Origin of the sequence: Cryobacterium arcticum (assembly GCF_001679725.1) — a bacterium.
Lineage (GTDB): Bacteria > Actinomycetota > Actinomycetes > Actinomycetales > Microbacteriaceae > Cryobacterium > Cryobacterium arcticum_A.
Genome location: NZ_CP016282.1, coordinates 2,752,430 through 2,808,542, shown reverse-complemented (window position 1 = coordinate 2,808,542; position 56,113 = coordinate 2,752,430). Strand labels below are relative to the sequence as shown.

The 56,113-nt window shown below is 69.4% G+C and carries 51 protein-coding genes and 1 riboswitch (2 of these 52 cut by a window edge); of the genes, 21 read left to right on the top strand and 30 right to left on the bottom strand.

Going from position 1 to position 56,113, the window contains the following annotated elements; all coding sequences use genetic code 11:
• Positions 1–649, top strand: the 3' end of a protein-coding gene (locus PA27867_RS12610) for a DUF2207 family protein (protein ID WP_167550842.1). The gene continues 1,511 nt to the left of window position 1, outside the view; only the last 649 of its 2,160 coding nucleotides appear in the window; its start codon lies beyond the left edge, outside the window; it ends in the stop codon at positions 647–649.
• Here PA27867_RS12610 and PA27867_RS12605 read toward each other — a convergent pair.
• Entirely contained in the window at positions 646–1,155 is a 510-nt protein-coding gene (locus PA27867_RS12605; protein ID WP_066596831.1) for a GNAT family N-acetyltransferase, read from the bottom strand. The two genes, PA27867_RS12610 and PA27867_RS12605, sit on opposite strands and share 4 nt — an antisense overlap.
• Before the next feature lie 57 nt (positions 1,156–1,212).
• Positions 1,213–1,947 (bottom strand): HAD family hydrolase, encoded by a 735-nt coding sequence (locus PA27867_RS12600; protein WP_066596829.1) that lies wholly within the window; start codon positions 1,945–1,947, stop codon positions 1,213–1,215.
• A 369-nt stretch (positions 1,948–2,316) separates the two neighbouring features.
• On the opposite strand from PA27867_RS12600, the gene PA27867_RS12595 reads away from it, so the two are divergent.
• From PA27867_RS12595 to PA27867_RS12585, 3 genes are all read left to right on the top strand, one after another.
• Positions 2,317–2,592, top strand: a complete 276-nt coding sequence (locus PA27867_RS12595; RefSeq protein ID WP_066596828.1) for a DUF7715 family protein — start codon at positions 2,317–2,319, stop codon at positions 2,590–2,592.
• A gap of 573 nt (positions 2,593–3,165) precedes the next feature.
• Complete coding sequence (locus tag PA27867_RS12590; RefSeq protein WP_066596827.1) at positions 3,166–4,185, top strand: LLM class flavin-dependent oxidoreductase; 1,020 nt, start codon at positions 3,166–3,168, stop codon at positions 4,183–4,185.
• 435 nt (positions 4,186–4,620) lie between these two features.
• Entirely contained in the window at positions 4,621–6,495 is a 1,875-nt protein-coding gene (locus tag PA27867_RS12585) for a diguanylate cyclase (RefSeq protein ID WP_084021109.1), read from the top strand.
• 9 nt (positions 6,496–6,504) lie between these two features.
• Here the strand turns inward: PA27867_RS12585 and PA27867_RS12580 are convergent, their stop codons facing one another.
• Both PA27867_RS12580 and PA27867_RS12575 read right to left on the bottom strand, forming a co-directional pair.
• Positions 6,505–7,482, bottom strand: coding sequence for an NAD(P)H-quinone oxidoreductase (locus tag PA27867_RS12580; protein WP_066596823.1), 978 nt, complete (start codon positions 7,480–7,482; stop codon positions 6,505–6,507).
• Positions 7,483–7,615: 133 nt separating this feature from the next.
• Positions 7,616–7,870 carry a hypothetical protein gene (locus tag PA27867_RS12575; protein ID WP_066596821.1) on the bottom strand — a complete coding sequence of 85 codons (255 nt, stop codon included), beginning with the start codon at positions 7,868–7,870 and terminating at the stop codon, positions 7,616–7,618.
• Positions 7,871–8,166: 296 nt separating this feature from the next.
• Here PA27867_RS12575 and PA27867_RS12570 point away from each other — a divergent pair, with 296 nt between their 5' ends.
• The gene (locus PA27867_RS12570; protein ID WP_236900704.1) at positions 8,167–9,024 is read left to right on the top strand and encodes a phospholipase; all 858 of its coding nucleotides are present in this window, start codon (positions 8,167–8,169) and stop codon (positions 9,022–9,024) included.
• Between the two features lie 28 nt (positions 9,025–9,052).
• On the opposite strand, the gene PA27867_RS12565 is transcribed toward PA27867_RS12570, so the two are convergent.
• Together PA27867_RS12565 and PA27867_RS20275 are read right to left on the bottom strand one after the other, a co-directional pair.
• Entirely contained in the window at positions 9,053–9,385 is a 333-nt protein-coding gene (locus PA27867_RS12565; RefSeq protein ID WP_066596819.1) for a DUF4190 domain-containing protein, read from the bottom strand.
• Between the two features lie 39 nt (positions 9,386–9,424).
• Positions 9,425–10,168, bottom strand: a complete 744-nt coding sequence (locus PA27867_RS20275; RefSeq protein ID WP_084021107.1) for an META domain-containing protein — start codon at positions 10,166–10,168, stop codon at positions 9,425–9,427.
• A gap of 191 nt (positions 10,169–10,359) precedes the next feature.
• On the opposite strand from PA27867_RS20275, the gene cls reads away from it, so the two are divergent.
• On the top strand, positions 10,360–11,814 hold the full coding sequence (gene cls / locus PA27867_RS12555) for a cardiolipin synthase (RefSeq protein ID WP_066596817.1): 1,455 nt from the start codon (positions 10,360–10,362) through the stop codon (positions 11,812–11,814).
• A gap of 19 nt (positions 11,815–11,833) precedes the next feature.
• Complete coding sequence (locus tag PA27867_RS12550) at positions 11,834–12,520, top strand: GAP family protein (RefSeq protein ID WP_066596816.1); 687 nt, start codon at positions 11,834–11,836, stop codon at positions 12,518–12,520.
• Between the two features lie 24 nt (positions 12,521–12,544).
• Here the strand turns inward: PA27867_RS12550 and PA27867_RS12545 are convergent, their stop codons facing one another.
• The 3 genes from PA27867_RS12545 to PA27867_RS12535 all read right to left on the bottom strand — a co-directional run bounded on the left by PA27867_RS12545 (position 12,545) and on the right by PA27867_RS12535 (position 15,847).
• Positions 12,545–14,143, bottom strand: a complete 1,599-nt coding sequence (locus tag PA27867_RS12545) for a putative bifunctional diguanylate cyclase/phosphodiesterase (protein ID WP_066596814.1) — start codon at positions 14,141–14,143, stop codon at positions 12,545–12,547.
• Between the two features lie 27 nt (positions 14,144–14,170).
• The gene (locus tag PA27867_RS12540) at positions 14,171–15,205 is read right to left on the bottom strand and encodes a hypothetical protein (protein ID WP_066596813.1); all 1,035 of its coding nucleotides are present in this window, start codon (positions 15,203–15,205) and stop codon (positions 14,171–14,173) included.
• 102 nt (positions 15,206–15,307) lie between these two features.
• Positions 15,308–15,847, bottom strand: coding sequence for a hypothetical protein (locus PA27867_RS12535; protein WP_066596811.1), 540 nt, complete (start codon positions 15,845–15,847; stop codon positions 15,308–15,310).
• Positions 15,848–15,862: 15 nt separating this feature from the next.
• Positions 15,863–15,938, bottom strand: a riboswitch (cyclic di-GMP riboswitch).
• Positions 15,939–16,143: 205 nt separating this feature from the next.
• On the opposite strand from PA27867_RS12535, the gene PA27867_RS12530 reads away from it, so the two are divergent.
• On the top strand, positions 16,144–16,647 hold the full coding sequence (locus tag PA27867_RS12530) for a cupin domain-containing protein (RefSeq protein WP_084021103.1): 504 nt from the start codon (positions 16,144–16,146) through the stop codon (positions 16,645–16,647).
• 21 nt (positions 16,648–16,668) lie between these two features.
• On the opposite strand, the gene PA27867_RS12525 is transcribed toward PA27867_RS12530, so the two are convergent.
• Entirely contained in the window at positions 16,669–17,124 is a 456-nt protein-coding gene (locus PA27867_RS12525) for a cytochrome c oxidase subunit 4 (RefSeq protein ID WP_066596809.1), read from the bottom strand.
• Between the two features lie 248 nt (positions 17,125–17,372).
• Between PA27867_RS12525 and PA27867_RS12520 the strand changes: the two genes are divergently transcribed.
• Positions 17,373–18,239 carry a DUF4433 domain-containing protein gene (locus PA27867_RS12520; RefSeq protein WP_084021101.1) on the top strand — a complete coding sequence of 289 codons (867 nt, stop codon included), beginning with the start codon at positions 17,373–17,375 and terminating at the stop codon, positions 18,237–18,239.
• 106 nt (positions 18,240–18,345) lie between these two features.
• On the opposite strand, the gene PA27867_RS12515 is transcribed toward PA27867_RS12520, so the two are convergent.
• The 3 genes from PA27867_RS12515 to PA27867_RS12505 form a co-directional block, all read right to left on the bottom strand.
• Complete coding sequence (locus PA27867_RS12515) at positions 18,346–18,900, bottom strand: MOSC domain-containing protein (RefSeq protein ID WP_066596805.1); 555 nt, start codon at positions 18,898–18,900, stop codon at positions 18,346–18,348.
• Between the two features lie 43 nt (positions 18,901–18,943).
• Positions 18,944–19,888: a DUF4097 family beta strand repeat-containing protein gene (locus PA27867_RS12510; RefSeq protein WP_084021099.1), complete on the bottom strand. Its 945-nt coding sequence runs from the start codon at positions 19,886–19,888 to the stop codon at positions 18,944–18,946.
• A 145-nt stretch (positions 19,889–20,033) separates the two neighbouring features.
• Positions 20,034–20,258, bottom strand: coding sequence for a hypothetical protein (locus PA27867_RS12505; protein ID WP_066596799.1), 225 nt, complete (start codon positions 20,256–20,258; stop codon positions 20,034–20,036).
• A gap of 194 nt (positions 20,259–20,452) precedes the next feature.
• On the opposite strand from PA27867_RS12505, the gene PA27867_RS12500 reads away from it, so the two are divergent.
• A complete protein-coding gene (locus PA27867_RS12500) occupies positions 20,453–21,193 on the top strand; it encodes an endonuclease/exonuclease/phosphatase family protein (RefSeq protein WP_066596797.1) in 741 nt (246 codons plus the stop codon).
• An 8-nt stretch (positions 21,194–21,201) separates the two neighbouring features.
• Here the strand turns inward: PA27867_RS12500 and PA27867_RS12495 are convergent, their stop codons facing one another.
• A complete protein-coding gene (locus PA27867_RS12495) occupies positions 21,202–21,492 on the bottom strand; it encodes a GNAT family N-acetyltransferase (protein WP_066596795.1) in 291 nt (96 codons plus the stop codon).
• Between the two features lie 106 nt (positions 21,493–21,598).
• Here PA27867_RS12495 and PA27867_RS12490 point away from each other — a divergent pair, with 106 nt between their 5' ends.
• The gene (locus PA27867_RS12490) at positions 21,599–25,099 is read left to right on the top strand and encodes a TM0106 family RecB-like putative nuclease (protein WP_066596793.1); all 3,501 of its coding nucleotides are present in this window, start codon (positions 21,599–21,601) and stop codon (positions 25,097–25,099) included.
• Between the two features lie 18 nt (positions 25,100–25,117).
• Here the strand turns inward: PA27867_RS12490 and PA27867_RS12485 are convergent, their stop codons facing one another.
• Both PA27867_RS12485 and PA27867_RS12480 read right to left on the bottom strand, forming a co-directional pair.
• Positions 25,118–25,477: a hypothetical protein gene (locus tag PA27867_RS12485; RefSeq protein ID WP_066596791.1), complete on the bottom strand. Its 360-nt coding sequence runs from the start codon at positions 25,475–25,477 to the stop codon at positions 25,118–25,120.
• Between the two features lie 2 nt (positions 25,478–25,479).
• On the bottom strand, positions 25,480–25,986 hold the full coding sequence (locus PA27867_RS12480; protein WP_066596789.1) for a MarR family winged helix-turn-helix transcriptional regulator: 507 nt from the start codon (positions 25,984–25,986) through the stop codon (positions 25,480–25,482).
• 111 nt (positions 25,987–26,097) lie between these two features.
• Here PA27867_RS12480 and PA27867_RS12475 point away from each other — a divergent pair, with 111 nt between their 5' ends.
• Positions 26,098–26,730 (top strand): NADPH-dependent F420 reductase, encoded by a 633-nt coding sequence (locus tag PA27867_RS12475; protein ID WP_066596787.1) that lies wholly within the window; start codon positions 26,098–26,100, stop codon positions 26,728–26,730.
• Positions 26,731–26,751: 21 nt separating this feature from the next.
• Here the strand turns inward: PA27867_RS12475 and PA27867_RS12470 are convergent, their stop codons facing one another.
• From PA27867_RS12470 to PA27867_RS12455, 4 genes are all read right to left on the bottom strand, one after another.
• A complete protein-coding gene (locus tag PA27867_RS12470) occupies positions 26,752–29,814 on the bottom strand; it encodes a DEAD/DEAH box helicase (RefSeq protein ID WP_066596786.1) in 3,063 nt (1,020 codons plus the stop codon).
• Between the two features lie 58 nt (positions 29,815–29,872).
• Entirely contained in the window at positions 29,873–30,328 is a 456-nt protein-coding gene (locus PA27867_RS12465) for a GyrI-like domain-containing protein (RefSeq protein WP_066596785.1), read from the bottom strand.
• 58 nt (positions 30,329–30,386) lie between these two features.
• Positions 30,387–32,687: a putative bifunctional diguanylate cyclase/phosphodiesterase gene (locus PA27867_RS12460; RefSeq protein ID WP_157109214.1), complete on the bottom strand. Its 2,301-nt coding sequence runs from the start codon at positions 32,685–32,687 to the stop codon at positions 30,387–30,389.
• A 158-nt stretch (positions 32,688–32,845) separates the two neighbouring features.
• Complete coding sequence (locus tag PA27867_RS12455) at positions 32,846–35,029, bottom strand: S9 family peptidase (RefSeq protein WP_066596779.1); 2,184 nt, start codon at positions 35,027–35,029, stop codon at positions 32,846–32,848.
• A gap of 286 nt (positions 35,030–35,315) precedes the next feature.
• On the opposite strand from PA27867_RS12455, the gene PA27867_RS12450 reads away from it, so the two are divergent.
• From PA27867_RS12450 to PA27867_RS12440, 3 genes are all read left to right on the top strand, one after another.
• Positions 35,316–36,392 carry a hypothetical protein gene (locus PA27867_RS12450; protein WP_157109213.1) on the top strand — a complete coding sequence of 359 codons (1,077 nt, stop codon included), beginning with the start codon at positions 35,316–35,318 and terminating at the stop codon, positions 36,390–36,392.
• Positions 36,393–37,418: 1,026 nt separating this feature from the next.
• Entirely contained in the window at positions 37,419–38,948 is a 1,530-nt protein-coding gene (locus PA27867_RS12445; protein ID WP_157109212.1) for an HNH endonuclease signature motif containing protein, read from the top strand.
• A 344-nt stretch (positions 38,949–39,292) separates the two neighbouring features.
• Positions 39,293–40,132, top strand: a complete 840-nt coding sequence (locus PA27867_RS12440; protein WP_208857256.1) for an HAD-IA family hydrolase — start codon at positions 39,293–39,295, stop codon at positions 40,130–40,132.
• Between the two features lies 1 nt (position 40,133).
• Here PA27867_RS12440 and PA27867_RS12435 read toward each other — a convergent pair whose 3' ends face one another.
• Complete coding sequence (locus PA27867_RS12435; RefSeq protein WP_167550841.1) at positions 40,134–40,715, bottom strand: DUF2510 domain-containing protein; 582 nt, start codon at positions 40,713–40,715, stop codon at positions 40,134–40,136.
• Between the two features lie 72 nt (positions 40,716–40,787).
• Here PA27867_RS12435 and PA27867_RS12430 point away from each other — a divergent pair, with 72 nt between their 5' ends.
• Positions 40,788–42,482 carry a CYTH and CHAD domain-containing protein gene (locus PA27867_RS12430; protein ID WP_066596769.1) on the top strand — a complete coding sequence of 565 codons (1,695 nt, stop codon included), beginning with the start codon at positions 40,788–40,790 and terminating at the stop codon, positions 42,480–42,482.
• 24 nt (positions 42,483–42,506) lie between these two features.
• Here PA27867_RS12430 and PA27867_RS12425 read toward each other — a convergent pair whose 3' ends face one another.
• Positions 42,507–42,965, bottom strand: a complete 459-nt coding sequence (locus PA27867_RS12425) for a MarR family winged helix-turn-helix transcriptional regulator (RefSeq protein ID WP_236900703.1) — start codon at positions 42,963–42,965, stop codon at positions 42,507–42,509.
• A 91-nt stretch (positions 42,966–43,056) separates the two neighbouring features.
• Between PA27867_RS12425 and PA27867_RS12420 the strand changes: the two genes are divergently transcribed.
• Together PA27867_RS12420 and PA27867_RS12415 are read left to right on the top strand one after the other, a co-directional pair.
• On the top strand, positions 43,057–43,866 hold the full coding sequence (locus PA27867_RS12420; protein WP_066596768.1) for a tryptophan-rich sensory protein: 810 nt from the start codon (positions 43,057–43,059) through the stop codon (positions 43,864–43,866).
• Positions 43,863–45,467, top strand: coding sequence for a DHA2 family efflux MFS transporter permease subunit (locus tag PA27867_RS12415; protein WP_066596767.1), 1,605 nt, complete (start codon positions 43,863–43,865; stop codon positions 45,465–45,467). The genes PA27867_RS12420 and PA27867_RS12415 overlap by 4 nt, the downstream gene beginning before the upstream one ends.
• Position 45,468: 1 nt before the next feature.
• On the opposite strand, the gene PA27867_RS12410 is transcribed toward PA27867_RS12415, so the two are convergent.
• The 7 genes from PA27867_RS12410 to PA27867_RS12380 all read right to left on the bottom strand — a co-directional run bounded on the left by PA27867_RS12410 (position 45,469) and on the right by PA27867_RS12380 (position 52,706).
• Entirely contained in the window at positions 45,469–46,338 is an 870-nt protein-coding gene (locus tag PA27867_RS12410) for a hypothetical protein (RefSeq protein ID WP_066596765.1), read from the bottom strand.
• Between the two features lie 4 nt (positions 46,339–46,342).
• Entirely contained in the window at positions 46,343–46,633 is a 291-nt protein-coding gene (locus PA27867_RS12405) for a hypothetical protein (RefSeq protein WP_236900702.1), read from the bottom strand.
• Positions 46,634–46,797: 164 nt separating this feature from the next.
• Positions 46,798–47,076, bottom strand: a complete 279-nt coding sequence (locus PA27867_RS12400) for an HPr family phosphocarrier protein (RefSeq protein ID WP_066596763.1) — start codon at positions 47,074–47,076, stop codon at positions 46,798–46,800.
• 86 nt (positions 47,077–47,162) lie between these two features.
• A complete protein-coding gene (gene ptsP, locus PA27867_RS12395) occupies positions 47,163–48,851 on the bottom strand; it encodes a phosphoenolpyruvate--protein phosphotransferase (protein ID WP_066596761.1) in 1,689 nt (562 codons plus the stop codon).
• 50 nt (positions 48,852–48,901) lie between these two features.
• Positions 48,902–50,953 carry a PTS fructose transporter subunit IIABC gene (locus PA27867_RS12390; RefSeq protein ID WP_066596759.1) on the bottom strand — a complete coding sequence of 684 codons (2,052 nt, stop codon included), beginning with the start codon at positions 50,951–50,953 and terminating at the stop codon, positions 48,902–48,904.
• Positions 50,950–51,921: a 1-phosphofructokinase family hexose kinase gene (locus tag PA27867_RS12385; RefSeq protein ID WP_066596754.1), complete on the bottom strand. Its 972-nt coding sequence runs from the start codon at positions 51,919–51,921 to the stop codon at positions 50,950–50,952. The genes PA27867_RS12390 and PA27867_RS12385 overlap by 4 nt, the downstream gene beginning before the upstream one ends.
• A complete protein-coding gene (locus tag PA27867_RS12380) occupies positions 51,918–52,706 on the bottom strand; it encodes a DeoR/GlpR family DNA-binding transcription regulator (RefSeq protein WP_066596752.1) in 789 nt (262 codons plus the stop codon). Before PA27867_RS12380 ends, PA27867_RS12385 begins: the two co-directional genes overlap by 4 nt.
• Before the next feature lie 313 nt (positions 52,707–53,019).
• On the opposite strand from PA27867_RS12380, the gene PA27867_RS20665 reads away from it, so the two are divergent.
• Positions 53,020–53,964: a hypothetical protein gene (locus PA27867_RS20665; RefSeq protein WP_157109211.1), complete on the top strand. Its 945-nt coding sequence runs from the start codon at positions 53,020–53,022 to the stop codon at positions 53,962–53,964.
• Positions 53,965–53,984: 20 nt separating this feature from the next.
• On the opposite strand, the gene PA27867_RS12370 is transcribed toward PA27867_RS20665, so the two are convergent.
• Complete coding sequence (locus tag PA27867_RS12370) at positions 53,985–54,722, bottom strand: SDR family oxidoreductase (RefSeq protein ID WP_066596748.1); 738 nt, start codon at positions 54,720–54,722, stop codon at positions 53,985–53,987.
• A gap of 145 nt (positions 54,723–54,867) precedes the next feature.
• On the opposite strand from PA27867_RS12370, the gene PA27867_RS12365 reads away from it, so the two are divergent.
• Positions 54,868–56,007: an exonuclease SbcCD subunit D gene (locus PA27867_RS12365; protein ID WP_066599848.1), complete on the top strand. Its 1,140-nt coding sequence runs from the start codon at positions 54,868–54,870 to the stop codon at positions 56,005–56,007.
• A protein-coding gene (locus PA27867_RS12360) for an AAA family ATPase (protein WP_066596746.1) crosses the window boundary here: on the top strand, positions 56,004–56,113 show its 5' portion. Its footprint extends 2,926 nt past the window's final position; 110 of the gene's 3,036 nt are visible here — the first part of the coding sequence; its start codon is at positions 56,004–56,006; the stop codon falls past the right edge of the window. Before PA27867_RS12365 ends, PA27867_RS12360 begins: the two co-directional genes overlap by 4 nt.

Genomic DNA, 56,113 nt, shown 5'->3' with positions numbered 1-56,113 from the left:
CTTCGCGCTGCTCAGCCTGGGAGCGCTAGGAATCCTCCAGCCGCCAGCCGGCTGGTGGTTCTCGGTGCTGGTTCTGGCCGTTGCGGCGGCGATCGTGGCTATCGTCGCGGCCCAGCGGCCCGTGCAGCTGAGCACCGCCGGGGTGGAGCAGCGCGACTACCTCACCGGCATGAAGGTCTACCTCGACCTGGCCGAGGCCGACCGGTTCCGCATGCTGCAGAGCCCGGATGGCGCGTTGCGGGTCACCGTGCCCAGTGCGGTTCCCGCCACCACCGCTACCGCCTCGAACGGCTCGGCGGCTGCCGGCAGCGCCGACGGTGTCGACACCGTGGAGCTCGTGAAGCTCTACGAGAAGCTGCTGCCCTACGCGGTGCTCTGGGGCGTTGAACGCGAGTGGGCTGCCGAACTGGCGGTCTACTACGAGCAGGACGCCACCCCGCCGGGCTGGTTCGTGTCGCAGAACGCGTTCAACGGCATCTACCTGGCGTCGGCGCTGAACGGCATCGTCAATTCGGTGCACACCACCGAAACGCCCACACCGCCGCCGACCTCCTGGTCGGGCAGCGGCGGCGGAAGCTTCTCCGGCGGCTCCTTCGGCGGCGGCTTCTCCGGTGGTGGCGGTGGTGGCGGTGGCGGAGGCGGCCGCTAGAGCCGCTTGACCATCTCGATCTCCTCCGAGGCGGCATCCAGCACGTACTGCACCCGGTGCCCGGTCTCGATGAACCCGCGACGCAGGTAGGCGGCGCGGGCGCGGGCGTTGTCCTCGTGCACGTGCAGGGTCAGCACCTCGCCCTCGCCGCGCGCCCACTCCTCGAGCGCGCCCAGCAGGCTGTCGAAGACGCCGGCGTCGCGGCCGCGGTGCGCCGGCGACACGTACACGCCCACGAGCAGGGCACCTGAGCCGGGATCCGGCACGTAGCCGCCCATGGTGCCCACCCAGTTGCCGGCCGGGTCGATCGCGACCAGCACGGTTCCGTGCTCGGCGGTGCCGCGCGCTGCGCGCATCCGCCATTCGCTCTCGGCGTGGCTCAGGGCGTCCTGCAGGGTCTCCCCGAACGCGATCGGAGTGTCGGCCAGCATCTCCAGGCGGAGTGCCCGCACCTCGCGCCAATCGCTCGCGACGGTGCGGCGGATGCGGTACCCCTCTGTAACCATTCGCCGAGCATACCGATTCCACGCGCTCCGGTGCCGTAGGACGAGCCCCAGCAGGAGTTATGCGACGCCGCGGGTGCTGACGGGGCGGGTGCTCGGGTACCGGAACGAGAGCAGGTCGGGCAGGTCGAGCACGGAGGCGACCCGGCGGGTCTCCGGCACGCCATCCCGCGGCGCGGAAGCGACCAACACGGCCTCCATGCCGTGCGCGCGGGGGCCGTCGAAGTCGGCGTCCCAGGTGTCGCCGACGAAGATCACCCGGGCCGGGTCGGCCTCCGCCCGGTCGAGGGCTGCCTGGTAGATCGCGGTGTGCGGTTTGCGGTAGCCCACCTCGAGCGACGTCACGATGTGGGCGATGTGGTCGGTGGCGCCCATGGCCGCGAGTTGCCGGGGCACGACGGATGCGCTGTGCGTGTTGGACACGATGGTGAGGGTGAACGTCTGGCCCAGTTCCTTCAGCGTCTCGGCCATGCCGGGAATGAGCACCACCCCGCGCTCCCAGTCCGCCATGTTGCTCTCGGCGCCGTCGGCGATCTCCGCGGTATCGGGTTCGCGGCCGAGCAACTGCACGATCGCTCGCCGGGACAGCTCTTCCATGGTGAACTCGCGGTGGTCCACATCGGACTCCGTGTTCAGCCGATGGAAGGCATCCAGCCAGGCGCTGGCGGTCTCCTGCTCGGTGCCGCGCGCGCCCATGGCCTGCATGCTGGCGTGCGTGTCGGCGTAGCCCTGCCCGGCGCGGGAGTCCGCGTAGTTGACGAGGGTGCCGAAGAAGTCGAGGAACAGATGACGCATGCCCCAAGCTTGGCAGCACCCGGACCAAGTGTCCCGCAACGACCCGACTAGCCGCATCCGCCGCATCCGCCGCGTATGCGGCCGGCCAGCCGCGTGTGCGGTCCCGACCGCCGCAGCGCGTGCCACGCGCCATCGAAATTCGGATGCGCGGGTGGCGTGCCGCACCGCAGGTGGCGCGCCACCCGCGCAGCGGCGCCCACCCCGCGCTCCGCACACCCCGCGCTCCGCACACCCCGCGCTCCGCACACCCCGCGCTCCGCACACTCACCGTGCCGGTTGGTCGCGCGTCGGATGCGCTCGCCTGGGGGCGGTGTCGGGGGTGGCAGTTACCGTGGCGGCATCTCCTCGTGCCGAGAGATGGAGTTACTCATGCGGGTATTCGTGGCAACAAAGGCGACCCAGGGCGCCCACGTGCACGATCGAATGGACGGCATCGACGGTGAGCTGGTGTGGTTGCTGGAACCGTGCCGGGCATGCTGGTGTTATCCCGACGGTCGATGCACGTGTGGCCGCATGTTCTCGGGTCTGAGCTCGTTGCGGGAAACATCCACCGCGGTCGTCTCGGAGGTTCCCGGCCTGACTCGGGAGGATCTCGAACGCGCGATGCGGGGCTTCGTCCGGGCCAGGCGCGACCTGTTCTGCTGAGATGAGCACTCGTACACCACCGCGATCGACAACCTCATCGCGCAGGCCGGGCTCTGGCCCGTCGGCACCGTGCTTGGACGCCGGGGGCACGTGCTGTTGCCGAGGGGCATCGTCTCGGCGCATCCGACGAAGGTGTGACAGGCGATCCGGGCGGCGCGCGGGTCACGCGCCCGTCCGCGGGTGGCGCGCCACCTGCGAAACGGCGCCTACCCCGCGCAACGCGCCGCGCGGGGTAGGCGCCGCTTCGCGGCACTGCCGCGCGGGTGGCGGCCCACCCGCGCAGCGGCGCGGTGCCCGCGCTCACCCTCGTCGCCGTTGAGCGCGGGTCACGCGCCGCTTCGCCCGGGGCGTGCCACCCGCGTTGCGGCGCCGCTCCCGCGCAGCGCGGTCCCGACGAGGAGCGCGGGTCACGCGCCGCTTCGCGGGGGTTGTGCCGCAGGGGCGTGCCCTCCGCGCAGGGGCGTGCCCTCCGCGCAGCGGCGCGCTTCCCGCGCGACGCTTTCTCGACGCCCGCGCACCAGAACCGGGGATGGGGGCGGGAATAGCTGGGCGTCGGGAAACGCTGGCCCAGGTATGAAACACATCGGGTTCCTCTCCTTCGGCCACTATCAGGCGGTGCCGGGGTCGCTCGTGCGCACCGCACAAGACGCCCTCCTGCAGACCGTGGAGCTCGCGGTGGCCGCCGAGGAACTCGGCGTCGACAGCGCGTCTGTGCGCGTGCACCACTTCGCCCGGCAGCTGGCGTCCCCGTTCCCGCTGCTCGCCGCCATGGCCGCTCGCACCAGCCGCATCGAACTGGGCACCGGCGTGATCGACATGCGTTACGAGAACCCGCTCTACATGGCCGAAGAAGCGGCCATCACCGACCTGATCAGCAACGGGCGCCTGCAGCTCGGCCTGAGCCGAGGCTCACCCGAGACCGCATTGCGCGGCGCCGAGGCGTTCGGCAACGTGCCGGCTCCGGGGCAGTCCGACGCGGATGACGCCCGCGAGCGCACAGCACGCTTCCGCCTGGCCATCGCCGGGGCCGGCCTGGCGAACGCCAACCCGCAGTTCACCGGACACAACGGGCCGCTATCCATCGAGCCGCAGTCGCCCGGACTCTCCGAGCGCATCTGGTGGGGCTCCGGTACCCGCGCCACCGCGAAATGGACCGGTGAGCAGGGCATGCACCTGATGAGTTCGACGCTGCTCACCGAAGACACCGGGGTGGACTTCGGCGACCTGCAGGCCGAGCAGATCGCGATCTTCCGCGCGGCGTGGGCGGAGGCCGGGCACCCCGGGACACCGCGGGTGGCGGTGAGCCGCAGTATCCTGCCCCTGGTCACCGACGAGGACCGCCGCTACTTCGGGCTGCGTGCCCAGGCCGACAACCGCGACCAGGTGGGTCATCTCGACGGCGGCCTGGCCCGCTTCGGCAAGAGCTACATCGGTGAACCGGATGCGCTCGTCGAGCAGCTGGCCCAGGATGCCGCGGTGCAGGCCGCCGACACCGTGCACATCACGGTGCCGAACCAGCTGGGCGTCGACTACAACGCCCGGTTGCTCGATTCGGTGCTGCGATTCGTGGCGCCCGGCCTCGGCTGGCGCTGACCAACGCCAAACGCCTGCCAGGGGGCAAGCCTGTCGCGGCTCACGGTGTCCAGGGATCGGCGGGAGGGATCGGTCCAAATGCGAGCGGAGCTTCGACTGGCTCCAGAGCCGAGGCATCCCACCGCTTCGCGCTAGGAGCGCGCTGTGGGTAGGCTATGGGAACCCCGTGAGAGCGCGATCATTAAACGCGAAAATTACCCGTGAACGGGGTGTGTGCCGAATCCCGGATGCCCGTAGAAGCTGTCCAGACGCTGCTAGGTTCGAGAGCAACGAGCAGTTTGGGGACTGAGCCGTGAGCGCATTTCGCGTACCATCACTTCGCTTCCCGCAGAGACGTGCGGGCAGTGCGCTCAGCCTGTCCTCGTCTGCCCCCTTCCGCTCCGTGACCCACCGGCCTCGGCCGGTGTCGGACCCCGAGACACCACCGGTCGTCCGATGACGACTCCGAGCAACTCCGTCGCCCCTCTTCCCTCCGGAACGACCGTGGCCGCCGAGACCTCCACTCCCGATGCGGCGCTGGCCGCGGCCGACGCGCTGGCCGACGGCATCGCCGACCTGCTGCCCGCGGACGGCGGCCGTGACGTCGACCTGCCCGGCGGGTTCGTCGAGCTGGCCGACCTGCCGCTCCCGGTCGACTCCGTCGAGCTTCCGGTCCCGGTGCCGATGGCTCCCGGGCTGGTCACGGCGCCGGCCCGCCGCATGGCGATCGATCGGCTGCTCGAACAGAGCGCGACGGCCAACCGGGACGGTCAGCACATCGTGGGCGCGGCCCAGGCTGAAGAGGTTCTCACCGACCCGTTCATCACCCCGGCCCAGGAGGCCAGGGCCCGGCAGCTGCTCTCCGGACACCGGTTGCGGCTGGGCGAGTTCGAGGCATCCGTTCGTCACGGTCTGCTGGCGCTGGATTACCTCACCGCCAGCGGTGATCTTCTGGGCCAGTCCAATGTGCACTGCACCCTGGCGTTGGCGTTTCACGAGACCGCGCTCGAAGAGCCGGCGCTCAGCCATGTGCTTGGTGCCCTCGAAGCGGCACGCGCCTGCGGCAGCCGCACGGCGGAGTTCTGGGCGCTGTCGCGGTCGTCGATGGTGCACCAGGCGCTCGGCGATGCCGAACGCAGCATCGAGCTGGGTCAGCAGGCGATCGCGCTGGCGGACACCCTCGATGACCCGGAGGCCGGGTTCGCGTCTCGCAACAACCTCGGCGACGCCTGCCTGGAGATCGCCCGGGGGCAGCGGGCGAGGGGCGAGAGCACCACCGAGGCCCTGCAGGACGGCCTCACCCTCACGCTCGCCGCCGTGGCGCTGGCCGTGAAGCAGCGGCACGCTTTCTACGAGACCATCGCACGCACCAACCTCGTCGATATCCTCATCGAACTCGGCGAGTACGCCGACGCGCGCCGGCAGGCCGTGCGGTCCAAGACCATCGCCACCACCAACGGCTACCGCAACCTTGTGGTCAACAACGACGTGCAGCTGGCCGAGGTGGCCCGCGCCGAGGGCCGGCTCGACCTCGCCTGCGACATGATGAACGCCCAGCTCGCCGACCCGTCCATTGCCGAGGATGCCGCGCTCAACGTGCGGCTGAACCGGGAACTCTACGAGATGCACCGCAACGCCGGCCGGTTCGAGGAGGCGCTGCGGCACCACGAGGAACTGCACGTGCTGATGCTCGGTCTCACCAGGCAGACCGCCGGGCTGCAGTCGCGCATGCTGATCAACTCCCTCGAGATCGAACAGGCCCGTCACGAGGCGCAACGCTCGCAGCTCGAAGCCGACATGCAACGCATCCGCGCCGAAGAACTCGACGAGCAGGCCAACACCGACCCACTCACTCGGCTGCCCAACCGGCGGGCGCTCGACCGGCAGCTGCCCGCCATGATGCGCAGCGCGCTCGACCGGGCCGAGCCGCTCTGCGCCGTCATGATCGACATGGACCACTTCAAGGAAGTCAACGACGAACACGGGCACGCCGCCGGCGACCGGGTGCTCACCACCATGGCCGGCATCCTCGGCGCGGCCACCCGGGAGACCGACCTGGCCGTGCGGGTCGGCGGCGAGGAGTTCCTGCTCGTGCTCGGCAACACCTCCATCGAACAGGCCACGCAGATCTGCGAACGACTGCTCGGCGAGGTGCGCAGCCACCCGTGGGGCGTCGTGACCAGCGGGCTGCGCTGCACAGCGAGTGTGGGCGTGGCGCTGCTCAAGCGCGGCGAGAGCGTCTCACGCTGGCTCGGGCGCGCCGACGCCGCCCTCTACGAGGCCAAGGCCGCCGGTCGCAACCGGGTGGAGCTGGCCGTCACCGTCGCCTGACCGGTCGTTCTACGGCACCAGCACGATCTTGCCCACGTGAGCGGATGCCTCGAGCCGCCGGTGCGCATCCGCCGCGTCGGCGAAGGAGTAGCGGCTGTCGACCACAGGACGCAGCCCGCCGGACTCGAGCCACGGCCACACCAGGGCCTGCAGCTCGGCCATGATGGCCGCCTTCTCCACCGCGGGGCGGGCCCGCAGGGTGGTGCCCCAGTACCGGCCGCGCTTCTGCATGAGGTGGAACGGGTTGAACACGGCGTCTTCGCCGCTTTGGTTCGCGATCACCATGATGGTGCCGCCCAGGGCCAGCGCCGCCACGTTGCGGGCCGCGTAGGAGCCGCCCATGATGTCCAGGATCACGTCGGCGCCGTGTCCGCCGGTTGCCGCGAGTACCTCGGCCACGAAGTCTTGCTCCCGGTAGTTGATCAGCACCTCAGCGCCCAGTTCCCCGCACACCGCGAGTTTCTCGGCCGAACCGGCCGTCACGAGCACCCGCGCGCCGGCCAGTCGGGCCAGCTGAATCGCCGTGGTTCCGATGCCGCTGGCGCCGCCGTGCACCAGGAGGGTCTGCCCAGCCGTGAGGCCGGCGCTCATGAAGACGTTCGACCACACCGTGGCCAGCGCCTCCGGCAGGGCGGCCGCGTCGACCAGGTCGAGGGCGGCTGGAACCGGCAGGGCCAGGTCCTGGTGCACCACGGCTTCGGTGGCGTATCCGCCGCCTGCCAGCAGGGCGCAGACCCGGTCGCCCACGGCGAAACGGGTCACGGCCGTGCCGATCTCGGTGACGATTCCGGACACCTCGAGGCCGGGCCAGGCGGGAGCGCCCGCCGGGGAGGGATAGAGCCCGAGACGCTGTTGTACGTCGGCCCGGTTCACCCCGGCGGCGGCAACCTCGATCCGGATGTCGCCGGCGCCGACGGTGAGGTCGGGAACGGTCTGCAGGGTGAGGGCCTCCGGGCCCCCGGGAACGGTGACGACGAGTGCGCGCATCCCGCCATCCTATGCACACCCCCTGCACGCCCCCTGCGCACGCTTCCGCCCCCTGCGCCCTCCCGCGAATTGCGGCTCAAGCACCAGAATCGCCGGGAATTGGGGGCTCTACTCACATTTCGCGAAGGGGGAGTCAGGCGCGCATGCGCTCCAGGAGCAGGGCGAACAGCATGTTGGAGCGCTGGTCGTCGGTGGTGACATCGAGCAGCTGCAGCAACGCCGACTGGTCGTCGACGGGGGAGTTGATGACCTCGATCGTGTTGATGCTCTCGATGGCGGCCATCAGGCGGGCCACGCTGGTGGATGCCTCGGCCGGCGGGGCCTGGTCGGCGGCGGCCTGGCCGGCGGGCTGGTGGTCTGTCGGGGTGGTCTCGTCTGAAGTGGGCATCTTTTAACGCTACTCCAGGAGCGCAACCCGGGCACACACCACTGGCCCCCTCAGATCGCCCGCTGACCGGGCATTCGGTGCCCGAGGCCGACGGTCGGGCGGCAACGGCGAGAAGATGCGTTCACATGGGTTTGCCAGAACTATATGAGGATTCATGCAGAAACTTTGTGCAAGCTAGGCGACTTGCCTGCGCCGACCCGCGCGCGTGGGCCCCACCGATCAGTGATTCTGCCGCCCGTCCGGCGCGCACTGACCCGACCCGGAAGCTTATGCGCCCCACAAACTCTATGAACTCCATGCCCGAAAACAGCACGCCCGAGAACACCAGCAGCACTCCGAACCTCGCCGCACTGTCCACCCGCGCCGCCCGGAATACCCGCAGGCCGCGCACGAAGCGCCTCACCCTCCTCGCCGGCGGGCTCGTGCTCGCCGGAGTTGTCGCCGGTACCGGCTTCACCGTGCAGTCCGCGGTGGCCGAACAGGAACAGCAGGCCCAGCAGGTGCGCGACGAGCGCGCCGCCGCCCATGCCGCCGAGGTCAGCAAGACCCACCTGGCCGCATCCGTTGCCCTCTATGACGCCGACACCGCGCTCGAGGCTGCGGCGAACAAGGTGGATGCGTCCGCGCTGTCCAGCACATCGGCCTCCCTGGCCGAGTACATCTCGTTGCCGCTCGAGGATGTGTCCCAGCTCACGTCCCAGGTCAAGGAGCAGGCCGCCGCAGTGCAGGCCGCCGCCGCCGAGGCCGACCGGGTAGCCGTGGAAGTCGCGGCCGCGCAGGCCGCCGCCGAGGCGCAGGCCGCCGCGGAAGCCCAGGCTGCCGCAGAGGCCCTCGCCGCCGGCAACACCCCCTCCGGCGCCAAGGCGACCGCCGCCAGCCTCGCAGCCTCCCGCTACGGCTGGGGTGACGCCCAGTTCTCCTGCCTGAGCCAGCTCTGGCAGAAGGAGTCCGGCTGGTCGTACACGGCCTACAACAACAGCGGCGGTGCCACCGGTATCCCGCAGGCGCTGCCCGGCAGCAAGATGGCCTCTGCCGGTTCCGACTGGGCCACCAACGCCACCACCCAGATCTCCTGGGGCCTGGACTACATCAATTCCGCCTACGGCACGCCCTGCGCCGCCTGGTCGCACTCGCAGGCCGTGAACTGGTACTGATCCGGTTCCGCCCCGGCCGGCGCATCCGCTACTGCCAGTAGTTGCTCTGGTATGCCCAGATGATGACCGCCAGTTCGAGGGCGATCAGCACGTAACCCACCCACAGGGCCGCGTAGGCGAACGCCCGGCCGCTGGCCCGGCCCTCGGCGATGCGCGCGAGCGTGACATGCGCCAGGATCACCCCGATCACCGGCAGGATCAGCGCCATGACGAAGCTCAGCACCGCCAGGCCGCCGGTAGCGTCGGGGTCTGGATCGACCGCCGCCGCCTGGGCATTCTGCCGGATGCCCAGACGCAGTAGGAAGACCATGCCGATGGCACCGGCGAGGATGACGATGATGGTGATCGGGTACACGCCCATCGCTCGTTCCTTTCCTCAGTGACCCGGGCCGCCCGCGCCTCACCGGGCGGTCAGCTGCCCGATCGTGGTGCCGTCGGCGGATTGCAACGTCATCACCCCGGCCTGCACCCGGCCCTGGGCGGCTTGGCTCAGCCACTGGTCCACACCCTCGCAGGCCCGCAACGTCTGCGCGCCTCCCGTGAAACGGATGGCGTCGTCGTCGGCCTGCTCCCAGCTGCCGGTGAGTGCGTTGCAGCCGTCGTTGCCCGAGTAGGTGCCGTCGGCCTGGATCGACAGGAAGGGCGCCGTGGGGGTGTTCGACTCGACCCAGTAGCCGATCGGCAGCCCCTGCGGGCCCACGGTCGGGTCGGTGGAGCGCACCAGTGTGGTCTCGGTCGAGTCGAACGAGCTGTGGATGATGAGGGTGTCGCCGTCCACCTCCACCGAGGTGCCCCGGCTGACCGCCAGCGGCAGCTGGGCTCCATCGCAGGCCATCATCGTCTGTGGGCCCGACGTCGTGCTGAGGCTCCCGTCGGCTGCGAGCGTCCAGGTGCCCTGCACCCGATTGCAGCCGTCAGAGGCGCTCCAGGTGTTGTCCTGCACGAACGAGACGTAGGGCTGCTCAGGGCTGTCGAAGGTGCGGTCGAGCACCCAGGTGCCCACGAGGGCGCCGGGCTGCACCGAGCCGGACTGTCCGGGGCTGGGTGACGACGACGTGTTGGGAGTGAGCACGGTGCATCCGGCCAGAACCAGGAGCACGGCCGCCGCGGTCAGCAGCTGTCGCACGGGGGAGTGCATGGCCATTGGATCACCTCTTCGACGTGTGTGGACCGGCACAGCGCTCGGCCGCGGTGTGCTGCCGAGGGCGGCGCGCGCCGCACAACGCAATCTAGTGCGACCCGCACACCGGGGCAACGGCGTCGCCCGCGAGCGGGCCGAGGAGGTGTACGTTCACGTCGAGTCACCCTGATACGTCACGGCCACGGAGGGAGCGGATGGTGGATGTCGAGGCCGGAGCACTGATTCTCGTGGCGCTGCATGCCGTGATCGTGTTCATCGCCACGGTCTATCTCTCCGCCAACCGGCGGCCCTCCGCGGCCATCGCCTGGGTGCTGGCGATCATCTTCATCCCGTATCTGGGCGCTCTGGTCTTCCTGCTGATCGGGGTGGGCCGGTTGCCGCGCTCCCGGCGGGAGAAGCAGCGTGAGGTGAACGAGTTGATCATGGCGCGCACGGACGGACTCGACCAGGTCGGCCACCGCGACGAATGGCCGGAGTGGCTCGGCTCCGCGGCCCGGCTGAACCGCAACCTCGGCGCCCTGCCGATGGTCGGCGGCAACCGCATCGAGTTGCTGCCCGACTACGAGGGGTCGATCGCCAGCATGGTGGCGGCCGTCGATGAGGCGACCGAGTTCGTGCACGTGCAGTTCTACATCCTGGTACTCGACACCGTCACCCAGCCGTTCTTCGACGCCCTGGCCCGGGCCATCCAGCGCGGCGTCTCGGTGCACGTGCTCTCCGACTACCTGGCCTGCCTGATGCTGCCGCGCCGCAAGGAGACCATCGCCGCCTTCGCGGAGATGGGCGCGGAGTGGCGGGCGCTGCTGCCGCTGCGATTCTGGCGCGGCCAATGGCGCCGCCCCGACATGCGCAACCACCGCAAGCTGCTCGTCGTCGACGGGCGGGTGGGGTTCACCGGTTCCCAGAACATGATCGACTCCACCTATCTCAAGCCCGGCAACCTCAAGCGCGGGCTGCACTGGCACGAGCTTATGATGCGCCTGGAGGGGCCGGCGGTGCGGGAACTCAACGCGGTCTTCCTCGCCGACTGGTACAGCGAGACCGACGAGATGCTGCCCATCGACACCAGCCCGGTGGTGCTGCCGGCCGCCACCGACCTGCTCGACGCCCAGGTGCTGCCGAGCGGACCGAGCTTCGACAACGACAACAACCTCAAGCTCTACGCCATGCTCATCCACAAGGCCGAGCGGCGGGTGAGCATCACCAGCCCCTACTTCGTGCCCGAGGAATCCACGATGCTCGCCATCGTCACGGCCGCGTCCCGTGGAGTGCAGGTGGAGCTGTTCGCGTCGGCCATCGGCGATCAGGCGCTGGTGTATCACGCGCAGCGCTCGTACTACGAGGAGCTGCTTCGCGCGGGCGTGGCGATCTACCTCTACCGGGAGCCGACCGTGCTGCACGCGAAACACTTCACCATCGACGACGACGTGTCGGTGGTCGGGTCGAGCAATATGGACATCCGCTCGTTCAGCCTGAACATGGAGGTGTCGGTGCTCGTGCACGGCGCCGAATTCGTGCAGCGGATGCGGGCGGTGCAGGACGAATACCGGTCCAACAGCCGGCGGGTCGAGCTGGCCGACTGGCTCGACCGGCCCACGGGTGCGAAGGTGTTCGACAACCTGGCCAGGCTGACCTCGTCCCTGCAGTAGAGGCCGGTGAGGAGCGCGCATGACCGAGTGGGGGCAGCTCCTGCCGCTGGCGCTCACGATCGCGCTCAGCCCGCTGCCGTTGGCGGGTCTGCTGCTGATGCTGCTTGCGCCCGACGGGTTCAAGGCCGCGGCCGGGTTCAGCATCGGCTGGTTCCTCGGGGTGCTCTTCTCGGCCACCCTGCTGGCCCTGCTGTCGTCGCTGCTGCCCCACGACAGGTCGGCCGGCACCCGCTTGCTGCAGGTGGTGGTGCCGCTGTTGCTCGGTGTCGCCCTGATCGTGCTGGGCATCGTGCAGTGGCACGACCGGCCCGAGCGCGGCGCGGAGGTGCCGCTGCCGCGCTGGCTGATGGCGCTCGACCGGCTGACCCCGGCCCGGGCCACCCTGATCGGGGTGGGCTACGCGGCGTTCCGCCCGAAGAACCTGGTGATGGCGGCGGCGGCCGGTGTGGTGATCCTGGGGGCGCACACCGATCCCACCGGGATCCTGGTCTCGGTGGGAGTGTTCACCGCGTTGGCGTCCATCACGATGCTCGGGCCCGTGCTCGCCTATGCGTTCGGCGGCGCCGCGGTGCGCGGGCGGCTGGTGCGGCTGCGGGAGTGGCTGGTGCGCAACATGCCGCTGATCACGGTGTTGACGGTGCTGGTGCTCGGTATCTTCCTGGTGCTCGCCGGACTGGGCGAGGGGTTGCGACAGGCGCTGTCCTAGGCGGGCCTCCGCCGGGTGTTCGTCCTAGACGGCCACGGCCTGATCCCAGACCTTTTCAAGGTCGGCCGACTTCATCGGACGCCCGAGCAGGTATCCCTGGGCGTAGTCGCAGCCGAGCCGCGTGAGCTCATCCAGCTGTTCCGCAGTCTCGACGCCCTCGGCCACGCAGGTCATGCCGAACTCGTGGGCGAGTCCGATGACGGCCGCGACCAGGGCGGCATCCCTGCTGTCGGTTGTCATGCCGGCGACGAAGGAGCGGTCGACCTTCAGCTGCTTGGCGGGCAGGTGACGGAGCCGGGCGAGCGACGAATATCCCGTGCCGAAGTCGTCGATGGAGAGCGAGATGCCGGCGGATGCGAGAGCGTCGACTGTCGCCAGCATGATCTCTTCGTCGTCGATGAGCGCGGTCTCGGTCATCTCCAGCGTCAGCTCCGCGCCGACCAGACCGTGGTCCGCGATGGTACGGGTGATGTTGCTGACCAAGCTTCGGTCCATCAGTTGCACGGGGGAGAGGTTGACGGAGACGTAGAAGCCCGGCGGTACCCGGTCGGTGAGCTTCCAGGCGCTGAGCTGGCGGAGAGCTTCTCCGAGTACCCAGGCTCCCAGAGGCTCGATGAGTCCGCTGCTCTCGGCGACCGAAATGAACTCGTCCGGCGGAATCAGCCCGTGGCCGGGGCGGTTCCACCTGACCAGAGCCTCGACGCCCGCGGCGATCCCACCGGTGATGGTGGTGATGGGCTGGTAGTGCAGAACGAATTCGTCACGCTGAAGAGCGAGGGCCAGCGCCTGCTGCAGATCGAGCCACCGCAGTGCCTGAGCGCTGCGTCCTTCCTCGAACTGTGCCGTTCGGTTACGGCCCTTGACCTTTGCGCGTTGCATGGCTGCCCCGGCCTCGCGGAGGGCGTCGGTCGGATTGGTCTCCGCGGTGACGTTGGCGATTCCCACCGATGCCGTGATGCGCAGCTCATAGCCGCCCAGGCTCACCGGTTCCTGCAGTGCGGTCACAATTCGCTTCGCAATGGTGCGTCCGCGCTGGGCGTCGGCTCCTTCACAGAGCACGAGGAACTCGTCGGCACCGAGCCGGGCAACAGTGTCACCGGCCCGCGTGGCCCCGACGATCCGCTGTGCGGCGTAGACGAGAACGGCGTCCCCGGCGTCATGGCCGAGTCCGTCGTTGACCATGCTGAACCGGTCGAGATTCACGACGAGCAAGACGGCGCTGGGCGTGCGGTTGCCGTCGGATCGACAGCGCTTCATGCGCTCCATGAGCTGGATGCGCCCGGGCAGGCCGGTGAGCGAATCGGTGAGGTCGGCGGAGTCCGGGCTCGAGAGCTCCCTGGCCGTGGCTGATGTCGTGATGCTGTGCGGTCCGGCCGGCCAGGCAGTGGGGGAGTCGCCGGAATCGTATCGGGTGGTGGACCGGACGGGCTCGGTCCAGTGGTAGTCGCTGCCGGCGATGTCGTGGCTGAGCCACAGTCCGTGGGCGACGGCACCCTGCTCGTCGACGGGATCGACGAGAACGACGGGAAGCTGCCCGTTGCGGTTGCGGGGGAGCAGCACAGTGGCCGTTCCCGCGCGGGCGGTGAAGTGCAGGGTGGCAGCGACTCGTTCAGAGGCGATCATGGGTTCCTTCGTCGGACGTGGCTCGAACTAAGGCTGGGTCTGGGCGGGCGTGGGGACGTCCGCGGATCGACGGGTACGTCGTCTGCGAATCCAGAAAGTTGCGCCCAGCGCGATCATCAGGGCGAGGGCGGCGGCTCCCACGAGGAATGGCCACGCTCCGACCCCGGTGTCAGTGTCGACTGCGACAGATTCGCCGGCCTCGGGGAATGTCACGTCGGCGGTCGCCTCGTGAGTGACTAGCCCGCTGGTAAGGGTGAGCGTCGCCCGCCACGGACCATCCGGCAGATCGCTCCCCAACGCGACGACAACCGTGCCGTCCTCGCCCGGCGCCAGAGTCAGTGCTTTCTCGGTCGCGAAGGGTCCGGCAGAGAGAGCGCTCGGGCCTTCGGACAGTTGGAGGGAACCATTCACGTCCACCGCTCGGCCGCCAGTGTTTGTGACCTGTGCGGTGACCTGCGGCACGCCTGCTTCTGTTCGGCCGGCCTTGACCTCGCCGATGCTGAAGTCGGCGGCAGCTCCGTTGCCGGGTCCGACCGCCACGTACATGCGCACGCCGACGCGGCTGGCATTCGTAACGGTGGCGCCTTCCTCCGCGGGCGCTGTGACTTGGGCCCAGATCGCCGCATATTGCTCGCCCTCCACCGCATCTTCGGGCACCGTGACGGTTACCGTCACTTCAGTTGACTTCCCGGCTCCCAATTCAAACTCCGGGGCACTGACCGAGGTCCAACTTGTCAGTTCATTCTGTGCGGCCCCGTCATCGCCGATGAACGAACCAGAGACGATCCGTGCGGAGCCGGCGTAGACAGTGACGCTCTGCGTTGATGAATACTGGTTGAGGATTTCGACGCGACGCTCGATGACGGTGCCGGGCGGCAGACTATCGACGATGTATCGGATTGCGCGGGGGTTGCTTTGAGCAGCCGCAGGGACGTCGATCAACCGGATCCCGATACCACCAGATTCTGCCGACGACGCTTCCTGCGCAAGCGCGCTGCTGGAAGGTGTCGTAAGGAAAGGGAGGATGAGTGCGATCGAAAGTGATAGCAGTATAGGTCGCACAGTTTCCGGGCTACTTTCAGTAGACAACGCTGACGATGCCGGAAGCGGCACCCATGATGCGGCGAAGGGGCGGCAATCACGCCTCCCCTTCGCGCAATTGGCTTAGAGGAGCGAGTGAGTCACTGTTCCCGTGTAGTCGCCAGCGAGTGCGTCGGACGGGATGTCCAGGGTGACATCCGCTGTCCAGCTGGCGGTGTTGTTACCGTGAACGGCTGTGGCGGACTGAGCGGTCGAGAGGACGCCTCCTGTGGAGTCGGCGCCCGCGACGACAGTCGCCACCCCGGTGGTGGTCGCAACGTTCGGTGAGTACGTGAACGCTGCTGCAGGAATGGTGTCGACAACGGTCGCATTGACGGTTGACACGAAGTTGCTCACTGTCACCTGGACGGTCCAGTCGATGGTGCTTGCAGTGGTGTCCGTGACGGTCATGCTGCCGAGGATTCCGGTCGCGGGTGCGTTGGGTGCTGCAGCCGTCAGGGCCAAGGCGCTGGGCGCACCGAGTACGAGTTCACCGCCATCGACTGCGACGGTGACAGGAGCGCCACCGTCGCTGATGGGCTCGGCGGACGCGGAGAGCGCGGTGGCTCCGGTGAGTGCTACGGCGCCGATGAGCGCGATGGAAGCACGGGTGATGTTGCGCATGATGGTTGTCTCTCGTTCGGTAACCCGGCTGACCCTGGAGGGCCCCGTGGCTTTGCGTCCCCGACTTGCACCGGGTTTGCCTTTATCGGGTGAGGTGTTCCGCGAGTGCGGACGCGGCGAGATGCGCTGCGTGGGTGAATCATTGCCTCATTGAGAGCTAATCAGCATTCGATTGACCGCGTTAGCAGTTCCGTACCCCCACTTCGGGACTTTCTTGTCTGCGATACTGCTGCTAGACAGGGAGATTGTCTGTGAGACGCCACGTTCTCCGCCGCCACTACTTCGGGAGAAACTCGATGACAACGAACCCAGCGGACAGCCGCCTCGCCACCCGCCGCACGGCCTCCGGCGAGTTCATCGAACGGCTGGTGCGCCCGGCGCTCGCCGTGGAGCTCGGCCTCGAGCCGCATCCCGAGGGCGGCTGGTACCGGCGCACCTGGACGTCACCTGTTTCGGTGACGCTCACGGATGCCGACGGCTCCGAGCGCACTCGCCCGGCGGCCACGCTCATCCACTTCCTGTTGCCGGCGGGGGAGTTCTCCGCATGGCACCGGGTCGCCTCCAGCGAGATCTGGATCTGGAACGGCCAGGGCACCGTGGAACTGGAGCTGGGCGGCGACGGCGACGAGCCGGAAACCGAGGAGACCGCCATTCTGGGCGGCCGATTGCTGCGTGGCGAACGCAGCCAGGTGATCATCCCCGAGAACGTCTGGCAGCGCACAGTGCCGAGCGATGACGACGCCCTGGTGAGCTGCGTCGTGTCTCCCGGCTTCGACTTCGCCGACTTCTCCATGGAGTGAGTGCCAGGGATACCGTCCGGGTCAGCGACCGAATAGCCCCCGGTAGTACTCGTAGGTCCAACCGACGAGCGCGATAACGGCGACGCCCGCGCCGATGAAGCAGAGCCAGAAGCCCACGGCGAGCCCGAGGAAAACCGTGGCGATGGAGGCGGCCAGGATGATCGGCCACCAGCTGAACGGGCTGAAGAACCCGAGCTCGGGGTCGTCATCGTCGATGTTCGCCGTCGCGATGTCCTGCGGCAGCTCCCCGCCCTGGGCCTTGTGCACCCGGCCGAGGTAGAAGGCGATGAAGGCGGCCAGCACGCAGGTGAGTCCGAGCACGACGGTGCCCACCCACTCCACCGGAGCGCCGGGCGGGGCGATGGTGTTCGCGGCGAGCTTCTGAGCGTTGACGATGAGGTTCCACACCGTATAGGCGATGTCAGCGACCAGGAAGAAACCCGCGAGCACCCAGAACAGCCTGATATTGGCTCGCATGAGAGTGAACTCCCTTCCGGCGGCGCGCACGGCGGCCGGTCGAGCGGCTCGCAGCGGGAGGCGTTCCCGTCGCCGTCTGCAGGCAAACTACACCGAGATGCCCGATTGGGTCCGGATTGTCACCTGTTGGCCCCCGGATAGTCTCGGTTCGGTCACCGGTGGGCCGCAAATGACCGTAACTTAGATAGGTAGGCACGCATCCGTCGAACCCGACGCGCAGCGAGCCCGCGCACACGAGAGGTTGAGTTGTGAACGAGGAATGCATCCACGGACTGGACGGGGAGCTCTGCGCCCTGTGTTTCCCACCCGCCGCCCCCGTCGCATCGACCGTACCCGCCGTGCGTGCCCCGCGCGCCAGCCGCGCCCGCACGCCCGAGGCACCCACCGCACTGCGGACCGTCGTGGCACCGATCACGACGGGCACCGCCAAGACCAAGCGCCACGACGACAACGTCGGCGAACAGCGCATCTACCACCTCACCCACATCCGTAACCTGCCCGGCATCCTCGCCACCGGCCGGCTGCTGGCCGACAACAGTGAGGCCTGGGAAGAGCGTCCGGTTGTCGACATCTCGTCGCCCGAGAACCGCCAGGCCCGCCGCGAGGCCCTCGTTGCCGGACCCGACAGCCCTGCCGTCGCCGGTCACGTTCCGTTCTTCCTGTCGCCCAACGCCCTGGTCTGGGAGAACATCCGCGCCCAGTCGCTCGACCCCCGCCTCTCCGAGGACGCGCACGACGCCGCTGCCTTCGACTTCGTGATCCTGGTCTCCACGGTCAAGAAGGTGCTCGACCAGCAGGTCGCCACGGCCGCCGACCCCACGGTCACCCACTTCGCGGTGACGGATGGCGATGCCGCCTTCGCGAGCACCCGCTTCGGCGCCACGGCCGACAGCGCCGACCGCCTGCTGCGCACCCTGCGCGCCGACCTGGACTCGGACGCGATCCTCAAGGCCGAGCTGCTGGTTCCCGGCGAGGTTCCCTTCGGTTTGATCACCCTCATCGGCGTTGCCAACGACCGGGTGCGGGATGCGGTCAAGCCGATCCTCGCCGCGGCCAGCCACAAGCCCAAGGTCGCCGTCTACCCGCCGTGGTTCCACCCCACCGAAGAGCTCTAGGCCGAATTCTCGACCGGCCCCGCCGGGTTCCGACAGGCTCGACCACCGGTGCTGGGCCCCTGGCGTCGGTCGAGCTCGTCGAGACCCGGGTGAGTCGCCTGCGGGGCTAGACCACGCCCAGGGGTACGTGCTCGCCGGCGGGTAGTTCCACCCGCAGCTCGTCGCCAGGGGCCACGGTGCCGTCCACGACGACGATGCCCATGATGCCGGCCTTGCGCAGGATCCGGCCCGACGCATCCGTTGTCTTCAGGGTTTTCTTGAGGCCCTGCTGAAACTTGTCGATCATCGAGCACGGGTCGCGCATGCCGGTGACCTCCACGACGGCGTCGGCGCCGAGGTGCAGACGGGTGCCCACCGGCAGGGCGAGAAGGTCGATCCCGGCGGTGGTGATGTTCTCGCCGAGCTGCCCGGCCGACACCGTGAATCCTTCGTCCTCCAGCTCCGCGAACAGCTCGGAGCGCACCAGGTGCACCTGGGTGAGGTTGGCCCTGGTCGGGTCGGTGCGAATCAGGTAACGGTGCTGGGTGGTGGGGCCGGCGTGCGAGTCACCCTCGATGCCGTGACCGGCCAGCAGGCTGATACTCGGCACGACGGGCTTGCTGAACCGGTGCTTGTCATCCCGGCTCACGGCCACGACGGTTCCGGTCTGCGGTGCGCTCATGCCGCCATCCTGCCAGATCTCGGTAGCCGAACCCGAGCGGAACCTAGTCAAGGGCCTCCACCGTGACGGCGCCGTTGGTGGTCTCCGCGGTGATCGAACGCCGGGAGGTGCTGTCGGAGGGCACCGAGTCGGTGTTCACGGAGCCGTTGGTGGTGCGGGCGTTGACCAGGTAGTCCACCCCGTCCACGGGCACCCGCACGGTGACCGACCCGTTCGTGCTCGACGCATCCACCGAGTCGGGCGCATCGGCGAACTCCAGGGTGACGGAGCCGTTCGTGGTGCCGGCCTCGACGATCTTGGAGGTGGCGCCGCTCACCCGGATATCGCCGTTGGTGGTCTGCAGGGCCACGCGGCCCACGGTTCCGTCGGTGTCGATGGCGCCGTTGGTGGTGGTGAGCGTGACGCGTCCGGTGAGGGCGGATGCGGTGATGCGGCCGTTCTGCCCCGTTACCGTGACCGGCAGCGACCGGGGAAGCTGCACGGCCACGGTGATGGCGCAGCGCGAGAAGATCTGCGGGCGGCAGCCGCCGCGCACCTCCGTCACTCCGCCCGTGGTGGTGGCGCTCAGGGTGGGCTGGTTGCCGAAGAACGAACCCGTCATGCGCACGTGAACCTGGTCGTCCGCGCTCGGCTCGAGGCTGACGGCGGCGTTGGGCACCTGCACGCTCAGGCTCGTTCCCGCGGCCAGGTCGGCCCGCAGGTCGACCGGCCCGCTGCGTCCGGACAGGGCGAAGACGAACGCGGCGACCAACAGCCCCAGGCCCACAATGGGCACGAGGATGTACAGCAGTGTGCGCCACAGGGGAGTGGGCCGCGGACCGCCCGACGGCGGTGGAACGGACGGCGGCGGCGGAGACGGCACCGTCGGCGTAACACGCGGAGGTGCGGACTGCTGCGCCGACGGCTGCTGTGCCGACGGCTGCTGCACCGACCCGTACCCCGCCGCCGGCGGGCGCGGGCGGCCGGGCGGCGACGAGGTGTCGGACATGGCGTGGGCTCCCCAGGATCAACGGACCGCCGCGATCGTCCGGCGGCAGGCCGGGGCGCGCGAGGGCCCTCTTGCGGGGCACGGTAGCAGGGTTGCCGGTGGCCCGATACGCCGGGCCGGTTCAGCCGCTCAGCCGTCCAGCGGCTCAGCGCTTGGTGTTGTCCCGCTTGGTGATGTCGCGGGTGCGGTAGCGCAGCACCCGGGCGCGCACCGAGAAGATCCCGCCGAGAACGAGGGCTGCGATCGCCACGGGCAGCAGCGTCGACAACATCGAGTTGCCGGTTGCGGCGTTGAAGATCAAGAGAGCCACGGCCAGACCGCTGCAGGCGAAAGCCGCAACCGTGTAGGTGGTGAACGTCCAGGGTTTCACGGGGCAAGCATCCAATCTGGCGGTCGGCGTTCGGGCGCCTGGTGACTTTGGCGTTCGGGCGCCGAGGTGGTTACACGGTACCAGCGCGCCTCTCGTCAGCGGGTGTGACTCGCTCGGCGGCATCCCGGATGTGCATGTTCTGCCCTGGCGAACGTAGGCTTATTGTCTAGTCACCATTCAGAGATAGGTCTGACGTGAAGGTCATCAGCTACAACCTCCGCAAGAACCGTGCCAGCGGAGAGCTTCTCGCACTCGCGGAACGATACGACCCCGACCTGCTGTGTCTGCAGGAATGCGACACTCTCGACCTGCCGGCCGAGGTGGGACTGCTGCACCTGGCGGATTCCACCACGCGCAACCGGCTCGGTCTGGCCGTGTACTACCGGCGGGACCGGTTCACCGCCCGCAAGACGCAGACGTTCGCGTTGAAGAAGTCGCTGCACGACAGGGTGCTCACCCCGGCACACGAACGCCTCATCGGAACGCTCCTGTACGACATGGCCGCGGAGCGCGAGCTGGTCGTGGCGTCGTTCCACGCCGCCCCGCTCACGGCGCTCAACTCCCTGCGCCGCAACCAGATCCGGTCGGCGCACGCCGAGCTCAATGTGCTCGGCCCCAACCTGCCGACGCTGATGGTGGGCGACTACAACTACCCGATCTTCAAGAAGCACCTCAGCAACGAGGTGAAGGAATCCGGGTACGACCTCACCCTGAGCGACAGCCGCACCTACACGCGGTACAAGTTCTTCCGCGGCCACTTCGACCTGGCCACGTCGGTGGGCCTCACGATCGACAACATCGAGACGTTGCCACGCGGCACCTCAGACCACATGCCGATCCTGGTCACTTCGTCGTACGGCGACGCGACCGATGGCGACGCGGTGCTCCGCCCGAAGCAGACGGTCGCGCCCGTCGAGGGCGAGTTCTCGATCTGACCGAACGGTTAGCTGCGCACCCGCAGCAGGCCGGCGCGCTCCGGATGCTTGTCGAACCACTTGGCCACGTACCAGCAGTCCGGTGAGACGGCCCGGTGGCTCGTCTTCTCCACGTCGTCCATGGCGAAGGTCACGACCTGGCCGGCCAGGCCCTGGCCGCGCCGGGCCGGGTCGGTGAAGGTGTGGTTGAACGAGAGCGTGTCGCCATGTGCCGCGTAGTCCGCCACGGCGGCGAGCTCGCCGTCGAGGTAGAGGGCGTAGCGGGAGGCATCCGGTTCATGGGCGAGGACTGTGTTCACCGGACAATCGTAAACCCGCTCGCCGCCTGCACCCGGCGGTCAGCGCGCGGTGCGGTGTCGGTGCCGTCGGGTAACCTGACCCCACCCCAGCAGCCGGAGGCTCAGCGTGTTCTTGCTCGATTCCACAGTGATCTTCAGCGCCAGCGACCTCGGCGCCGCCGCGGGCTGCGAGTGGGCCGTGATGCGCACCCTCGACGCCAAGCTCGGCCGGGTCGCGGCCGTACCCGACGCGGGCGACGCCATGCTGCGCCGGGCCGGGTCCCTCGGTGATGAGCACGAACTGCGCTACCTCGAGAAGCTGCGCGGCACCCGCCAGGTCGTCGAGTTCGCCCGGCCGTCGATGCGGGAACTGCCGCAAGCCGCCGCCCAGACCGCCGACGCCTTCCGGGCCGGCGCGGATGTGCTCTTCCAGGCCACCTTCTTCGACGGCCGGTTCGTGGGGTTCGCCGACTTCATCATGCGCACCGAGTCCGGCTCCTACGAGGTCTTCGACACCAAGCTGGCCCGCTCGGCCAAGATCACCGCGCTGCTGCAGGTCGCCGCCTACAGTGACCAACTCGACAGGCTGGGCATCCCCACCGGCGAGAACGTGCACCTGCTGCTCGGCGACGGGCGCACGAGCACCCACCGGCTGCGCGACATCCTGCCGGTCTACCGCAAGCGCCGGGCCCGGCTCGAACGCCTGATTGACGAGAGGGTGGCCGACCCAGACCCCACGGAGTGGGGCGACCCGCGCTATGCCGCCTGCGGGCGCTGTGCGGCGTGCACCCTCGAGGTGGAGGCCCACCGAGACGTGCTCCTCGTCGCCGGCATGCGGCTCACCCAGCGGCGACACTTGCTCGAGGCGGGCATCACGACCATCGAGCAGCTCGCCGCGAGCAGCGGCCCGGTCGACGGTCTCGTCGAGGCCACGGTGGAGGCCCTCCGGGCGCAGGCGCGGCTGCAGCTGGTCTCCCGGCAACTCGCCAGCGGTGAGACCGGCCACGCCGACGCCCCGGCTTTCGAGGTGTACAACCCGGTGGCGCTCGGCGCGCTGCCCGCACCGGATGCCGGCGACATCTTCTTCGACTTCGAGGGCGACCCGCTCTACAGCGAGGCGGCCGTGGGCGACGACACCGTCGAATGGGGGCTGGACTACCTGTTCGGACTCATCGAGGAGGACGGCACCTTCCGGGCTTTCTGGGCGCACGACTACGCCGAGGAACGCCAAGCCCTCATCGACTTCCTCGCCTACGTGGCAGAGCGCCGTGCCGTGCATCCCAACCTGCACATCTACCACTACGCCGCGTACGAACGCACCCACCTGCTGTCCCTCGCCGCCCGGCACGGCGTGGGCGAAGACGCCGTCGACGACCTGCTGCGCGCCAACGTGCTCGTTGACCTCTACCCGGTGGTCAAGAAGAGCCTGCGGGTGGGCTCGCACAGCTACTCGATCAAGAAGCTCGAGCCGCTCTACATGGGCGACGACCACCGCGAGGGCGTCGACAACGCGGCGGACTCGATCACCGAATACGCCGACTCCCGGGCCCTGTACCGCGACGGCGACCTCGCCGGCGCCCAGGCCAAGCTCGATGCCATCGCCGACTACAACGAGTACGACTGCCTCTCCACGCTGCGGCTGCGCGACTGGCTGCTCGCCCGGGCCGACGAGGCGGGCGTGCCGCGCGCGGCGTCCCGAGACCTCGAGCTGGACATCCCGGTGCGGGAGCCCAGCCCGGTCTACCTGGCGTTGGCGGCACAGGTGGCGGATGCGCCGCCCGGCGACCGCACCCCGGACCAGACCGCTATCGCCCTGGCCAGCGCCGCCATCGACTATCACCGCCGCGAAGGCAAGAAGTTCTGGCAGGAGCACTTCGACCGGCTGCGGAACGCCGCCGACGAGTGGTCGGCCACCCGCGACGTGCTGATCGTGGCGCACGCCACGGTCGACCGCGACTGGGCCCTGGTGGGCCGGGACCGCAACCTCTCCCGGGTGCTGCGCATCGAGGGCGAGGCCGCGCCGGGCAGCTCGCTCAAGCTCGGCCAGCGGCCGTTCCTGCTCTACGACGCGCCATACCCGCCGCTCGTGCAGACCGGCGAGCCCGGCTCCCGGGTGGCCCACGAACGCACCGAGATCACCGGCCTAGTCGACGAGGCCACCGGTGAGGAGGTGCTCTACGTGACCGAGAAGCTCGGCCGTGGCATTGAGCCCTACGACCAGCTGCCGATGGCCCTCGCGCCTGCCACGCCGCCGCCGCCGGGCACGCAGGTGCCCGCGATCGCCGAGTGGGGCCAGCAGGTGCTCGATGCCCTGCCGGCGATGCTGCCGGACGCGGCGCTGGACATCCTGCGACGGGTTCCGCCCCGCCGGGTCTCCGATCGTGGAGTGGCCTCGTCCGATCGTCGGTCGAGCTTGTCGAGACCCGGTGACCCGGCCTCGACCAGCGGCGGCGACATCACCGCGGCTATCCGTGACAGCCTGCTCAGCATCGACCGCTCCTACCTGGCGGTGCAGGGGCCGCCCGGCACCGGCAAGACCTACACCGGTTCCCGGGTCATCGCGGAGCTCGTGCGCGACCACGGCTGGAAGATCGGCGTGGTGGCCCAGTCGCACGCGACCGTGGAGAACATGCTCTCCGCCGTCCTCAAGGCGGGCCTGGCGGCCGGGCACGTGGGCAAGAAGGCCAAGGCGGGGGAGGAATCCCGGGAAACCGGGTGGACGGCCCTGGCGCCCAGCCGGTTCGCCGAGTTCACCGGGCAGGCCGGCGGTTTCGTGCTCGGTGGCACGGCCTGGGACTTCAGCAACGCCCAGCGCATCGAACCCGGCTCGCTCGACCTCCTCGTGATCGACGAGGCCGGCCAGTTCTCGCTGGCCAGCACCATCGCCTCCGCCGTCGCGGCCCGGCGCCTGCTGCTTCTCGGCGACCCGCAGCAGCTGCCGCAGGTGAGCCAGGGTTCCCATCCCGAACCGGTCGACGTCTCGGCGCTCGGCTGGCTCACCGACGGCCACGACGTGTTGCCGAGCGAGTTCGGCTACTTCCTCGCCAAGAGCTGGCGCATGCACCCGGCCGTGTGCGCGCCGGTGTCGCGGCTCTCCTACGAGGGCAAGCTGGAATCCCGGGCCGCCGACCGGCACCTCGACGGCGTCGAGCCCGGCCTGCATCCGCTGCCCGTGCCGCACACCCTCAACTCCACCTCGTCGCCGGAGGAGGCCGACGCCGTGGTCGAGCTCATCCGCTCACTGCTGGGCCGCGCCTGGACCGTCGGCGGGGTGAGCACCCCGCTCGGGCAGGGGGACCTCATCGTGGTGGCGCCCTACAACGCCCAGGTCGAGGTGATCCGCGAACGGCTCGCCCTGGCCGGCTGGCACGATGTCAGCGTGGGCACCGTCGACAAGTTCCAGGGCCGTGAGGCCGCGGTGGCGATAGTGTCGCTTGCCGCGTCCAGTGCCGAAGAGGTGCCGCGGGGGCTGGAGTTCCTGCTCCTGGCCAACCGGCTCAACGTGGCCATCTCACGGGCCCAGTGGGCGGCGTACCTGCTCTATTCGCCCGCGCTCACGGATGCCTTGCCGCACAACGCCGGCACGCTGGCGCAGCTGAGTGCCTTCATCGAGCTCGTCGAGGGCTGATCCCCGCGCCGGAGCAGCTCAGCGCCCCAGTTCCTGGGCGAACCGGGGCGGCAACACCACGTTGTCGCCCCCATCGGCGAAGAACGGCGCGACCTCGGCGGGCGTGTACCCGGCGATGCCGCAGCCGATCTCGGTCACAAGAAACCTGAACTCCGGATGCTGCGCCGCGAAGTCCACGAATCCACCTACCTCGGCCTGCAGAATGGCCAGCCCGCTCATCGAGTTGATGGCATAGGACCGCCCGTGCAGCCCGTGGCCCTGACCCCAGACCGCGCCGAACCGTTCGTGCGCCATCGCGGCCGCACCGGCGGCGTGCATCCCCGCCGCGTTCGACCCGAAGACGAAGACCTCGCCGGGCGCCAGCTGGGTGATGCGCACGATCAGGCTCCTTCGGGTGCCCCGGTGTTGAGGCGGTTGGTGGGGTCGAGCTTCTGCAGCAACTGGTTGGAGATGGCGTTGAGCTGGGCTACCTGTTCGTCGGTGAGCGGGTCGATCACGTTCTCCCGCACCGTGCGGATGTGCCCGGGGGCAGCCTCCTGCACGACGGCCCAGCCCTCCGCGGTGAGTGAGGCGTTCGTGGCCCGGCGGTCGGTCGGGCACGGGCTGCGCTGCACCAGGCCGCGCTCCTCGAGACGGCGCACCACGTGGGAGAGGCGCGGGAGGCTGGAGTTGGTCATCGACGAGAGCCCGGTCATCCGCAGGGTGCGGTTGGGCGCCTCGGAGAGCATCGCGAGCACGTAGTACTCGAAGTGGCTGAGGTCGGAGTCGCGCTGCAACTGGGAGTCCAGCAGACCGGGGACGAGTTCGACGACGGCGACAAAACGCATCCAGGCCTGCAATTGAGCCTGGTTGAGTCCCTGCACGGTGTCTGTCTCGTTCGTGTCCATGACTCCAGCTTAGCCAATGTCCACACTGTTTGGTTGACGCGACAAGTAATGTGCGGTACATTACTTGTATCAACAACTAATGAATCGCCGGAAGGCGAGAAGGAGCACCTCATGACGAGCGTCAGCATCATCGGAGCAGGCAACATGGGCACGGCCATCGCAGCGATCGCGGCCACGGGAGGAGCAACCGTGCAGCTTCTCGCGCAGGACGCCGAGAAGACCGCCGCAGCCGCGGCCAATGCTGGGTCCACCGTCGTGTCGGGCGCGGCCGGAGACGTCCTCACCGGCGACATCGTCGTCCTCGCCCTGCCCTATCCGGCCGTCGCCGGTGTGCTCGCCCAGTACGCGGGCCAGCTCGACGGCAAGATCGTCGTGGACATCACCAACCCGCTCGACTTCGCCACCTTCGACTCACTGGTCGTGCCGGCCGACGGCTCGGCCGCGCAGGTCATCGCCGAGACGGTTCCGGGCGCCCGCGTGCTCAAGGCGTTCAACACCACCTTCGCCGCGACCCTCGCCACCGGTTCCGTCGGCGGCGCCGTGCCCACCACGGTGCTGGTCGCCGGCGATGACGCATCCGCCAAGGAGGCCCTGATCGCCGTGATCACCGCCGGTGGCGTGGCCGCGATCGACGCCGGAGCCCTCAAGCGCGCCCGGGAGCTCGAGGCCCTCGGCTTCCTGCAGCTCACTCTCGCCGCCGGTGGCGCCATCAACTGGACCGGCGGCTTCGCCTTGGTCAAGTAGCCCTCCCCACCACCCGGGGGACTAGGGCTCGAGGAGGCCTCGGATGTCGTCGGCCGTGAGCGACTGCGCGAAAACTGCATCGTCGTCGAGCACGGCCTGCACGAGCTTGGCCTTGCTGTCCTTGAGCGCCATCACCTTCTCCTCGATGGTGTCGGCGGCCACGAGTCGGTACACCATCACGTTCTTGGTCTGGCCGATCCGGTGGGTGCGGTCGATGGCCTGGGACTCGCTGGCCGGGTTCCACCAGGGGTCGAGCAGGAACACGTAGTCGGCCTCGGTGAGGTTGAGACCGAAGCCGCCGGCCTTGAGGCTGATCAGGAACACCGGGGCGTCCCCGGTCTTGAACTCGTCGATGACGGCAGGGCGGTCGGTGGTGCCGCCGTCGAGGTAGCTGTACCGGATGCCTCGTTTCTCCAGCCGCGCCGCGGCCAGGGCCAGATACGAGGTGAACTGGCTGAATATGAGTGCCCGGTGGCCCTCGGCGACCACCTCGTCGAGCTGCTCGATCAGCGCGTCGAGCTTGCTCGAGGGCACGTCGGCGTACTCGTCGTCGACCAGCGATGCATCCAGGCTCAGCATGCGCAGCAGCGTGATCGACCGGAACACGATGAACCGGTTGGCCTCGAGGTCCTCCATGAGCCCGAGCAGCTTCTGGCGCTCCCGCTGCAGGAACGTGTCGTAGATCTCCCGGTGGCGCGGGTCGAGCTCCACGCGCAGCACCTGCTCCTGCTTCGCCGGCAGGTCGCGGGCCACGACATCCTTGGTTCGGCGCAGCATGAGCGGGCGGATGCGGCGCCGCAGCCGCTCGATCAGTTCGCCCTGGGAGCGCACCTTGCGCTCGGCCGGGCGCAGGTACTCCTCGGTGAACCGGCGGGCCGAGGGGAACAGGCCCGGCGCGACGATCGAGAACAGCGCCCAGAGCTCGAGCAGGTTGTTCTCCATGGGCGTGCCGGTCACGGCCAGCTTGAACGGCACGTCGAGGTCGCGGGCCGCGCGGTGCAGCTGCGAGGTGCGGTTCTTCACGAACTGCGCCTCGTCGAGGATCAGGCCCGCCCAGCCGTGGGCCTGGTAGGCCGGGGCGTCAAGCCGGAACAGGGCGTAGGACGTGACGAGCACGTCGAGCCCCTCCGCCTGCTCGGCCAGGGGACGTCCGCTGGTGGCCTGGGTGCTCGACACCGACCCGACCCGCAGGTTCGGAGTGAACCGGGCGGCCTCGGTGAGCCAGTTGGAGACCACCGAGGTGGGCGCCACGATGAGGAACGGACCGTGCGGTAGAGAGCCCGCGGACACTGAGGAGCCGGTCTGGGGGCCCGCCGACTGCTGCACGGCGTGGCTGAGCAGCGCGAGGGTCTGCAGGGTCTTGCCGAGTCCCATGTCGTCGGCCAGGATGCCGCCGAGTCCGTGGTCCCAGAGGAACGCCAGCCACTCGAATCCAGCCACCTGGTAGGGGCGCAGGGTGGCGTTCAGCCCGGCAGGCAGGGGCGTGGCGCCGGGCAGCGCCGCTGCATCAGCCGCATCAGCTTCACCCGCCGCCTCCGTGTCGGCGCGCTCGAGCCGCAGTAGCCCGCCCACGGCCGCCCGCCAGGAGACGGCCTGTTCGGTCTCGTCGGCGAGGTCCTCGAAGTCCGACCACAGACTGGCCTGGTGTCGGTTGATCCGCAGGCCGGTCTCCCATTCCTGCAGCGCCCTGGCCTCGTCGATGAGGTCGCGCAAGCGGTCGAACACGGGCTGGGTGAGCGAGAGGTAGCTGTTGTCGACCAGCAGCAGCTTCTTGCGGCCCTTGGCGAGGGCCCGAAAGATGGGGTCGAACGGGATGCTGCGGCCGTCGATCTTCACGAGCACGCCGAGGTCGAACCAGTCGCGTTTCTCGGTCTCCACAGTGGTCACGATCAGCTGCGGGGTGGCGGTGAGCTCGCGGTAGTCCGGCTTGGCGCCGACCAGGTCCACGCGCAGCCCGGCCACCTCGCCGAGCCTGGGGAGGGACTTGTCGGTGTACTCGGCGGCGGGCAGGCCGGTCAGCGTCACGGTGGGGGCGTCCGGGTCGGCCGGCGCCGGCAGGCCGGGAACGGCGTCGGCCACACGGCCCAGCAGTTCGGTCTCGGCTTCTTCGTCACGGTCGCCCTGCCACTGCCAGTCCAGGCGCACGGCCTGCTTGGGCTCGAAGCTCACGGTGTGCACAAGCACGGGCGGAGGCGGGGGCGGGAACTCGATGGAGGCATCCGTGCTCGTCACCGGCACGCCGCGGCGGAGGGTGGGGTAGTACCCGCGCAGGAACTCGTCGACCTCGCCGGCCGGCACGACCAGGCCGGAGGGCCCGGCGGATCCGAGCAGGGTGCGCTGTTCGGCGCTGAGCGGGGCCGCGCTGGGCGCAAGCACGATGGCCGGGTTGGCGCCGAGCGCATAGGTGTACACGCCGTGGGCGCCGATGCTGCCGGCGTCGCCCACCGGATGCGCCCGGCCGTCGATGGTGAGCACGGGGGAGAGGGTCAGGGCCGTGGAGGTCAGGGCGGCGTCGAGCTGCACCGTCGCGGTGGTGCCCACGGTGACCTGGGCGTCTTTGTGGCTGCCCGCCAGGCCGATGCCCAGGCGGACCGCCTCGGCCAGCAGGTGCCAGAGCAGCGGGCTCTCGAACTCGTCAAGGTAGAGCCACTCGGTGTCCTGGCCGTTGTAGACCGGACGGTCGACCCGGTGCAGCGGCACGAACTGGCAGAACCAGCGGTGCTGTTCCACGTTGAGGTTGAGCCGGTTGAGCTGGTAGCCCACGTTGCTCCACGTGATGGTGGACTTGACCCATTTGCCCGAGTCGCTGCGCAGCACCGGACGCACGCCGAGCCGGTAGGCGCCGGCGCGGGGCCGGGTGGCGGACGCTCGCACGGCCGTCGCGCCGCGCCAGCGGTCGGCGCTGCGCGGGGTCTGCTCCCGCAGCTCGAAGAGTAGGCCCATTGTCGTGCGGGCCTCGGGGGAGTCGGCGACGGTGTCGGGCGCCGGCGCGTCCGCGGTCAGGCCGCCGCTGAGGGCAGCGACGGCCGCCTTCCAGTCGGATGCGCCGGCCGCCCGGCGGGGAGGCTGGAGGGGCGGCGGCATGGCTCCATGTTCTCACGCAGCCGCCGACATCCCCGCGACGGCGAAGCCTCGCATCCGCTCAGGCGAGCGGCAGCACGATCCGGGTCTGCCAGGTGGCCGGGTCCGGGTCGGCGTCGGGTCCGGTCAGGTATTCCTCCCACATGTCGGCGCCCGTCGCCAGGTCGTGCTCGCGCAACCAGACGGCGATCTCGTCGTAGGTGCGGGTCATCCCGTCGTAGGGGCCGGTGTAGATGCTCGTGACGGCCTCGCCGACGGGCAGGTCCGTGACCACGACGTCGCCGGCGCCGTGGGCGGGCCCGGCCACCGGGAACCCGGCCGTGACGTCTACGGTGTCGGTCGGCATGCCGTGGTACAGCGCCAGCGGCGGCCCGGCCGGGGCGAGGCCTTGCTGGGCGAGCTCAGCGGCCGACGCCTCGAACGCTCGCATGAAATAGTCGGTGAGGTCGGCCATCTTGACCGTCTCGTGCAGGCCCAGCATGGTGCGTGGTTCAAGTTCGATGCGGTCGATCTGCATGATCTGCTCCTTCGCTTCGCGGTCACTCTATTCCGCCCGGCCCGGGCGGGATAGGCGGTCAGCGGCCGGCGGGAACGTCGATCGGGAGCACCGCGCGGTCGTCGAGCCAGCGCTCCAGCTGGTTCGCGGCGACCGGGCGCGACACGAAATAGCCCTGCGCCATGTCGCAGTCGAAGTGCGCCAGCTGGTCGAGAACCTCCGCGGTCTCCACGCCCTCCGCCACGATGCGCATGCCGAGGCTGTGGCCCAGGTGAATCGAGGAGGCCACCAGCGCTGAGGCTCGATCGTCGTCGAGCATCGGGATGACAAAGGACTGGTCGAGCTTGAGCTCGTCGATGGGCAGGTCACGCAGGTAGGCCAGCGAACTGTACCCGGTGCCGAAGTCGTCGACGGCGATGAGCACGCCCGCGCTGCGCAGGCGCATCAGGATGTTCCGGGCCCGGTCACGGTCCACGAGCAGGAACTCTTCGGTCACCTCGAGCATGAGCGCGGAGCCGGGCAGCCCCCTGGCCGTGAGCATCCGCGTGACCACCCCGGCGAGTTGGTAGTCGGCGAGAGACCGGGAGGATAGGTTCACCGCGACGGTCAGCTCGCGTCCCTGCGCCTGCCAGACGGCGGCCTGGTCGAGCGCGAGTTCGAGCACCACCCGGGTGAGCGTGCGCATGAGGCCGCCGTTCTCGGCAACGTCGAGGAAGTCGGCCGGGTACAGCAGGCCGCGGGTGGGATGGTTCCAGCGCACCAGGGCCTCCACGCCGGGCACCGTGTCCGTGGCCAGGTCCACCTTGGGCTGATAGTGCAGCACGAGCTGGTCGTCGGTCAGGGCGATGCGCAGCTCGTGCAGGGTGCGCAGCCGGGCCCCGTCGTTGCTGTCGTCGCCCTCGGAGTAGATGCGCTGGCCCATCCGGGTGGCTTTGGCGGAGTACATGGCCATGTCGGCCTTGCGCAGCAGCCCGCTGAGGTCGGAGCCGTGCTCGGGGGAAAGCGCGATGCCGATGCTCAGGCCGAGCTCCAGGCTCAGGCCGTCGATCACGATGGGACGGGCCGTGACCGCGCGGAGCCGGCGGGCCATGGCCGTGGCGCGCATTCGGTCGGCGTGGTGCAGGTGCACGGCGAACTCGTCGCCGCCGAGCCGGGCGAGCAGGTCGCCGGCCTGCAGGGCGCCGGTGAGGCGGGCGCTGATGCGTTCGATCAAGCGGTCGCCGGCCTCGTGGCCGAGGCTGTCGTTGACCTCCTTGAACCTGTCGAGGTCGAGCACCAGGAGGGCGCTGGGGCGCGCGTCGACGGCACGGAGCCGGGTGGCGACGTCCATCGCCAGGGCCCGGCGGTTGGGCAGGCCGGTGAGCTCGTCAGTGCGCGACAGGGAGTGCAGGAGGCGGTGCCGGAAGGCCAGCGGGATCGCGGCGAGGGCCAGCGCGCTGCCGGCCAGGCTCACGGCCAGAACCGAGACCTCGGTCTGGCTGGCGACGAGGAGCACGACCAGGCCGGCGGCGGTGGCCACGAGCGGGGCGGCGATGGCCGTGGCGGCGTAGGCCGAGGCGTCGGATGCGGAGGTCACCGTGGTGTGGTCCGGCCGGCGGCGGGTGCGGGCTGTCACGAGCACCCACACCGTGATGAGGGCGAAGCCCACGGCCCACGCGCCGTTCAGGGCGGTGCCGATGAGAACGGGGTCGAGCTGCACCCGCTGGGCGTAGACCACATCGGCCGTGGCGAAGAGAATCAGCCCCGCCACCAGCAGCAGGCCAGACCGGCCCAGCACCCGTACGGGCGTGGCGGCGATCCCGGCCAGAGCGGCGATGAGCAGCAGGTCGAGCACGGGGAAGGCGATGCTCAGCACGATGGGCGCCGAGAGCGGCGCGCCACTGGCGCCGTCCAGGGCCGGGCTGAGCAGCACAGCCAGCACCGAGGAGGCACCGAGGGCGCCGACGGCGCTGGTGAGGAGCACCGGCCAGGCCTGTTTCCGCAGTGACCGGTGGGCGAGCACCGCGACAACGCCGAGCATCAGGAGGTAGAAGGTCAGGTAGGCGCCGTCCGAGAGAGTCGGAACCACGTCGCCGGCGGAGGCTGCCGGGAGCAGCCGGTAGGCGGTGTCGCCCACGGCCAGCGCGGTCACAGCCGCGGCGGCGAGGACGACGTCCGCTCGCCTGGGCGTGCCGCGCTGCACGGCCAGCCAGACGAGAACGACGGCTGCCCAGTCGCTGAGCAGCGCCATCCAGCCGTCGACGATGATGTTGAAACCGTCGCCGTGCAGCGACAGGCCCACGAGGTTGGCCACGAGCACCAGGGCTATGCCGCACAGCACCACCACATCGGTGCGCGACAGGGCGGGGTGCCGTCCGGCGGTCAGGGAAGCGAGCTTCACACCCATGCTCCCCTCGGCACACTCTCCGTCGCGTCAGGTGAGCCTCTGGGAGCTCCCGCCATTCCAGCGGTGCTGGGCGATCAGCTCACTTTACTGGCAAGCTGACCGCCGTGAACCAGGGTCGATGGGCCCGTCGCCCCAACGAATAATTCGGGCTCCTACGCCTCGGTGCTGCCGTCAGCGCCGAGGGCGGCCAACTCGCCCTCTCCAGACGGATGCGCGCCCGCCGCGTCGACGATCCACGCGTAGTCGAACGCCCGCTCGCGCCAACCGGCGTAACGGCCGGATACGCCGCCATGGCCGGCCGACATTTCGGTCTTGAGCAGGGCATCCGCACCTACTTCACGCAGCCGGGCCACCCACTTGGCCGGTTCGACATAGAGCACTCGGGTGTCATTGAGGCTAGTGACGGCGAGGATGCGCGGGTAGTGCGTCTGGTGCACATTCTCGAGCGGGGAGTACGACTTCATGTAGGAGTACACCTCGGCGTCGTGCAGCGGGTCGCCCCACTCGTCCCACTCGATCACGGTGAGCGGCAGGCTCGGGTCGAGGATGGAGGTGAGTGGGTCCACGAACGGCACACCGGCCAGGATGCCGGAGAACAGGGCAGGGGCCAGGTTGGCGACGGCGCCCATCAGCAGGCCGCCGGCGCTGCGTCCCTCGGCGACGAGCCGGTCGGGGGAGGTGTAGCCGCAGTCGATGAGGTGCTCGGCGCAGGCGATGAAGTCGGTGAACGAGTTGCGCTTTCGGTGGGTCTTGCCGCTCTCGTACCACTTTCGGCCGAGCTCGCCGCCGCCGCGCACGTGGGCGACGGCGAAGACCATGCCCCGGTCGAGCAGGCTGAGCCTCGCGATGCTGAACGACGGGTCGATGCTGATCTCGTACGAGCCGTAGCCGTAGAGCAGGGTGGGCGCCGGGGTGCCGGGGGCGACGAGGTCGGTGCGGTAGACGATCGAGATGGGCACCCGGGTGCCGTCGGCTGCCACGGCCCATTCGCGCCGCTGCTCGAACAGGCTGGGGTCGTAGTGGCCGAGCACCGGCTGCTGCTTGAGCAGGCGCAGCTCTCCCGTGGCGACGACGTAGTCGTACACGGTGGACGGGGTCACGAAGCTCGTGTAGCCGAGCCGGATGGTCGGCTGGTTCCACTCCGGGTTGCTGCCGATACCCACCGAGTAGAGCGCCTCGTCGAAGCTCAGCTCGGTGAGTCCGCCGCCGCGCTTGGTGGCGTAGGCAACCTGGGTGAGGCCGTCCTTGCGGTACTCCACGACAACGAAGTCCCTGAACGCGTCGACGCTCTCGAGGCGGATGCGGTCGTTATGCGGCAGCACCACGCGCTTGTCGCCCTGCGGGTCGCCCGCGGCCACGCTGACGAGCTCGAAGTTCACGGCGTTGTCGTTGTGCACGATCAGCAGGCGGTCCTCGCCGTCGATGACGGCGTGCTCCACGTCGTACTCGACGTTGTCACGGCGTGGCCACACGACGGTGAACTCGCCGGTGGGGTCGGCGGCGTCGAGCAGGTAGGTCTCGCTGGTGACGCTGGAGCCTGCCTCGATCATGAGGTAGCGGTTGCTGCGTGAGCGGCCCACGCCCACCCAGAAGCGCTCGTCGGGCTCGGTGAAGACCTTCACATCGGTGTCGGCCGGGGTGCCGACCTCGTGACGCCACACGGTGTCGGGGCGCCACGCGTCGTCGACCGTCGTGTAGAAGACGTAGCGGCCGGTGGGATCGAAGAGCGCGCCGGCGCTGGTGTTGGGGATCTCGTCGGCGAGGTTCTCGCCGGTGGCGATGATGCGGATCCGCACGGTGTACCGCTCGTCGCCCTCCGCGTCGACGGCGTAGAGCAGCGCGGTACCGTCGTCGCTCACGTCGAAGGACCCCAGCGAGTAGAAGTCGAGCTCGGCGGCTTCGGCGTTGTCGTCGAGGAGTACCTGCTCACCGGGCAGGCCGGCGGCCTGGGCGGTCTGGCCCGAGGCGGCGTCCGCAGTGCCGGCGACAGGCTCGATCACCGGGGGAGCCCAGTCGTCCGGGCCGCTGATGGGCGCGCGGCAGTGGATGCCGTACTCCATGCCCTCGACCGAGCGGGTGTAGTGCCACCACTGCCCGCGGCGCACGGGAACGCTGAGGTCGGTCTCCTGGGTGCGGTCCTTGATCTCCTCGAAGATCTGCTCCTGCAGCAGCTCCAAGTGGGCGGTGCGGGCATCCGTGTAGGCGTTCTCGGCCTCGAGGTGGGCGATCACCTCGGGGGCCTCCTTGTCGCGCAGCCACTCGTAGTTATCGACGTACACATCGTTGTGGTGGATGCGCCGGGTGGGCTTCTGGGCGGCGAGGGGAGGAAGATTCATTCCTTCAGCGTAGCCATCCGGTGTGGGCATGTCCCGTGTGCCGGGACAGGTTCTGTACGCGGGCATGCGGGCCCTGTTCGGGGGGTACCGCTCGTCGGCCTGCGTCGGGGAGCGAGCCGTAGGGTGAAGTTGAAGCAACACCGGCAAGGGGGCAACGGGATGGATGCAGTGATGGGATACGTGCGGTGACCGGGGTGCGCGCGGTGGCCGAAGTGCGAGCGGTATCGGGGTGCGGGCAGTGAGGCAGGGGCGCCGGTTGCGGGCTCGAGCGACGGGGGTCGCGGCGATGCTGATGCTGCTGGCCGGATGCGCGGCAAGCCCGGTGGTCGGCCCCAGTGGGGTGGCGACAGCGGCGGCTGAAGCGACCTACAGTGCCGGTGTGGGCGATGAGGTCGTCCTCATCAATTGCGGCATGTACGTGCCTCTCGACGCCGCGGCGGGCGTTCTGGGCCTTCCGGTGGCCGAGGTCGTGGATCAGCAGGATCCACCCGTGACTGTCACTGCCTATCCTGGGGCTGTGGCCGGGGCCATGGCAGCGCCGGCTCTGCGCCTGGCTGGGGAGCAGCACTGCCGCTACATCGGGTCGGCCGCAGAAGAGGGTGGTCCTGAGGTGCGTGTGTCGGTGTTGCCGAACGGTGCATCCGAGTTCGGCCTGGTCGAGCCCGACGTGAACGACGGGTTGCGGAACATGCAGCCCGCCGCTCTCGGCGACGAGGCTTACTCCGCCTGCCGGGATGGCGAATGGGAGGGCTGCCGCGCAGAGGTGCTCATCGGCTCCTCGTGGATCTCCATCTCCGTCGCATCTCCCGATCTGGACCCGGACGCCTTCCTGCCCTACGCCGGCGGGGTCGTGGACTCGCTCCGCTCTCTGAAGTTCGAGCAGAAGGCTCCAACGTCCCGCCCGGAGTGCGGAGCGCTTCTCAGCCCGCACGACCTCAATGAGACGGGAGCGCTCGGCGATGCGACCGGCGGCGACCTGCTGGTGCTCGACGACCGGAAATCGCAGCACGTCGCTGCATGGGTACACGGCGGGCTCGTCAGTTGCGGGTGGTCGGGGGAGTCTGTTGCGAGTGGAGTCGCGCTCACAATCCTTCCCGGTGCGGGCGGACTCTGGGCGGCCACTCCGCCCGACGCAATCCCCTCCACCGTTCCGATGCAGTCAGTGGATCTCTCGGGGGAGCCGGATGCCGAATGGCCGGCATCCGGGGTTGAGGCGTTGGCAGGGTGCGGGGATGACCAGTGCCAGGTCACCCTGATGGCGGACGGCACCTGGCTCACCGTGACGTCACCGGTCGAGGCCGGCCTGTCCGGGGCCACGGCGCTCGCCGCAGCGGCGTACCAGCGCTACGCGGAGGCCACCTAGCCTTTCCCACACGTAGTTCCACCCGTGCCCGGTCGCCGGTCGACCCCGACGAGATCCCGCAACCTGCTGTCCACCGCACCCGTGTCGCTGAACGAGTCCGTCGCCCGTCGAGCTCCCGCGCCCTGCTGTCCACCGTGCCCCGATCGTCGATCGAGCCTGTCGAGATCCCGCGCCCTGCTGTCCGCCGCGCCCCGATCGCAGATCGAGCCTGTCGAGATCCCGCGCCCTGCTGTCCAGCGCCCCCGATCGCCGATCGAGCCTGTCGAGATCCCGCAACCTGCTGTCCACCGTGCACCGATCGTTGATCGAGCCTGTCGAGATCCCGCGCCCCGCTGTCCACCGTGCCCCGATCGTCGATCGAGCCTGTCGAGATCCCGCGACCTGCTGTCCACCGTGCCCCGATCGTTGATCGAGCCTGTCGAGATCCCGCGCCCTGCTGTCCGCCGCGCCCACGTCGTTGATCGAGCCTGTCGAGATCCCGTAACCTGCTGTCCACCGTGCCCCGATCGTTGATCGAGCCTGTCGAGATCCCGCGCCCTGCTGTCCACCGCGCCCGATCGCTGATCGAGCCTGTCGAGATCCCCTTAGAAACCTCTATGAACCTGCAATGACTCCGGCGCAAATATTCTCGAGATTCCCTTGTTGATAACTTGACATTTCCTCACAATATTCTCTGATTCGTGGGAGAATAGGGGTATGGACGAAGAGCTCGTAAACGGCTCCACCGCACCGCTGGGAGGCACTCCCACCGGCAGTACTCCGCAGGACTGGAACACCAGCCTGGCCGGTCCGGTTCCTGTCTCCTTCGACGTCGCCGCTGACTCGAGCGTAAACGCAGCCACCGACACGCCGGATGACTCGTCCTCAGCAGGCGACCCAGCCGTCGGAAGAGCAGCCAGGCGTGCCGCCGCCGAGTCGGCAGGCGCGGACGGCATCGAGAGTGATCAGTCGGAACCTGTGACTCCTCGCCCGGGTCGACGCGGTGCCCCGCAACCCACATGGCGGGACCCCGCAGACCTCCCCGCGGTGCAGCGCGCTCACACCGGTGAGTTCGGGGAGAAACTGCAGCTCCTGTCCGAAGCCGCCGCGGTGGTGCAGGAGGTGATGGGCTCGATCGATGTTGACGGGCTCAACGACGCGGAGCTGGTCGCCTTGACGCAGATGACCGAGAAGGTCGGCCGGCCGGCCGATCTGGCCCGGGTGACCACGGCGACGGTGGTGGATTACCGGGCTCGGACGGGGTTGGGCCGGGACTCGTTGGCGTGGAAGCTCGGCGCGTCGCACCACACGGATTTGTTGACCCGGTTGACCGGGGCGTCGGGGCAGGAGATGAAACGGCGGGTGCGGTTGGGCGAGAAGATCGCTCCACGCATGATGGGCGGCACCGTCCTGGACCCCGTGTTCCCGACCGTCGCCGCGGCCCTGGCCGACGGGGAACTCGGTCTGGACGCGGCGGAGGAGATCGTGAAGGGCCTGGCCGATTACAAGGTCCACGGTCGCTTCGACGCGAACCCGGCCGATGTTGAGGCGGCCGAGGCGGGCCTGGTCGAATCGGCCACCGGCTCCGTCTATGGCCGAACCCGGGCTGCCGGCGACGCCGACGACGTTGGTGAGGCGGCGATGACGGGCCCGATCGCCCCGTTGGGTGACTCGGACGGGTTCGCCTACCCCGCTGACGCGCTTCGCGACATGGCGCTGCAGTGGCAGGCGGCCCTGAACCCGGACGGTCTCGCCCCCAACGAGGAGGTCCTCGAGGCGAAGTCGACGTTCTCCTTCGGCGGGATCCGCAACGGCCTCTACCCCCTCCGCGGCGGCGTGACGCCGGAGCTCAAAGGCATCATCCAAACCCTCTTCAACACCTATCAGTCCGCCCGCACCGCACCCCGGTTCCCCTCCGCCGAGGAACAGGAACGCATCGAAGCCGGCGAACTCGTGCCCGGGGAGATCCTCGACGAACGCAGCGGCGGCGAGAAACGAGCCGACATCCTCCGCGGCATCCTCACCCAAGTCGCCCAAGACCCCCGCACCCCCACCCTGGGCGGGATGCCGCCAACGGTGATGGTGCACGTGAGTGCCGCAGACCTCCTCGCCGGCATCGGCGTCGGCTGGATCGACGGCGTCGACGCACCCCTGTCGATGAAAACAATCAATCAGATGGTCGACAACGGTGGCATCCGGCCCGTGTTCTTCGGCGGCAACGGCGCCGTCCTCGCCCTGGGCAACAAAGCCCGCTGCTTCAGCCCCCTGCAACGCCGCGCCATCACCGCCCGGGATGGCGGCTGCATCACCCCCGGCTGCACCTGCCCACCCCAATGGACCGAAATCCACCACGTCATCCCCTGGGAACAAGGCGGCCGCACCGACATCGACAACGGAGTGTTGCTCTGCTGGTACCACCACCACACCATCAACACCTCCGGGTGGAAGATCCGCATGGTCAACGGGATACCGCAGGTGAAAGCACCGCACTGGATCGACCCGACCGGAACATGGCGACGACCCAACCAACACCGCGCCCACGACCCCAACACCCGAAAACCACCGAACACGGAATGACCCACCGGGTCTCGACAAGCTCGACCACCGGGACTCGGGATGCGTCGCCAGCGGGTCTCGACAAGTTCGACCACCGGGACTCGGGATGCGTCGCCACCGGGTCTCGACAAGCTCGACCACCGGGACTCGGGATGCGTAGCCAGCGGGTCTCTACACGCTCGACCGCCGGTGCCGGCGTGCTCGACCAGCGGTGCCGGCGTGCTCGACCAGCGGTGCCGGCGTGCTCGACCAAGCGGATACCGCGTCGATTACCGGCTCGGGAATGGCTTCGTTAGGGTCGAATGAGGGGCATGTTCGCATCCGCGGGGTGCTGACCACAACCGTGCTCCGGAATCAGGATCACCATGTCGACCCCCGAGAGCGCACCGGCCACCAGCACTGAGACCTCGGGTGAAGCCGACATCGAGTCCGTTCTCCGTTCGGTGCTCAAGGCCGTCCCTCAGGCCGATCCTGCCTCTGACGCGGAAGCGGGAGCAGGCGCAGGCGCAGACCCCGACGCGGATCCCGATGCCATCGCAGACCCCCGCACGGTCCTGGGCCGCGTCTTCCAGGGCGTGTTGTTCGACATGGATGGCACCCTCGTCGACTCGACCAAGGCCGTGAACCGGTCATGGCAGCGCTGGGCCGACGAGATGGGCTTCGGCGCACTCTTCTCCGGCGTGCAGCACGGGCGTCCGGCCCGGGAGATGGTGGCCGACCTCGTGTCCGCCGACAAGGTTGAATCCTCCATCCGCCGGGTCACCGAGCTTGAGCTGAGCGACACCGACGACATCACCATCCTGCCCGGCGCCGCCGAACTGATGGCGAGCATCCCGGAAGGCCGGCGTGCCATCGTCACCTCGTGCAGCCGGGACCTCTGCCACGTGCGCCTGACCGCCACGGGCTTCAACACACCCGCCACCGTGGTCACGATCGATGACACCGTCAAGGGCAAGCCCGCCCCGGACCCCTTCCTGGAAGCGGCCGACCGGCTCGGCCTCGACGCCCGCCAGTGCGTGGTGATCGAAGACGCGCCGGCCGGCCTGGCCGCAGGTCGAGCTGCTGGATGCGCCACCATCGGAGTCGTCGGCACCCACTCGGCCGAGGAACTCGACGCCGACCTCGTCGTGCCGAGCCTTGACCGTCTGCGCATCGAGCTGCACGACCACGGAGTCGTCTTCTCGCTCGCCCCGCTGGAGGGTTAGGTCACCCCAAGACAGAGCTGAAGAGCTCTGCCGTGCGGCTGAGGGTGGCCACGAGTCCGATGACGGCCACACCCAGCCAGACCCAGATGGGCGTGAGCCCGCGTCCGATGCGGCGCTGGACGATGATCGACCGGCCGACGATGTAGACGGGCGGAGACAGGAACGACCAGGCCCAGTGGAACGGGCGCACGTATCCGGCACGCTCCAACGCTCGCCGGTCGGCGAACGCCAACCCCACGGATGCGGCGTAGATAGCCACGCTCAGAAGATTCCGAACAAGGCCCGACAGGTCCACCGGCGGCACGAACGGTTCAGCGGTGGGGTCGAAGTCGGCCGGGAACAACCGGAGCGGCATCGACAGCAACACCGCTGTCGCCAGCAGGGGCAGGAAGACGATCGCCCACAGACTCGCGGTATAGACCGGAGTTCCTTCCGGCAACGGCTGTTGCACCGGGGGACCCAGCTCGGCCGGGCCCATCACAGCCGACGTCCACTGGGTGCCGTCCCACCAGCGCAGGCCAGGTCCGCCTTGCGGATCGGCATGCCAGCGCGGCTCACCGATCTCTGGTTCTGTCGCCGTCATCGTGTCCCCCAATACGTGTCTGACACGGCGATGTTGCTCCGCCGTATCCATCCAAGGTAGTAGACAGTAATCATGACTGGGCGCGAACAGACCGAGATCGAACGCAAGTATGACGTCGTCGACGGCAGCCAGGTGCCTCCACTCCGGGGCATCCGCGGAGTCACGGCCGTCGAGACGCACGACCCGTTCACCCTGACGGCGGTGTACTACGACACCGACACCAGGGACCTCGCACGCCACCGCATTGTGCTGCGTCGCCGGGAGGGCGGCGGCGACGCCGGGTGGCATCTGAAGACCCCCGCCGACGAAGGTCGCACCGAAGTGCACTGGCCCCTCGACATCGGCGAGACCGGCCAGACCGGAGAGCCCGACGACGCCGGTACAGTGCCCGACGAGGTGCTCGAGCCGGTGCGCGCCATCGTGCGCGACCGGGCGCTCACGCCGTTGGCCCGCATCTCGACAGTGCGTACGACGACACACCTACTGGGCCCCGACGCCGAACCTCTCGCCGAGGTCGCCGACGACGAGGTCGCGGCCTCCGATGCCCGCGGCGGCACCTACCGCAAGTGGCGGGAGTGGGAGGTAGAGCTGCTGGCTGGTGCTCCCGACACCCGCAAGGAACGCACCCGCCTGCTCGACGCCATCGAGGCGACCCTGTCGGCGGCGGGTGCGCATCCGTCGGCCAGCGTGGCAAAGATCGCCCGTGCGGTGGGCGTCGACTCGCTCACAGACCTTGCCGTGAGCCCGGTGCTGCCGGGCCTGCTGCCCTCGCCCGCTCTGCTGGACCCCGAGTCCGCGGCCGTGATCGTCGTGGGAGCACTGCGCGACCTCACCGCCACCCTGATCGCCAACGATCCCCTGGCGCGAGCGGATGCGCCCGACGCCGTGCACAAGATGCGCACGACGGTGCGCCGGCTGCGCAGCGTGCTCGCGGTCTACGGCCGCCTGTTCGAGAAGACCGCCGTCACCGAGCTGCGCTTCGAACTCAAGCACCTCGGAATCGAGCTGGGCCGCGTGCGGGACGTCGAGGTTCGCGGCGCCAGGCTGGCCGCCGAGCTCGCCGCCGCCGCCCCGCACTCCACGACGGACGCCGACATTCGTCTCGTCGGGGGAGCGCGGCGGGAGCACGCGGAGGCCCTCGACGGCGTGCGCGGCTACCTGCTGAGCGCCCGGTACTACCGGACGCTGGATGCCCTGGACGCGTTTGCGGAGTGGCCGCCGTTCGGACCGAAGGCCGACCGCCCGGCCGCGGCCGAGATCCGGCGCGACCTCGCCGGGGCCGTGCGCACGCTCGCGAAGCGCGTCGATGCCGTGGCCGGGGCGGATGCGCCCGAACCTGCCCTGCACGAGGTGCGGAAGGCCGCGCGCCGCCTGCGCTACGCCGCCGAGGCCGTGGCCCAGGCGCAGCCGGTGCGCCTCGAGCCCGACAACCGGGCGAAAAAGAAAACAGGGAAGAAGGCCGCCAGGAAGAGCGCGAAGGCCTTCGACAAGGCCGCCGCGAGGTTCGACGAACTCCGCGGCCGGTACGACGACATCGCCGGGGTCGCCAAGCCCCTCGTGAAGCGGCTCGGCGACCGGCACGACAGGCAGCTGCTGCTCGACGAGGTGGAACGAGCGGGCCAGACCGCCCACGAGGCCGGTGAGAACACCCTGGTCTACGGGCTGCTGTTGGCGCGGGCCGAGGAGCCCGACGACACCGTCGACGTGGTGCTCGCCGATGCTCGGAAGACCTTGCGCCGGCTGGAGAAGATGGTCAAGGCGCTCTAGCGCCGGCGCCTCACCGAGTCGGTCTCACCAGCGCCGGGCCGATGACGCAGCGATGATCTGCAGCAGCGCGGCCCGCAGCTCGTCGGCGTTCTCGAGCGGCGGAAACACATCGGCCTCGAGCGTGCGGGCCTGCCGCCAGGCCGCGGTGCCGGCATCCGTGCGTGTCACCAGGTGGCGGCGGGCGTCGCGTTCGTCCCGGATGCGCGCGATGAGCCCCTCGCGCTCGAGCCTGTCGAGTGTGCGCGACATGGTCTGGGTCTGCACGCGCGCCTCCCGGGCCAGTTCGGTCTGACTGCGCGCGCCCGGGCCCAGCAGGTGCAGCACGATGAGGCCGGCATGGGTGAGACCGAGCGACGCGAGCGCCTCCACCCAGGCGTGCTCCACGAGCCGGGCCGCTGTGGAGAGCAGTCGGCCGTTGGGCCACTGCGCCATCGCCTCGCCGGCGGATGCGGCGTCCGGGGAATCGAATTCGGGAGTGGTCACCCCTTCACCGTACTGCTACCGTGGTTTAGTCAGCTAGCTGATCAATTGATCTGCTCGCGTCTGCACAAACGTCGGCATAAAGGAGATCCCCATGACAGTGTCCCGAGACCTGCTTCGCCAAGGCACCGTTCTGCTCAGCGCCATCCTCGCCCTGGTGGGATCGTTCATCGGCTCGGGAGCCGCGGGCGGCACGCCCATCCAGACCGCCTCCGGCGGCGCCCTGGCCGCCGACGCCACACCCATCGCCCCCGGCGGCCCGGCCTTCGCGATCTGGACTCCGATCTATGCGGGCCTCGTGCTCTACGCCATCTGGCAGTTCCTGCCCCGGCAGAAGACCGACCCGCGGCAGCGCCGACTCGGGTACGCCATCGCCGCGTCTCTCCTGCTCAACGCGGCCTGGATCCTCAGCGTGCAGTTCGACCTGCTCTGGCTCAGCGTTCCTGTGATCGTGCTGCTGCTGGCCGTGCTCGTCTGGATCTTCCTGATCGTCCTGGACACCCGGCCGCGCACCCTCATCGAGACCGTCCTCGTGGACGGCACCCTGGGCCTCTACCTCGGCTGGGTCTGCGTGGCCACGGCCGCGAACATCACCGCGGTGCTGGTCGCGGCCGGATTCACCGGGTTCGGCCTGTCGCCGGATGTCTGGGGTGTCGTGGTGATCGCCGTCGCCGGCCTGGTCGGCGTGCTGCTGGCCGTGGTCGGCCGGGGCCGGCTCACCCCCACCCTCGCCCTCTGCTGGGGTCTGGCCTGGGTGGCCGTCGCGCGGCTCACCGGGGACCTGCTCTCCACCCCCACGGCCGTCGCCGCCATCGTCGCGGTGGTCGCGGTCGTGGCCGTCACCGTGGTGCTGCGGGTTCCCGCTCCCCGCCGCCTCAGCGCAGCCGAGCCGGTGCGCGCATGACCGGCGCACGCCGCCGGTGGTTCGGCCTGGTCTTCATCAGCATCGCCGTTGCCCTGATCATCGTCGACTCCACCATCGTCAACGTCGCCATCCCCTCGATCGTCGATGACCTGGGCATCACCTCCACCCAGGTGCAGTGGGTGCAGGAGAGCTACACGCTGGTCTTCGCGGCGCTCCTGTTGGTCTTCGGGTCGCTGGCCGACCGCTACGGACGACGGCGCATCCTGCTCACCGGCGTCGTGATCTTCGCCGCCGCCTCGGTGCTCGCCGCCCTCGCCCAGACAGGCGACCTACTCATCGCCTCCCGGCTCGTGCAGGGCGTCGGTGGTGCCATGGTGCTGCCGACCACACTGTCGCTGATCAACGCCACCTTCCGGGGGCGAGACCGCGGCATCGCCTTCGCCATCTGGGGCTCCACCATCGGCGGCATGGTCGCGGTCGGCCCGCTCCTCGGCGGCTGGCTCACCACCTACTTCTCCTGGCGCTGGGCGTTCGGCATCAATGTGCCGCTGGGGCTGGTCATCATCGTCGGCGTGCTCATCTTCGTCTCCGAGTCCAAGGACGCCGGCGAACCCCGCCGCATCGACGTGGTCGGTGCCGTGCTGTCCGTGATCACCAGCGCATCCCTGGTCTTCGGCCTCATCGAGGGCCGCACCTACGGCTGGTGGCTCACCAAGACCGCGCCCACCATCGGCGACTGGACCTGGCCGTTCGAGCTGTCCATCATCCCGATCGCCTTCCTGATCACCCTCGTGTCCGGCGTCCTGTTCGTCTGGTGGGGCATCCGCCGCCAGCGCTTGGGCAAGAGCACCCTGCTGGCCTTCTCGCTGTTCAGGATCGCCTCGTTCCGCAACGGCAACATCGCCGCCTTGATCGTGTCGCTGGGTGAGTTCGGCATCATCCTCTCGCTGCCCCTCTGGCTGCAGAACGTGCTCGGCTACGACGCCCTGCAGACCGGCTTCGTGCTGCTGGCCTTGGCGATCGGCTCGTTCGTCGCCAGCGGCCTGGCCGGAGCCTTCGGCAACAAGGTCACTCCGTTGACCATCGTGCGCGTGGGCATTGTCGCCGAGATCATCGGCGTCGCGGGCCTGGGCACCGTCATCACGGCGGATGCGACGTGGCTCGTGATTGTGCCGTTCCTGTTCGTCTACGGACTGGGCGTGGGCCTGGCCACCGCGCAGCTCACCGGCGTGGTGCTCGGCGACGTGCCCGTGGAGCAGAGCGGTCAGGGGTCCGGCACCTCGAGCACGGCCCGGCAGATCGGTTCGGCCCTCGGCATCGCCGTTCTGGGCACTGTGCTGTTCACCTCGGTGGGCCTGTCGCTCGACGCCAAGCTGGCCGACCTCGACGTGCCCGCGGCCACGAGCACCCAGATCGTGGATGCCGTTGTCGACAGCGCCGGCGCGGCCATCCCGGCCCTGGAGGCCCAGAGCCCGGCCGTGGCCGAGGCCGCCAAGGAAGCCTTCAGCGAAGGTACCCGGTACTCCGCGTACGCGGCTGCCGGATTCCTGGTCATCGGCCTGGTCGCCACGTTGCGGCTCACGGCCCGGCGCCCGGAGGAGACCGAGCAGCCCGCGGTGCCGGCTGCGTCGGGCAGCTAGGTCAGCGCGGCTGCGCCCGGCGGTCCGGCTGGGGCTTCTGCACCGAGAGTTCCCCGCCGAGCCGGCCGCCGTAGGGCCGGCCATGGTCGGCGTATTCCTCCCGGAAGAAGCCCATGCGCCAGCGCCCCATCTCGATGCGGGCGCCGGTGCGCAGGATCAGCCCCTGCTCCGGCCGCATCGTGCTCGATCCACCGCCGACGCTGCCGTACGCGTAGAGAACGTACTCGTCGTTCTCGTCGTGCCGGATCTCGGCGTGCAGAAGGTCGAGCCCGTCCAGGCGCAGGTCGGCGTCGGTACCACTGCCGATGCGGGTGACGCCGGGCAGCAGGTTGAACTCGCGGGGAGGACGGCCGTCCCAATTCTCTGAACCGACGACGAAGATCAGACGGGGGCGCCCGGAACCCGGGGTGTAGTGGGTGGTCGTGACGCGTTTCCTGATCCGGCGGGAGACCGTCGGAACCAGGGGGAACGGGGTGGTGGGCGGCAGCTGCACCCGTTGCTCCGGTGGGAGAGGTTGACGCCAGTGCTTGAGCAGTGAGCTCACCGCCGCTGCGGTTCCCAGCATCAGATGCGGCGAGCGGGTCACCATCCGCTGGGCGAGCGGGGCCTGCACCGCCCCCATTCGGGCGATCACGCCGTCGGGCCCGGACACCGACAGCACCAGGGACTTTTCGGCCAGGCCCGCCGCCACGGTGCGCAGATCGCTCAGCGACGTCAGATGAGTGTGCAGGAAGCGCTCGGGGTTGCTCAGGAACACCTCGATCTCCAGGCCGGACGCGGTGACGGTGCCGACGAGCGGCTCGCGGTCCTCTCCCGGCTCGTCCAGCGAGAAGCGCAGATCGATGTCGAGGCGCGTTGTGGTGTCGGCCACGAGGCTAGTCGGTGCGGGAGGCGGCGGAGGCTGCGGCCCCGCCGGGAGCCTCGCTCGTGGTCACCCGCAGGGTGCCGTTGAGCTTCCAGGTGGCCCGCGGCGCATCCGGGCCGATGTCCCGCGGAACCTCCACGGTCATGTCGATGAAGCTGTAGTCGATCACCGCGCTCTTGCCGGTCAGATAGGACCACATCTCCTTGCCCAGGTCGGTCCAGTCCTGGATGCTGCGGGACGGCGGGCCTGAAAAGTCGGGTTCGGCGCTGGGCGGGGTGACATTGGAAATCTGGTCGGTCATGGTGTTCCTTACTCTCGCCATTGAGGGATAGTCGTCACCCTAGCTGCGGGGAGGGCCCCGTACCTGAAGATCACCTGAGGCTTGCAGAACTCGGCGCAAGACACAGAACAGCTCGCCCGTGGATCACGGGCGAGCTGTTCGGTGTTGAGCGGGTGGTGCCGAGGTTATTCGGCGTCGAGGTCCGTCTCGAGGATCTTGACGAGGCCTTCGAGAGCCTCGTCCGCTCCATCGCCCTCGGCGCGCAGCACGACGACCTGGCCGTTTGCGGCGCCCAGGCTCATCAGGCTGAGGATGCTCGAGGCATCCATGGCGTCGTCGGCCGGGTCACCCTCGAGTGCGATGGTGACCTCCATCGGCAGTGCGCCGACGGCCTCGGCGAAGATCGCCGCGGGGCGGGCGTGCAGGCCGACGCGGCTGGCGATGGTGGCGTTACGTTCTGACATGGTTCCTCCTGAAACGGTACGGATTACAACTGTATTGCCCGCCGGATGTGCTGTCGCCGTGAGCGGCAGCACATCCGGCAGATCGGCTAAAGGCCGAGTTCGGCCAGGGCCGGCAGCTCGGCGCGCACGAGGTCGCGGGCCGCGGTGGCGGTGGGTGCGGCCAGGGCGATGCCGGCCAGGCGCTGGGCCTCTTCGACGGTGACGGTCTTGAGCACCGCGGCGACGGCCGAGAGGGCCCGTGCGGTCATCGAGAGGGTGTTCACGCCCAGGCCCACGAGGACCACGGCGAGGGCCGGGTCGGCCGCGGCCTCGCCGCAGACGCCGACGGGCTTGTTGTTGCCCTCGGCGGCAGATCCGGCGACGGTGAGCTGGATCAGCCGGAGCACGGCGGGCTGCCACGGCGTGTTCAGCGCCGCGAGCGGGCCGAGCTGCCGGTCGGCGGCCATGGCGTACTGGGTGAGGTCGTTGGTGCCCAGGCTGGCGAACTGCACCTGGCCCAGGATGGTCTCGGCCGTCAACGCGGCGGAGGGAACCTCCACCATGACGCCGGGGGTCTTCAGCCCGGCGTCGCCGCACATGCGGGCGAAGTCGCCGGCTTCTTCGGCGGTGGAGATCATCGGCGCCATCACCCAGACATCCGCTTCGGTGCCCTCGGCAGCTGTCGCGATCGCGGCCAGCTGACGCTTGAGCACGCCGGGGGAGGTGAAGTCGGTGCGGTAGCCGCGCACGCCGAGCGCCGGGTTGGGCTCGGATGCGTCGGTGAGGAACGGGAGGGGCTTGTCGGCGCCGGCGTCGAGGGTGCGCACGACGACCTTCTTGCCCGGGAACGCGTCGAACACACCGCGGTACGCGGTGACCTGCTCGTCCAGGGTGGGTTCTTCGTCGCGGTCGAGGAAGCAGAACTCGGTGCGGAGCAAGCCCACACCCTGCGCGCCGGCCGCGGCGGCCTTGACCGCATCCGCGGCGCCGCCCACGTTCGCCAGCAACGGCACGAGGTGGCCGTCGGCGGTGACGCCTTCGCCGGAGAACACGGCGAGGGTCGCCGCAGTGGTGGCCCACGCTTCGGCGGCGGCGACCTGGTCGGCGTCGGGGTCGACGGAGATGCTGCCGGCCGCGCCGTCCACGTACACGGAGGTGCCGTCGGCGATGGTTTCGACACCGGCCGCGGCGACCACGGCAGGCAGGCCCAACGCACGGGCAATGATCGCGGTGTGCGACTGCGGGCCGCCACCGGAGGTCACCAGCGCGAGCACCAGAGCCGGGTTCAGCGTGGCCGTGTCGGCCGGGGCCAGGTCATCGGCCACGAGGATGAACGGGGTGTCCGACGCCGGGATACCCGGGGCCGGCACGCCGCGCAGCTCGGCCACGATACGGGACCGCACGTCGAGCACATCCGTGGACCGCTCAGCCATGTAGCCGCCGAGGTTGTGCAGCATCTCGGCCACGGATGCCGCGGACTCCCAGATGGCACGCTCGGCGGAGGTGCCGTTGTTGGTCATCAGCTTCACGGCGCCCTTGATGAGCATCGGGTCAGCCGCCATCAGCGCGGTTGCCTCGAGAACCGACTTACCCGCGCCGGTGGCGCTGACCGAGCGCTCTTTGAGCTCGGCCTGCACCACCTTCGCGGCCGTGCGAAGCGTGACGGCGGCATCCTCTGCCGTCGTCGACGAGGCCAGCTTTTCTCCTGCTGGCGGCTCGCTCACGGCCTTGGGCATCTGCCGGACGGATCCTACGATCCTGCCGGGGCTGACCCCTACTCCTGTGAAACTCTGCACGGAACTTCCTCAATTCTTCGGCTTTTAGGCGTTAATGGTGCCCCCTAATATTAGGCGTTCACCAGGGTGTTGTTCTGCTGGATGGACTCCGCAGTCGGGGCCTTTCGGACGTAGCGCTTGAGCGCGATTACCGCTAGGGCGGAGATGATCGTGCCGATCACGATGGCCAGAATGAAGCCCAGAACGTTCTCGATGGCGAAGAACACGAAGATTCCACCGTGCGGCGCCTTCGACGTGACACCCCAGGCCATGGTCAGCGCACCGGTGGTGGCCGCGCCGAGCATGCTTGCCGGGATCACGCGCAGCGGGTCAGCCGCGGCGAACGGGATGGCGCCTTCGGAGATGAACGACGCTCCGAGCAGCCAGGCCGCCTTGCCGTTCTCGCGTTCGACCGGGGTGAACAGCTTGCGGTCGAGCACGGTGGCGAGGGCCATAGCGAGCGGCGGAACCATGCCGGCGGCCATGACCGCGGCCATGATCTGCCACGGCGCCTGGTTGGCCAGGGTGGCCGCTCCGAGGCCGGCGACGGCGAAGGAGTAGGCAACCTTGTTGACCGGACCACCGAGGTCGAACGCCATCATGAGGCCGAGGATCAGGCCGAGGATGACTACGGACGCGCCGGTCATGCCGTTCAGCCAGTCGCTCAGGGCGACGGTGAGCCAGGCGATCGGTCCGCCGAGCACCAGGAACATCAGCCCGGAGGCGAAGATCGAGGCGAGGAGCGGGATGATCACGACGGGCATCAGGCTGCGCAGCCAGCGCGGCACGTTGAACGAGCCGATCCAGGCCGCAGCGACACCGGCGAGCAGGCCACCGACGATGCCGCCGAGGAAGCCGGCACCCATGAAGCCGGAAACCGCACCGGCGACGAAGCCGGGAGCGATGCCGGGGCGGTCGGCGATGCCGTAGGCGATGTAGCCCGCGAGCGCCGGAACCAGGAAGCCCATCGACAGGGCGCCGATCTTGAACAGGACGGCGCCCAGGTAGATGAGCATGCCGCCTTCGGGCAGGTTCCAGAGGCTGTTCTGCAGCACGACGGTGTCGGCGACCTCGGTGATCTTGTAGCCACCGAGCAGGAAGCCCAGCGCGATGAGGAGACCTCCACCGGCGACGAACGGGATCATGTAGCTGACACCGGTCAGCAGGGCCCGCTTGACCTTCTGGCCCAGGTGCTCGTTCTCGCTGACCGAGTCGGATGCCGCGGCGCCGGCACCGCTGACGCGGCGGGCGTTGGGGTTGTCGACGGCGGCGAGAGCCTCTTCGATCATCTTCTTGGGCTCGTCGATGCCGCGCTTGACGGGCGACTGCACGACGGGCTTGCCGGCGAACCGGGCCTTGTCACGCACGTCCACGTCGACCGCGAAGATCACGGCGTCGGCGGCGTCGATGACCGAGGCGGCCAGCGGGGTCGCCCCGGCGGAACCCTGGGTCTCGACCTGCAGGTCGATGCCCATCTCCTTGGCGGCTGCGACGAGCGCATCCGCTGCCATGTAGGTGTGCGCGATGCCGGTGGGGCAGGCGGTGACGGCCACGAGGCGGCGGGTGCCGGCGGTTGCCGTTCCCGTGGTGCCGGCTCCGGTCGGAGCGGCGGCGGGCGCTGCGGTGGTGGCCCCGGCGCTGGCGGCGGAGTGCGCCCCAGCGGCGGCGGTGACCGGCGCGACGATGTCGGTGACCAGGGTGACGATCTCCTCGGGGGTCTTCGCGGCGCGCAGGGCGGCGGTGAAGTCCGACTTCATCAGCGAGCGGGCCAGCTTGGAGAGGATCTTGAGGTGGTCCTGGTCGGCGCCTTCGGGGGCGGCGATCATGAAGATCAGGTCGGCGGGGCCGTCGGCGGAGCCGAAGTCGACCGGCTGGGACAGACGGGCGACGGCGAGCGTCGGCTCGGTGACCGCGGCGGACCGGCAGTGGGGGATCGCGAGACCGCCGGGGATGCCGGTGGAGGTCTTCGCTTCGCGGGCGAGGGCGTCTGCGTACAGGCCCTCGATCTCGGTGGCCCGTCCGGCGCCGGCCACGAGCTCGGCAAGGTGCCGGATCACGGTCGCCGGTGCGTCACCGAGGTTCTTGTCCAAAGCGACGAGCTCTGGGGTAATCAGTGCACTCACTGGTCATCCTCCTTTGGATGTGTAGCAAATGCCGTCACGGTGACGGCGGTGGGGTCGGTCTGGTTGAGGGCCGGCACGGTTGAGCCGGGCAGGGATGCGGCAGCTGCGCCGTGGGCGGCGGCCTGTCGCAGGCAGTCCGGAGCGGATGCCCCGGCCAGGTCGCTCAGCAGGAAACCTGCCAGCGAAGAATCTCCGGCGCCGACGGTGGAGACCGCGACGATCGGGGGACGGGTGGCGAGCCAGTAGCCGTCAGCGGTGACCAGCAGCGCGCCCTTGGCGCCGAGAGTGGCCAGCACGGCACCGACTCCGGCAGCGATCAGGGTCTGGCTCGCACGGGCGGCCAGGTGCGGATCGGCCTCGAGGCTGTCCGGGTCGGAGATGCCGGTGAGCTCGGCGAGTTCGTCGGCGTTGGGCTTGAGCAGGTCGGGGCCGGCGGCGACGGCCGCGGCCAGGGGAGCGCCGGAGGAGTCGATGGCGACCTTGGGGGCGTTGGCGCCGAAGCGCGTCTTGAGCTCCCGGGTGAGGTCGGCGTAGAACGCGTCGGGCACTCCGGGCGGCAGCGATCCGGCCAGGACCAGCCAGGAGGCGCCCTCGGCCTTCTCGAGGACCAGTTCGATCAGCGCTTTCTGCTGGTCGAGAGTGAGCGCCGGGCCCGGCTCGTTCACCTTGGTGGTGGTGCCGTCGGGTTCGGTGATGGCGATGTTGCTGCGCAGGGTGGCGTTGATCGGCAGGCCGAGGTGGGGGATGCCCTGGGCGGCGAGTGCGAGCAGCACCGGGTCTTCGGGGTCGCCGGGCAGGATCGCCAGGCTTTCGATACCGGAAGCTTCGAGGGCGCGGCAGATGTTGACGCCCTTGCCACCGGGTTCCTGGTGCGCGTCAACGGCCCGCTGCACGTCGCCGCGGGCGAGGGGGCCGGCAAGCTCGATGGTGCGATCCAGGCTGGGGTTGGGGGTGAGTGTGACGATCATGCGATTACGACCTCGACATCCGCCGCGGTCAGGGCTGCGGCAAGTTTGGGGGAAGGGGGAGCATCGGTGATGAGCGCGTCGATGTCGCTCAGAGCAGCGAACCTGACCAGGGTTTCCTGGTCGAGCTTCGAGGAGTCGGCGAGGGCGACGACGCGGCGGGCGGAGCGCACGATGGCGGTCTTCACGGCGGCCTCGACCGAGTCGGGGGTGCTGAAGCCGAAGTCGGCGGCCACACCGTTGGCGCCGACGAAGGCGATGTCGGGGCGCATGGCGTCGAGCTGCTGAGTGGTGCGGGTGCCCACGATGGCGCGGGTGAGGCCGCGTACCCGGCCGCCCAGGATCTGCAGCGAGATGGCCTCGTTGGCGGCGAGCTTGTAGGCGATGGGGAGCGCGTTGGTGATGACCAGGAGCTGGTCGCCGCCGTTGGCGGGGGTCCAGTCGAGCAGCCGGTCGGCCAGCAGCTCGGTGGTGGTGCCCGAGTCGAGGATGATCGACCCTGTGGTGCTCGCGGGGATCATGTCGAGGGCGGCGGCGGCGATGCGCGCCTTCTCGTCGTGGCGCTGGGTCTGGCGTTCCTCGAGGCTGGGCTCCGACATGCTCAGCCGGTCGATCGCCACGGCGCCGCCGTGCACCCGGCGCAGGTGCCGGCTGAGCTCGAGAACGGAGAGGTCGCGGCGCACGGTCTCCGGGGTGATGTCGAAGCGGGCGGCGAGTTCGTTGACGGTGACGCGGCTCAAGTCGGACACCATCTCGGCGATCATCGACTGACGCTCTTCGGCGAACATCGGGCCTCCTCGACGGTGAGAACTCAGGTGCGCGCGGCCGGGGGGAACCGCGCGAAAAGTTGTTATGCCTGACTTTAGACCCGTTTGTTTTTGAAAGTCAACCAAAACACAGACAAACAAAGATCCCTGGATGCGGGTCGACAGTTCCCGGGACCTCTCCTGCATCGTTTCGGTGCGTTTTAGCTCGCATCTGGCACTGACTTCGGAACTTTGCAGGGTGTGACGGCCCCGCAACTGTGCTTTCTTTCGAAATGAACCCGGAACGTGTGGAGAACTTCGGCGGGAGGACGATGATCTGAGGCACCCTCGACCGGTGACCGAACGCACACCACTCCCGAACGGCTGGGCGGACCGTGCCTTTCGGGTTGGTGACGCCCGCGAGGCCGGAGTGAGCCGTTCCCGATTGCGCAGCGGCGACCTCGACCGCCCCTTCTGGGGCATCCGTACCCCGGCGCTGCCCTCGCCGGACGAGCCGGGCGGTCAGGTTGGCGGTATCACGCAGCTGGAGAGGCTCTGCACGGCGCTCCTGGTGCGGATGCCTCCCGACGCTTTCTTCACCCATGGCACGGCCGCTCGCCTACTCCGACTGCCCGTGCCGTCCCGGTTTGCGCGAGTGCGTCCGGTTCATGTCGGCGTCCCTGCCCCGGCTCCGGCCATGGACAGGCGCGATGTCGTCGGCCACAGTCTGCGCATCGATCCGGACGATCTCGTCGACCGCGGTCCGCTGCGTCTCACCAGTCCGGCGCGCACCTGGCTGGATCTCGCGGCGCTGCTCACCCTGGCAGAGCTGGTGGCCGTCGGTGACCACCTGTTGTACTGGGAGTCTCCGATTCTCACCCGGGGTGAGCTCGCCGACGCGCTGGCGCGTTACCCCGGCCGCAGGGGCCTGGCCCGGGCCCGGGCCGCACTGCCGCTGCTGCGCACCCGCTCGGAGTCGCCGCGTGAGTCGGTGCTCCGCGTGATCATCGTGCTCGCCGGTCTGCCCGAACCCGAGTGCAACTACCGGGCGTTCGACCCCCAGGGCCGCTTCCTGGGCCGCGGAGACCTCGTCTATCCCGAGTACAAGCTGTTCCTCGAGTACCAGGGCGACCACCACCGCACCGATCGGGCGCAGTGGCGATCGGACATCCGCCGGGTCGGCCGCCTCGAAGACAACGGCTGGCAGGTACTGCAGTTCACCGACGACGACCTGCATGACCCGGCGGCCCTGGTGGCGCGCATTGCCCGTCGGTTGCGGGACCGCGGGTGGGCCCCGTGACGGCGCTACCCGTGACGGCTCTACTCGTAGTGGGCGAGGCCGCTCAGCTCGCCGCCGTCGGTGAGGAATTCGGCACCGGTGGAGAAACTCGACTCGTCGCTGGCCAGGAAGAGAACCAGGTTCGCCACCTCAACGGGCTGGCCCACCCGGTGCAGCGCTACGTGCTTCTGCGGCAGGTCGAGACCCTCGGTCATGGGGGTGGCGATGGCGCCCGGATGCACCGAGTTCACCCGCACGTTGTACTTGCCCAGATCCAGCGCCACGGCCTTGGTCAGCCCACGCACCCCGTACTTGGCGGCGACGTAGCCGGGCAGGGCCTCGTAGCCCTGCAGCCCGGCGGTCGACGAGACATTGATGATCGACCCCGCCGACGAGCGGATGATCGCCGGAACGGCGGCCTTGATGCCCAGGAACACTCCGGTGAGGTTGATCGCGATGATGCTGTTCCAGGATTCGAGGGTGTACTCCTCGATCGAAGCGAAGTTCACGATGCCGGCGTTGTTGACCAGCACGTCGAGACCGCCCCACTCGGACACCGCCGCCGCGACGGCGTTGTCCCAGTGCTGGGCGCGCGTGACGTCGAGGTGCACATACCGGCAGGCGTCGCCGAGCTCGGCGGCGAGGGCCCCGCCCTCTTCGTCGAGCACGTCGCCCACGACCACCCGCGCGCCCTCCTCCACGAGGCGCCGGGTCATGGCGGCTCCGAGCCCCCGTGCCCCACCACTGATGAGTGCGACTTTCCCGCTGACACGTGCCATGGTGCTGCCTCCCTGTTATCTCGGTCCTGTTTCTGTCGGTCTGTTCCTGTCGGTACTGTCCTGTTGCCGGGCAATGTACACGCGTCCCCGGCCACCCCGCCGTGCCGGACGGGCCGTGTCGGTGGCCGGCGGTAGCGTGGACGACATGAAGATCCTGCACACGAGTGACTGGCACATCGGGCGCACCTTCCACACGCACCAGACCCTCGACCACCTGCGCGTCGTTCTCGACGCCCTCGTCGAAATCGTGCGCGACCGGCACGTCGACGTGGTCGCGGTCGCCGGCGACATCTTCGACTCGGCGATGCCTTCGGCCGACAGCTACGCCCTGCTGGGCGGCACCCTCGCCAAGCTGCACGCCACCGGGGCCCGCGTCGTCATGACCAGCGGCAACCACGACTCCGCCACGCGTCTGGGCTTCCAGTCGGAGTGGACCGCGCTGGCCGGCATCCACGTGATCACCCGGTTCGACCAGTACCGCACGCCCGTCAGCATCGACGACGAGCACGGTCCGGTGCACTTCTACGGCATTCCGTTCCTCGAGCCGGCGCTGGTGCGCCACCACTACCCCGACGAACTCCTCAAGACCCACGAGCAGGTGCTGGGGCTGGCCATGCGCCAGGTACGGGCCGACCTGGCCGAACGGGGCGGCCGCTCCGTTGTGCTCTCGCACTGCTTCGCCGCCGGTGTGTCGGCCAGCGACGTGGAGCGCGACATCAGCGCCGGCGGCCTCGACCTGGTGCCCGCCGCGGTCTTCGACGGCCCCGACTACGTGGCACTCGGTCACATCCACGGCCGCGCCCGCATCACCGACCGGGTGCGCTATTCGGGCGCCCCGCTGCACTACTCCTTCGCCGAGGCCGACAAGCCCCGCGGCGGCTGGCTCGTCGACCTCGACGAGACCGGCCTGGCCGAGGTGGAATGGGTGGACCTGCCGGTGCCCCGCCGCCTGACCGTGCTCACCGGCGACCTCGAGGACCTTGTCACCGACGAGACCTTCGCCGCCGCCGAGCAGGACTGGGTCGCAGCGGTGCTCACCGACCGGGTGCGTCCCTTGGACGGCATGCGCACCCTGCAGAAGCGGTTCCCCTACTGCGTCACTCTCGAGCACCGGCCCACGGTGCAGGTGACGGCGGATGCGTCGAGCTACGCCGCGCGCGTGCACCAGAAGAGCGACCGGGACATCGTGGACGGGTTCCTGGAGTTCGTGCGGAATGGTGTGGGCCTGACCGAGTTCGAGCACGACCTCGTCGCCGACGTGCTGGCCGAGGTGGCGTCGCCGTGAAGATCACGCGGCTGCGCCTGGCCGGATTCGGGCCGTACAAGAACGAGCAACACGTGGACTTCACCACGTTCGACGCCGACGGCATCTTCCTCATCACCGGCAAGAC

What these genes read in the sequence shown, in the direction of transcription:
- PA27867_RS12605 (WP_066596831.1), bottom strand. Translation starts at nt 1,155, where the DNA reads ATGGTTACAGAGGGGTACCGCATCCGCCGCACCGTCGCGAGCGATTGG.
- PA27867_RS12600 (WP_066596829.1), bottom strand. Translation starts at nt 1,947, where the DNA reads ATGCGTCATCTGTTCCTCGACTTCTTCGGCACCCTCGTCAACTACGCG.
- PA27867_RS12595 (WP_066596828.1), top strand. Translation starts at nt 2,317, where the DNA reads ATGCGGGTATTCGTGGCAACAAAGGCGACCCAGGGCGCCCACGTGCAC.
- PA27867_RS12590 (WP_066596827.1), top strand. Translation starts at nt 3,166, where the DNA reads ATGAAACACATCGGGTTCCTCTCCTTCGGCCACTATCAGGCGGTGCCG.
- PA27867_RS12585 (WP_084021109.1), top strand. Translation starts at nt 4,621, where the DNA reads ATGACGACTCCGAGCAACTCCGTCGCCCCTCTTCCCTCCGGAACGACC.
- PA27867_RS12580 (WP_066596823.1), bottom strand. Translation starts at nt 7,482, where the DNA reads ATGCGCGCACTCGTCGTCACCGTTCCCGGGGGCCCGGAGGCCCTCACC.
- PA27867_RS12575 (WP_066596821.1), bottom strand. Translation starts at nt 7,870, where the DNA reads ATGCCCACTTCAGACGAGACCACCCCGACAGACCACCAGCCCGCCGGC.
- PA27867_RS12570 (WP_236900704.1), top strand. Translation starts at nt 8,167, where the DNA reads ATGCCCGAAAACAGCACGCCCGAGAACACCAGCAGCACTCCGAACCTC.
- PA27867_RS12565 (WP_066596819.1), bottom strand. Translation starts at nt 9,385, where the DNA reads ATGGGCGTGTACCCGATCACCATCATCGTCATCCTCGCCGGTGCCATC.
- PA27867_RS20275 (WP_084021107.1), bottom strand. Translation starts at nt 10,168, where the DNA reads ATGGCCATGCACTCCCCCGTGCGACAGCTGCTGACCGCGGCGGCCGTG.
- cls (WP_066596817.1), top strand. Translation starts at nt 10,360, where the DNA reads ATGGTGGATGTCGAGGCCGGAGCACTGATTCTCGTGGCGCTGCATGCC.
- PA27867_RS12550 (WP_066596816.1), top strand. Translation starts at nt 11,834, where the DNA reads ATGACCGAGTGGGGGCAGCTCCTGCCGCTGGCGCTCACGATCGCGCTC.
- PA27867_RS12545 (WP_066596814.1), bottom strand. Translation starts at nt 14,143, where the DNA reads ATGATCGCCTCTGAACGAGTCGCTGCCACCCTGCACTTCACCGCCCGC.
- PA27867_RS12535 (WP_066596811.1), bottom strand. Translation starts at nt 15,847, where the DNA reads ATGCGCAACATCACCCGTGCTTCCATCGCGCTCATCGGCGCCGTAGCA.
- PA27867_RS12530 (WP_084021103.1), top strand. Translation starts at nt 16,144, where the DNA reads ATGACAACGAACCCAGCGGACAGCCGCCTCGCCACCCGCCGCACGGCC.
- PA27867_RS12525 (WP_066596809.1), bottom strand. Translation starts at nt 17,124, where the DNA reads ATGCGAGCCAATATCAGGCTGTTCTGGGTGCTCGCGGGTTTCTTCCTG.
- PA27867_RS12515 (WP_066596805.1), bottom strand. Translation starts at nt 18,900, where the DNA reads ATGAGCGCACCGCAGACCGGAACCGTCGTGGCCGTGAGCCGGGATGAC.
- PA27867_RS12510 (WP_084021099.1), bottom strand. Translation starts at nt 19,888, where the DNA reads ATGTCCGACACCTCGTCGCCGCCCGGCCGCCCGCGCCCGCCGGCGGCG.
- PA27867_RS12480 (WP_066596789.1), bottom strand. Translation starts at nt 25,986, where the DNA reads ATGGACACGAACGAGACAGACACCGTGCAGGGACTCAACCAGGCTCAA.
- PA27867_RS12475 (WP_066596787.1), top strand. Translation starts at nt 26,098, where the DNA reads ATGACGAGCGTCAGCATCATCGGAGCAGGCAACATGGGCACGGCCATC.
- PA27867_RS12470 (WP_066596786.1), bottom strand. Translation starts at nt 29,814, where the DNA reads ATGCCGCCGCCCCTCCAGCCTCCCCGCCGGGCGGCCGGCGCATCCGAC.
- PA27867_RS12465 (WP_066596785.1), bottom strand. Translation starts at nt 30,328, where the DNA reads ATGCAGATCGACCGCATCGAACTTGAACCACGCACCATGCTGGGCCTG.
- PA27867_RS12455 (WP_066596779.1), bottom strand. Translation starts at nt 35,029, where the DNA reads ATGAATCTTCCTCCCCTCGCCGCCCAGAAGCCCACCCGGCGCATCCAC.
- PA27867_RS12450 (WP_157109213.1), top strand. Translation starts at nt 35,316, where the DNA reads ATGCTGATGCTGCTGGCCGGATGCGCGGCAAGCCCGGTGGTCGGCCCC.
- PA27867_RS12440 (WP_208857256.1), top strand. Translation starts at nt 39,293, where the DNA reads ATGTCGACCCCCGAGAGCGCACCGGCCACCAGCACTGAGACCTCGGGT.
- PA27867_RS12435 (WP_167550841.1), bottom strand. Translation starts at nt 40,715, where the DNA reads ATGACGGCGACAGAACCAGAGATCGGTGAGCCGCGCTGGCATGCCGAT.
- PA27867_RS12430 (WP_066596769.1), top strand. Translation starts at nt 40,788, where the DNA reads ATGACTGGGCGCGAACAGACCGAGATCGAACGCAAGTATGACGTCGTC.
- PA27867_RS12420 (WP_066596768.1), top strand. Translation starts at nt 43,057, where the DNA reads ATGACAGTGTCCCGAGACCTGCTTCGCCAAGGCACCGTTCTGCTCAGC.
- PA27867_RS12415 (WP_066596767.1), top strand. Translation starts at nt 43,863, where the DNA reads ATGACCGGCGCACGCCGCCGGTGGTTCGGCCTGGTCTTCATCAGCATC.
- PA27867_RS12405 (WP_236900702.1), bottom strand. Translation starts at nt 46,633, where the DNA reads ATGACCGACCAGATTTCCAATGTCACCCCGCCCAGCGCCGAACCCGAC.
- PA27867_RS12400 (WP_066596763.1), bottom strand. Translation starts at nt 47,076, where the DNA reads ATGTCAGAACGTAACGCCACCATCGCCAGCCGCGTCGGCCTGCACGCC.
- PA27867_RS12385 (WP_066596754.1), bottom strand. Translation starts at nt 51,921, where the DNA reads ATGATCGTCACACTCACCCCCAACCCCAGCCTGGATCGCACCATCGAG.
- PA27867_RS12380 (WP_066596752.1), bottom strand. Translation starts at nt 52,706, where the DNA reads ATGTTCGCCGAAGAGCGTCAGTCGATGATCGCCGAGATGGTGTCCGAC.
- PA27867_RS12370 (WP_066596748.1), bottom strand. Translation starts at nt 54,722, where the DNA reads ATGGCACGTGTCAGCGGGAAAGTCGCACTCATCAGTGGTGGGGCACGG.
- PA27867_RS12365 (WP_066599848.1), top strand. Translation starts at nt 54,868, where the DNA reads ATGAAGATCCTGCACACGAGTGACTGGCACATCGGGCGCACCTTCCAC.